We start from the raw sequence: 57,671 nt of genomic DNA, 5'->3' as shown, positions 1-57,671 counted from the left end.
GACGGACTTTCCCATTACCTTGCCGAGATAATACCCAACAGGTGTACCGAGCAAACAAGCGATATAGCCTACAGTAGCGAGCCATAAGGCTGTTGATGGATTGAGAATACTTAACGATACTTGAAGAAAAAACGCAGGAATAGGAAATATAACAGCGTCTAGAAATGAATGAATAAAAAGTCCCAGAGGCCCGAAATCCTTTAAAAAATCGACAACTGCTTGAAACATTACCAGGCTCCCTTTCCATCAACTAACTGCACAAAAAGCCTGCTTATCGAGATGTTCGAAAATGGAAGCTCCATTGTTGCTACTATATGCTGCAGCTTGTTGAAAAAGCGCTTTAGCGCTTGATATTTTAATTATAGCATAATTAATACGGTTAAGAAGATGATAGTTGTCATGTGTTTATTTTATTGTATATGGTACATAGGAACGAATACGTATAAACCTACCTGAAGGTTTCAACGAGTTTGCAAAAAACGCCGCCTATTTGCGGGGGATCCCGTAATAGGCGGCGTTTATAAAGACCAAACCAATCAGATAAAGTGCCGTTATTCGCGAGTCTGGCGGCGGGAAACGCCGCTTTGCTGGGCTGCTTGAATGACGCGGCGGCGTACCTCTTCAACAACACGGGTATTAAAGACACTTGGTACAATATACATCGGGCTGAGCTCTTCGTCACTTATAACGGACGCAATCGCTTCTGCCGCAGCAAGCTTCATCTCTTCATTGATGGTTGTCGCCCGGCTGTCGAGTGCACCTCGGAATATACCAGGAAAGCATAGGACGTTGTTGATCTGATTCGGATAATCGGAACGGCCAGTAGCGAATACCGCAACAATATCTTCGGCAAGCTCCGGCCTGATCTCGGGCTCTGGATTCGCCATTGCAAATACAATTGGCTCTTTCGCCATCGTCTCAATATGTGCACGGGTCAAGATTCCGCCGGCCGAAACGCCGATAAACACATCTGCACCTGCAAGGGCGTCGGCTAGCCCCCCGCTAATGCGCTGCGGGTTCGTGTTCTCCGCATACCATTGCCACATGGGATTATCATAAGCTTGCTCTGCATTAAGGATGCCGACGCGGTCTACGCCAACGATATGCTCTGCGCCGCCAGCGAGCAGCATTTTGGTGCAAGCAGTACCTGCAGCCCCAATGCCGCAAATGACGATTCGGCTATCGCGAAGGCTGCGACCAGTTAGTTTGAGCGCGTTAAGCAGCCCAGCATAAAGCACTACAGCTGTACCATGCTGATCATCATGAAATACAGGAATGTCGAGCTCTTTCCGCAATCTTTGCTCTATTTCGAAGCAGCGCGGTGCAGAAATGTCCTCAAGATTGATGCCCCCGAAAGCTGGGGCCAAATGTTTAATCGATGTGATAATGGATTCGGTATCCTGCGTATCGAGACAGATCGGGAACGCATCGACATCGGCAAATTGTTTGAAGAGCATCGCTTTTCCTTCCATGACCGGCATTGCAGCGTAAGGACCGATATTGCCTAATCCTAACACGGCGCTCCCATCGGAGATGACGGCAACCATGTTCCTTTTGACGGTTAGTGTGAACGCCTTGGAAGGCTCTTCGAATATCGCTTGGCAAACTCTGGCTACATCAGGCGTGTACACGCGTGATAGATCATCGCGATTCTGAATAGGTGTCTTGGGCTGAATCGTTATTTTCCCTCCCAGATGGAGCAGGAAGGTACGGTCTGAAACATGAATAAGTCGAATGCCGTTAATCGATTTCAATGCGGAAGTGAGTCGTTCAGCCGCTCCTTGTTCTGTAATTTTCACGGTTAAGTCGCGTAAGCTCTTATTTCTGTCCGTATGTATGACGTCGATTGCGATAATATCTCCACTCGCTTGTTCGATAGCAGTAGCCGCCCGTCCAAACTGCGCGATATTCGTATCAATCTCTACTCTTAGAATGATTGTTTTGCCATCGGTCATTTGTGAACCCATCAAAAACAGCTCCCTTCATCATTCATACTATTTGAATAAGTACACAACATTTATGCTTCGTAATCCTAATAATAAAAAGAAAACCGTCACTGCATGAGTCGCAGGACGGCATTCGGACAATTCATCGGGTCATATTGTTGATTTCTTTTCGTTAGCAGTCCGTCTCTGAATTGACCAGAAGCGTAAGGCTCGTGGATGAGCGAGAACCATCGGTCGACGGTATCGTTCGAGTCGAGCATTTCGCCAAAACCGTTGCTAATAAAGTGTTCGCAGTTTTCTTCCTCTTGGCCGGGGATCGGCTCGTAGAACAGCATCGGAATTCCTTTGCTCATTCCTTCAGTACAAGTCATGCCACCCGGCTTCGTAATAAGGAGATCGGATACATCCATAAGCTTATTAACCTCGCGGGTGAAGCTTAGAATACGGATGTTCGGATGTCGGAACAGTGGATCTGACAGCATCTTCTCTTTCATCTTCTCATTAGAGCCTACGCAGTAGATCAGTTGGGTGGTCTCGCGCCATTTCGTCATATATTCGAGGGCATTGTCCTCATACATGATTCCCCAGCCACCGCCCATGATGAGCACAGTCGGCATATCCTTCAGCTGGAATTGCTCTCGTATTTCTTCTTTATCGTATGTATGCCAGAAATTCGGATGAACAGGTATGCCTGTAACTTCAATACGATCCTCTGAAATGCCCTTATCCATGAGGCGTTCCTTTACCAGATTCGAGGAAACCAAGTATTGGTTGACCTCTTTGTTTACCCAAGAGCCATGTGCGTCGTAATCCGTAATGAGCGTATACAATGGCATGTCCAAACCTAGGCGCTTCAGCCTCGCTACCACCGCATTCGGACCTGGATGCGTGCATATGATCAAATCCGGCTTCAATTGCGAGATGACTTGCGACGTCTGGGTATAAAACATGCGATGGAGCGCAAGCTGTGTAAGGCGGTTAAACGATTTTTTATAGTTGCTGCGGTACATGAGACCGACCATCTTAGGCTGTTTACTTACTGTTTTGCGATACGCGGATATAATCCATGGACCAAGCACCGGATTAAGAAATTTTCCAAGCTCGATAACGCGGGTCTGAATCCCCGGACATAACTGCTTTAGTCCGACAGCGAGCGCATAGGCAGCTTGAGTATGACCGGAGCCAAAGCCTTCAGAGAGCAGAAGCACTCTTTTCTTACGCATTCATTCCACCTACTTTTCTATTTCCATATTACGATGCAAGTGCAACTAACACAAGTTTTATCCTTAAGGCTTGCGAATAAAGCTATGGATAATTTATCCTAGAAAGAAGAAGTACTCATGAATAGCTTATGTATCCCTGTCGTCAACTATATTTACATATATTTTACAAGTGATAATTAATAATAAGCGAGGCTGATAAGAAATGGAACCAACTAATCAGAATGACAACGGTTTGAAAATTGGAGAGCATGTGAGAGCAGAGGTTCGTTCTGGTCATTATGTAGGAGAGCTTGTTGAAATCAATGGTCCCCGTGCTCTGGTCAAAGTACTTGCTGTATTGAAACATCCCGAGCAGGGGGATTTGCATAATCCTTATAATCCTGATGTTCCTATGTTTCATGAAAGACGCGCGCTCAGCTTTACGGAGAAGACGACTGTTCTGCTTCGCGATGTGAAGCCTTACCTAGGTAGTGTTCCTGATTATCAAACATCCTTGAGAGCTGCTGCGGAAGCTGAGGTCGCCTCGCTTGATCGTTTGCACCGCTGGGCGGCAAAAGCGCTTGAGCAAATGCAGCAGCTTCAGAAGGATTACAAATAGGTTTACTTTTATTTATTAATGAAGACAGCTTTCAATGTATCGCGATAAACGACCTGGAACTGCAATCCCTCTGACAAAGCGGCAAGCGGCACATATAAGGTCGCTGCCTTGCCTGCTGCGTGCATGAAAGCGGGTGGCGCTTCAAGCAGCTTGGTAACGCCGTTAACTTTTATCTTAGACGAGCCGGATGTTATATCGACTACATTGCTGTCGAGCGATATTGAAGCGGTCTGCGTTCTGGCATTCCATTTGATTGTGCCTCCCATCGCCACAGTTGCACTGCGAAGTGGGACAAAGGTACGGTTATGGACGAAGAGCGCGCCGCTTGTGCCAGGCAGCTCTTTGCCCTTCACGAGAATATGAACGGGCTGATTAGGTTCTTTTGGCTTTGCCACGCGGTACTCACCCCATACTGCCTTTGCGAAGGCAGTCCCCATCGCTGCATAGCCGGCGTGGTTCGGATGGATATCCCCGTCAGCGATCGAAGTGTAACGCAGCTCGTTATCGACAAATGCTGCTGCTACGTTTGCGATCTTCACTTGATAGCCTTCCTTAGTCAGCCGTTGTACAATCTGATTGAGCCGCTCGCGCAGCTGCTTCACGCTGGATTCAAGGAACAAACGATCAGCTTCCGGGTATAATGGAAAAACAAGAGCGCCTAGCCTGACAGGTTTGGGAATCGGCAGATACTGATCAGCTATTATGATTTGTACTTTGGGTTGAAGACTCGTTATTGATCGCAGCGACGACTCAAGCTCTGCTTCGTAACGATTAAGGGCTGTTTCCAATACAGAGGCAGCTTCGGACTGATCTGCACCTTCCTCCAGCTTCTCCAGCACGGCGTACATGTCATTGCCGCCAATGGTTATCAAGATCAAATCCGATTGCATGATAGAGGAGCGTAACTGCTTAGTTGCTGAGAATAGCTGTTCAGCCCGGGGATCAGGTAGCCCAGTCTGAATATCTGTACTTTTCACTTCGGTACTGATGACCACTGCATCCATCCAACGTTTCAGTCCCGCTGTTCGGAGACCAAGCACGCCATAGTTCTCGTATTCGGTTCGATAACCTTGGAATAAGGCCTGCTCGTACACATGCTCAACGTAGCCGTAAGGAATGGAGAGCTCAGTGAAGCCTTTCTCGTATCCAGCTGTAACGGAGTCGCCGAGCGCGACGATGTGGTAAGCATCTGTATTAGCTTGCTTTGTCTGAGAGGCAGCTTGCACCTGTTTGGATTGATGTGTTAGAGACTGATTACTGAGAATGGTTGTGAAGATGACCGCGAGAATGAGGGACGCTGCTGTCTGAACAGACACTTTCCTTAACTTGCTATACAACAAGAACACATCCTTCTGATAAAATAGAAAGAAATAGAAGCAGCGATCTATGCTATGCTTGTATTTCGCAGTGAAATGGACTGAGTAGGAACTAATTCAGACAGTTGACGAATGCGTAAGTAGTAAAATAGTGCAAATAATTATGAAAATATTAAATTGATTCCGCAATTGCCTAATGTTAAAATAATATAATAATCGCAATGTGGCGGTATAGGCTCGGTCTATGGTCAATTAATCGGATGCGCCCTTTAGCAGGGCCGCAGACGTTTAGCTTATGAGTGGCAAGTAGCAGGCCGATGCGCCTCGCTGACTACCATTCTATGATAAAATAAGCCAAAAATGAAGCGTAATGCGTATTCATTCATGCTTGTTTTCAACATGTTCACGCTAGCCCAAAAATCTTCTCATAGAAAGGTTGCACACAATGAAAGAACATATTTTGGGATTGCCGCCGAAGCAGGGGCTCTATGATCCGCAATTTGAGAAAGATGCTTGCGGCATGGGCTTTGTGGCCAACATCAAGGGAATTAAATCGCACAAGGTCATCCGCCAAGCGCTGATGCTGCTCGAGAATATGGAGCATCGCGGCGGTCAAGGCAGCGAACCGAACACAGGAGATGGAGCAGGTATTTTGCTTCAAATTCCGCATGCTTTTTTTGCAGCTGAGTTGAAGAAACAAGAGATCGAGCTTCCTGCCCCAGGGCAATATGCCGTAGGTATGATATTCATGCCGCAGGATGAAGCTGCTCGCAGCGCTATTGAGCATGAAGTGGAATCGATTGTTCGGGAAGAGAACCAATCGCTTATTGGATGGCGTACAGTTCCGACAGACGATAAGAAGCTAGGTGAATCAGCACTGGCTGTTAAGCCTTATGTTCGTCAGCTGTTCATTGGCATGAACGCAGACTTGAAGGACAATATGGCGTTCGAACGCAAATTATATGTCATTCGCAAGCGCTCTGAGCTTGCCATACGTTATGCTGGCAAAGAAGGCGGCAATATGTTCTATTTCTCGAGCTTGTCCTCGAGAAAGATCGTCTACAAAGGGATGCTTACAACAGAGCAGGTTCGCTCGTTCTACACGGAATTGAACGATGAGTCGGTCGTTTCTGCGATGGCGCTTGTTCACTCCCGTTTCAGTACGAACACATTCCCTAGCTGGGAACGCGCGCATCCTTTCCATTATATGATCCACAACGGTGAGATCAATACACTACGCGGCAACGTGAACTGGATGCATGCACGTCAAACGCTGTTCGCAACTGAACTTTTCGGTGACGATATCGAGAAGATTAAGCCGGTTATTAACCCTGACGGCTCTGACACGGCGATGTTTGATAACACATTGGAATTTCTGTTCTTATCCGGCCGCTCTATGGCACATGCTGCGATGATGATGGTTCCAGAACCATGGTCTAACCATGAGAACATGAGCGATGAGCGCAAAGCATTCTACGAATACCACAGCACCTTGATGGAGCCGTGGGATGGACCAGCGGCGCTTGGCTTCACGGATGGTGTGAAAATCGGCGCAGTGCTTGACCGTAACGGTCTTCGTCCTGCTCGTTACTATGTAACGAAGGATGATCATATCATTCTCGGCTCAGAGGCAGGAACCGTTGAGCTTCCGCCAGAAGATATTTTATACAAAGACAGACTGCGTCCTGGACGTATGCTGCTAGTTGATACAGAGAAGGGCCGTATCATTTCTGATGAAGAAGTGAAAGCGGAGATTGAGACGGAGCATCCTTATCGTGAGTGGCTGAATGAGCATCTCGTTGATTTGGAAGATCTTCCAGATGCGCCGGAGCTTCCTGAACCGAATCACGAGACTGTCCAAATGAGGCAGCAAGCATTCGGCTATACGTTCGAAGATGTTCGCAAAGTGCTTGAGCCAATGGCCGGCAGCGGCGCTGAGCCGATCGCTTCGATGGGCTACGATGCACCTCTTGCAGTATTGTCTGAACGCCCACAGCGTTTATACAATTACTTCAAGCAGCTGTTTGCTCAAGTTACGAACCCGCCGATCGATGCAATCCGTGAGGAGATCATTACGGCAACAGGGACAACAATTGGACCAGAGCGCAACTTGCTCAACCCGGAGCCAGAGAGCTGTCGCCATATCAAACTGGATACGCCTATTCTATCCAATGAGCAATTCGCTAAGCTGCGCCATGTGCGTCGTCCGGGCTTCCGTTCTATTACGCTTCCGATCTTCTTCGCTGCGAATGAAGGCGAGGCGGGTCTCCGCGCTGCGTTAACGCAAATGTGCGAAGCGGCTGACCGCGTAATTGCTAAAGGACATAACTTGCTTATTCTATCTGATCGCGGTGTAGACAAGGATAATGCTGCTATTCCGGCTTTGCTTGCGGTATCGGCATTGCATCACCATCTGATCCGTCAAGGTACGCGTACGAAGGTTGCCATACTGCTTGAGTCGGGCGAGCCGCGCGAAGTGCATCATTTTGCTTTGCTGCTTGGTTACGGCGTAAGTGCGGTTAATCCTTACCTTGCATTCGAAACGCTTGACGATATGATTCGTCAAGGTATGCTTCGCGGCGTGTCGCATGACAAAGCTGTGAAAAACTTTATTAAAGCCGCCACAAAAGGCGTTATCAAAATATTGTCCAAAATGGGAATCTCGACGATTCAATCTTACCGCGGTGCTCAGATTTTCGAAGCACTCGGCTTGAAAGAGGATGTCATTAATCAGTACTTCACAGGGACACCATCACGGATTGGCGGTATCGGTCTCGATGTTATTGCCGATGAATCGTTGAAGCATCACAATCGTGCGTTCGCTGAGCAAGAGGGAAGCGAAAAGGAACTTGATTCCGGCGGCGATTATCAATGGCGCAAAGACGGCGAGGATCACTTGTTCACGCCACAGACGATCCATACGCTCCAAATGGCTTCGCGTGCCAATGATTACAAGCTATACAAAAAGTTCTCATCCCTTGTTCAGGGTGAAGACAAGAAGCATTTGACACTGCGTTCGCTCCTTCAATTTAAGGGAGGTCGTCAGGCCGTTTCGCTGGATGAGGTTGAATCGATCGAATCAATCGTGAAACGTTTCAAGACAGGCGCGATGTCATTTGGTTCCATTAGTAAAGAAGCGCATGAAAGTCTCGCGATCGCGATGAACCGTCTTGGCGGCAAATCGAACACAGGCGAAGGCGGGGAAGACCCGGCTCGTTTCATTCCAGACGCGAACGGCGATTCAAGGCGCAGTGCCATTAAGCAGGTTGCATCTGGACGTTTCGGCGTAACGAGCAATTACTTGGTAAATGCTGACGAAATTCAGATCAAAATGGCCCAAGGCGCTAAGCCTGGTGAGGGTGGTCAACTACCTGGTCTTAAAGTATATCCTTGGGTAGCTGAGGTACGCGGTTCAACACCTGGCGTAGGACTTATTTCGCCGCCGCCGCATCACGATATTTACTCGATTGAGGATTTGGCAGAGCTTGTACATGACTTGAAAAATGCGAACCCGCGCGCACGAATTAACGTTAAACTCGTTTCTGGTGTTGGTGTTGGTACGATTGCGACCGGTGTTGCGAAAGGCCGTGCAGATGTTATCATGGTCAGCGGTTATGATGGCGGTACAGGGGCATCCCCAATGGGTTCTATCCGTCATGCAGGTTTGCCGTGGGAGCTTGGACTTGCTGAAACGCACCAAACACTCATGCTGAACAAATTGCGTGATCGTGTCGTTCTGGAGACAGACGGAAAAATGATGAACGGCCGTGACGTAGCGATTGCTGTGTTGCTTGGCGCCGAAGAGTATGGCTTCTCGACAGCACCGCTTATCGTGCTTGGCTGTATTATGATGCGTGTGTGTCAATTGGATACTTGTCCAGTTGGTGTCGCAACGCAGAACCCTGAGCTACGTAAAAAATTCATGGGTGACCCGAGTCATGTTGTTAATTACCTGCGCTTCATCGCTGAAGAGCTGCGTGAGATTATGGCTGAGCTTGGCTTCCGTACGATTCAAGAGATGGTCGGACGCGTTGATATTCTTGAAACGAAGCAGCTCCTTGAGCATTACAAAGCGAAAGGCATCGATCTGTCGGGCTTGCTCTATGAAGCGGATCTGCCTAAGGATGCGGTACGCTACAATATTCAAGAGCAAAATCACGGTCTTGAGCTATCGCTTGATATGCAGCAGCTTGTTCCACTCGCTCAAGCAGCACTTGAGAGTGGTGAACGCGTACGCGGTACTTTCCCAATCTTGAATACGAACCGTGTTGTCGGTACGATTCTTGGCAGCGAGGTTACCCGGCGTTACGGTGCAGCAGGCTTGCCTGAAGATACGATTTCTTATCATTTTGTTGGTACAGCGGGACAAAGCTTCGGTGCATTCGTACCGAATGGCATCACGCTGTCGATTGAAGGGGATTCGAATGACTACGTCGGTAAAGGTCTTTCTGGCGGTAAAATTATCGTAGCTCCATCTCCTAAGGCAACGTTTGTAGCTGAAGAGAACGTTATTATCGGCAATACTGCCCTCTATGGCGCGACTAGCGGCCAAGCGTATATCCGCGGTGCAGCAGGTGAGCGCTTCGCAGTCCGCAATAGTGGAGCGAATGTAGTCGTTGAAGGTGTTGGCGACCACGGCTGTGAATATATGACAGGCGGACGCGTTGTTATTCTCGGTAACACAGGACGTAACTTTGCAGCCGGTATGTCTGGCGGAGTTGCTTACATCTATGATGAGAAAGGCGATTTCTACAACCATTGCAACTTGGAGATGGTATTGCTGGAGCGTCTTGAAGATTCACTTGATGTTGCAGAGCTGCGAGGACTGGTTGAAGCACATGTTCAATATACGGAAAGCGCCATTGGCTCCCGTGTGTTGAATGAATGGGAGACTTCATTGTCGAAATTCGTCAAAGTTATTCCTAAAGATTACAAACGTATGCTTGAACAGATCCGCAAGGTCGAAGATAGCGGTCTAGTGGGCGAAGAAGCTTTGCTTGCAGCTTTCGAAGCGAACAAAAAAGAGCTTGCACGAGCAGGCGGCAAATAAATCATTCTAGTATGTAATTAAACATTCTAGATAAGGGACTGTCCCAGAAGCAGCTTAAGCTGCTTCTGGCGACAGTCCCTTTTGTTTTTCGACAAAATGTCACTAAATTAGAAAAAACCCGCACCCATTAACCGACAAATTCCATCCGGCGGGTCGGGTATAATGATGTTAATATTTCTATCATTATCAATGATTTTATGAGGAGCCTTACTATATGATAGTCGCCTCCCTGTCTCTTTGTCCGCACCCAATTAATAAACAGCTTTGTTTCTTCGGCAGTAAGTAACCGACCATCTATAGTCAAATGATATTTTTCCAGCAGCTCATCATCAGATATCTCTAGCCCATCGACAAAACTTCGTACATTATGGATAAGCTTCTGATTGGGACCAACGTTCTGCCTACCAAATAATCTACCGTAACTTGATATGAATCAGCAAACTTCGATAATGTTTCAGAATCGGGCTCCCTTCGATTCTTCTCATAATGAGATATGGCTGCGCGTGATATACCAAGCGCGAGAGGTATGCAACTGCGTCCATTTCCGCTCATCTCGGAGTGCAGCAAGCCGATTACCGATATTCATGAAACTCCCCAGTGCCTAACAAGACTTGTCTCTCTATTCGAATACGTATATAGCAATAATCCATACTTTTGCGGAAATTCATGAGGATAAAGAATCAAATTTGTAATTAGGTATGATGGAGGAATGGAATATGGCGACGAATGCAAACGATACAACTCGCGCCCACATCAGGCTTCGCTTCATAGAAGGCGTAAAATCAGAATTAAGATTAATTAGCAAGGACGGTCAACAGTTGACCGCCTCGACTACTACAGTGCTTCTGCTCAATTTAAGTCAGAATGGTTTATGTTTTTTATCGGGCTTGCATTTGCCCGTCCAGCATAATTATTTCGTGGAATTTCGGATGACGATTTCGAATGTTCAGATTATGGTTAGAGGCAAAATTGTATGGAATGCCAAACAAGACAACCAGTATGCTCATGGTGTCCGATTCGAGTGCTCCAATACGCTTCGTTCTTTAATCATTGGCGTAATGAACCAGGAGATATTGGAGAGGCAGCCTCAGCAGCAAAAAATTCATTATTTATATAGCCGATTGTTGAATACGAAAAGGCTGCATTACAGCGGTTAGGCCTACTCTGAATCATTCGGAATAGACCTGTAAGAAGGAGGAAAAGGGATTGAAAATTATACTATTATCCGGGGGATCGGGTAAAAGGCTATGGCCCTTATCGAACAGCAGCCGAGCCAAGCAATATCTGTCAGTTCTGGAAGGGCCGGATGGAAAAATAGAATCCATGCTTCAGCGATTATGGCGACAGCTCGATGAAGCAGATTTGCAGGAGCATACACGTATTGCGACTTGCAGGGGACAGTTAGAGATTTTGCAAAGGCAGCTGGGATTGGAAGCTCCTGTCATTATTGAATCGGAGCAACGAGACACCTACCCTGCGATAGCACTTGCCTCTGCTTACTTGTATTCGATTGCCGGTGTATCATTAAGCGAAACCGTTATTGTCATGCCGGTTGATGCATATGTTGATAGTGAGTTCTTCACATTTATAAGAGGGATTCCTAAGCTTGTGAGAGAAAGCCGTTCAGAGCTTCTCATGGTTGGGACAAGACCTTGCTGTCCATCAGAGCAATACGGATATATCATTCCGGATGCGTGTCGTCATAGCAGAGAGGACTTGTACGAGCAAACGGTGAAGAAGTTTAAGGAAAAACCATATGAGCGTGAAGCGGAATCCTTAATGAAGGAAGGCGCGTTATGGAATACAGGTATTTACGCCTTTCAGCTTGATTTCATGATTACGCTGCTTATGAATCGCGGATTGCCGATCCATTATGATGAGTTGTATAAACAATACTATAGATTGCCGAAAACGAGCTTCGAGACTGAAGTTACGCAAAAAACAACAATGCGTTCGGTTATACGTTATGAAGGTTGTTGGAAGGATCTTGGAACCTGGAAAACATTATCACAAGAAATCGCTTTTGAGAGAATGGGTGCTGGCGTTATCTCCAGTGACAGCGAGCAATCTCAGCTGTTTAACGAGCTGGATATCCCAATCTCCATTATTGGTTTGAATAATATCTTTGTTGCGGCAAGTCCCGATGGCATCCTCGTTGCCAGTAAATCTGCTGATTCGATGCTCAATGCGAAGCTGCAGACGATGAATGAACGGCCTAAATATGAGGAAAGACGCTGGGGTCATTCCAAGGTTGTGGATTCAGCTGTACTTGCTTCTGGATTACATAGTGTCACCAAGCGTTTATTTATTGCAGCCGGCCACAATACGAGCTATCAAATGCATTTCAGACGCAAAGAAGCATGGACAGTATTATCAGGAGAAGGCATACTTATCCTTGATGAGATGTATAGGCATATTGCTCCAGGAGATACGGTCACGATTCCAGAGCGAGCCAGACATAGCGTGCGTGCCACTGTAAATATGGAGTTGATTGAGGTACAGACAGGCGAGCAAGTTACAGATGATGATATTATTAGGCTCGGCGTCACTTGGGATGAAATTACGAGTCAAATAAATATGGTATAAGATATCTATAGCACTCATAAAAGTGGATACAGTCATTACGAAAGAGAGAGGGAGCGATCTATCGGATGATATGTTCAAAGGACCGTTTTTATTGCGTTAGTTGCGGAGAGATGCTTACTAATCCTGAGGCGGATATTTTGTTCCGAACAGGTTTTTTCCGAGTGGTACATCCAATGGGGTATTGCTTAGTATGCAGCGTGGAGCAGGATAAGCTGGATGCTATAGTAGAAACAGCGGGTAAGACCAGTAACTATGACTATAAAATGTTCCTTCGCGCAGATGCGAAAGTTGCCGAACATGTTATACAACCTTATCGAACGAATGATCATTCCAGCCTCCATTCTGCAGCTCAGCTGTAGATGGAGGTGTTTCTTTTGTTAACTTCCAATTGTTTCCTTGATGGTTTATAATGAATAAGATTTGGATTTTTGAAGGAGGAGCACAACTATGGAGCAGACAATTGTGAAACTGCATAACGTAACGAAAAAAATCGGCAAAAGAACGATAATTGATCGGCTGACACTTGATTTGCCGCTTGGAGAAGTATTTGGCTTCCTTGGACCGAATGGTTCCGGCAAAACGACTACGATTCGCATGATGGTGGGTCTAATGTCGCTTACTGATGGAGAAATTACAATTGGCGGTCATAGCATTACGAAAGAGTACGAGAAAGCAATTCGTCATGTCGGAGCAATCGTAGAGAATCCTGAAATGTATAAGTACTTGAGTGGCTATGACAACCTTATCCATTACGCTCGAATGATACCAGGCATTACAGAGCATCGCGTACATGAAGTGGTTAAGCTAGTCGGACTTGAAGGGCGAATTCGGGATAAGGTAAAAACCTATTCACTAGGCATGCGTCAACGGTTAGGCGTTGCCCAGGCAATCTTACATAAACCGCAGCTTCTTATACTGGATGAGCCGACGAATGGCTTGGACCCTGCTGGCATACGTGAGCTTCGTGATTATCTGCGCATGCTGTCGAAGGATGAAGGTATTGCGGTATTCGTTTCCAGTCATTTGCTGTCCGAGATGGAGTTAATGTGCGATCGTGTCGCCATTATTCAGAATGGAAAGCTGATTGACGTAAGAACAATTAAGGGCAAAGATGCAGTCACAGACAGCAGCCGTGTAGTCATTGAAGTTGATCAGCAGAAAAGTGCTATGGAGGTACTGCGTGCTGCTGGTTTCGTAGGCGAACATGTTGGTACGGAAGCTGTAGCTGTTGAAGCAGACAAGGAAAGTACGGCTGCTATTAATGCGTCGCTTGTAGCCGCAGGTATTAAAGTATACGGGATTAGAGCGCAGGTCAAAACACTGGAAGATCAATTCCTGGAAGTGACTGGAGGCGAACGAATTGGGTAATTTTATGCCGCTGATTCAGAATGAGAACATGAAGATTTACCGACGTCCCCGGACTTGGGTAATGACAGGGATATTAGTCTTACTCGTACTAACAATATCGATTCTATGGCTTATATTCGGCGAAAGAAGCAGCACTTCGATGTGGGATGTAGCTTTTATGGAATCTTCCATTTTGTTTTTACTTGTAACGATCTTCACGGTAGTTATTGCTGCTGGAGGAGTTGCGGAGGAGTTTACGAGTGGCACGATTAAATTGCTGCTGATCCGTCCTTGGTCACGTTCGAAAATATTATTGTCAAAATATTTATCGATTATAATATTTGCTCTTATGCTTGCTGTCGTATTGTTCGCCAGCACATTGCTTATAAACTGGATTTGTTTTGGAATCAATGCAAACCCGGAAGTTAAAGCAACCTTTGTAGGATTAGAGGGCGTGAATCCATTCTCCTATATGTTGAAGTATTATGGACTGACACTGATTTCACTAGTAGTAACGGTAACATTAGCCTTTATGTTATCCACGATTTTCCGCAGTAGCGGTCTTGCAATTGGATTTGCTCTTTTCCTTCTACTCGGAGTGAATAGTTTCATCGGGCTCATTGCATTGCTTGGTTATAAGTGGGTTGATTACTTATTATTTGTCCACCTGAATTTGACTCAGTATTTGGATGGTAATCCGATGAGGGAAGGTATGACTCTTGGTTATTCCTTAGGTGTGCTGGGTGTCTATTATGTCTTGTTTATTGCATTAACTTGGTATGTCTTTAATAAACGTGATGTCGCTTCATAGGTAGAACGTGAACGGAACCTCAAAGCTGCTCCTGCTGTATAGGCTTCTTCTAGAAGCTTATATCAGGAGCAGCTTTTTTTATTGTTTAAGAAACTATACAAATCTAAGATTGTGGGAAAATCTATTGAAATCAAAGAAAAAGGGAGATTGGCATAGAGAAGCGTGAGACATGGAAAAAACGAGGAATAGTATAACAGATCTTTAAGGATCACTTTCATGGATTCCGGGAACTCCACACTAATTGATTCCAGATGCAGTGAAGAAAGCGACATGATGCGGAACGAAGAATATGGATATGCAAGAAATGATGTAGGGGTTGTACAGAAGGGAAATCAGAAGCCATGTTTGTGTGTTTCACGTATAGAAGTCGGTTTTGTCATGAATGTGGGAAGAAATACACTGACGACTGGGCAGAAAAGCAGCAGGTGCGAACCCTGAATATTCCTCATCGCTATACGGTCTTTACCGTACCGTAAGAATTGAGAAAATACTCTTTTACGTATCGTGGTAAGTTGAATGAAATAAACAGAAAAGTGGCGAAGGGAGCGTTAAATCGAAATAAGCACTGGAAGAGCGTGGCGTATATTTTTTATACTTACCTGAGAAAGTTATGACAGAAACTGCAGCTGGACTTATTGTTAAAGTGTTACCCAGAGAATGCGAAAGTAAAAACGTTAGTTAATATAAGTATGTTTCTAAGTCGACGTAGAAAAAATGAAGGATACTCGTGGAGCGGCCAAGTATATAGGTCGTTATTTGGCATGCAGTCTATGGACGAATTTATTGTTATGATGAGGAAACAGAACGAGCATATAAAAAGAAATAGGGGATTCCTTCCAATGAACGAAAGAAAGACAAGTGCATAATATTTATTTCTGTTTTCGAATCCAGGCGAAAAAAGGTGGTAGCTAATAATTTTGTTTGATGCTATAATTCCAATGTTTAATATGTTTGAAAAGGGGCTCATATGAAAAATTATCGGATTATAGGGATTATTTTATTCGTTTCCATTCTTGTCTTATATTATTATGGACTCTCTCTCAGAGTACCTATGAACTCCGACGGAGCAACTGGAGTTCTACAAGCAAAAGAAATGATTGATGGTAATCTATTTCTGCGTAATTGGTATTTATCAACTGGGGCTTACATCACTACCGATTTAGCGCTTTATGCCATGCTCATACCAGTTCTCGGCTTTTCCACGAAAGTTATATTCTTAGGGACTTCATTTTTTTATGCAGGGATGGTTATCTTATGTATGTGGCTTAGTGGTAAAAATGGGAGTGAATTCTCATACAAACGAGCCTTTATTACCTTCCTTATAATAGGAGCGCCGGTTTCATTTTCAGCTAATATCATATTTTCTGGGCCAATGCATGTAAGTTCTTTAATGTATTGTCTTATAGCTCTTTTGGTTTGGGAAAATGCTAAAAATATTTATGTGAAGTACGGTGTGTTTTTCGTGTTTCTCACTTTGGTATTAATATCTGATCCATTTGCACTTTGGTTTTTTGTTTTACCTTTTGTACTTGCATGTGTCTATCAAGCGTTTCGAGATAGACGAGAGTTAATTTCATTAGGAATGGTGATTTTATCCTATGTTGCATCAAAAATAATATTAAAAGTCATTGGGTTTGACATCCCAAGCATAGGGGCGACACGGTTTTTACAGATTGATGAATTCAAACTAAATTTATCTTTAACAGTAGAGGGAATTTTAGAACTATATGGTGCAAATTTTTTCGGTAAATCAATCTCCTTTACAACACTAATAATTTTAATTCACTTAATTATTTTGCTTCTTGTCGTCTTTGTTATGTATCTCGGTATTAAAAAAGTGATTAGAAACAAACCATCGACATTAGAACTATTTCTTATTTTAGCAATAGTTATTAATGTAGCGGAGTATATTGGAAGCAACATGGCAGTCAACTTAGCCACAACTAGGTACATCCTACCTGCTTTTGTATTTGTCTCGATATATCTCGGAAAGTATGCCATTGAACGTTTAGATAACAAAAAAATAAGAACTGCTGTATCAATTACTTATGTGATTTTTTTCGTCACATCATTACAAAGCGTAAGTTATAACAAACCTATCACTCCATTTACTGAAGTGGTGGATTTTTTACAAAGCAAAGGTTTGAAATATGGGTATGGATCGTACTGGAATTCCTCTATCATTACATTAGAAAGTAATGATGCCGTAAAAGTTAGACCCATAATTCATGATCAGGATACAACTCCATTTGAATGGCTTTCTAAAACTGATTGGTATAAAGAACCTGCTAACTTTTTAATATTTGATAGTACGAACTGGGGAAATATTAATAAAGAAAACGCTGAAATTAAGTTCGGAATTCCGGATAACACATACCAGTTTAAAGATTATACAATCTTACATTGGGATAAGGATATATCAAGAATACTAATAGATTAAGAGCCGAATGGCTCTTTTTTTATGTATGCCACTATCCTAATCCAAAAATAGTGACGAAAAACAGCCCGCAAGGCACAAACTATCTGTGCCTGCGGACCGTTCACTATGTGAATTGAACATCACTATTGAGCAGCAGCTAACTCTAGCTGAGAGAGGGCTTGTTCAATCGCTGGTGTAAACGCGAAGGAACGTCCCTGCTGCTGTTCTGGAGGCAATTCAGACAACTGATTAATTCTTCTCTCTATCTCGTTAGAGAGGTCGTTAACACGCTGAGAATACTTATTGGCATCGGCCTGATTATTATCCGTTATTGCTGTCTCATAGGCTTTGACATAGGAGGTTATTGCTGCCTCATACAGCTTAATATCCCAAGGGAACTTATTCAGACCTTCATCAATGACATTAAGTGATGCATCGAAGGAGCCTTTAACTTGTAATAAACGATATTGTGACATAAGCAGACCGCGGTTATAGGGATCCGATTCTCTTCCAAGATTGACCGTTTCGATAGCATCTTCCAATAAGGAATCGCTATTCGTTTGCGTATAGGCCTGCTCCAGCCAATCGGCTTTCGTAACTGCAAATGCCGAGTGAGCAGATGATGCAGCAATGGCTTCATTTAACATAGGCATCAATTGATCGAGTGGTGTCTGCTGATGAACGGCAAGTGTATAGGCTTTATTATATTTATTAATTGCACTGGTTTCACTAGCTGCCATGACGATTGCAAATAAGGATAAAAGTACCAACAGGGAAGGGAAGACAAGCTTCACCCATCCACGTTCTGTCAATGCCTTCAGCTTATCACGGTTAAATGTTAGCTTGCTTCCATAAGGAGCGAGCATAGCGCCTAAGCTGATAAAAACAATCGCGCTAATATAGATATAACTCATATCGAAGTCAATGGCACTGTGCATGAGCAGTCCTAATGAGAAGATGAAAAAGATCAAATGGCTGCCGCGAAGCTCAGGGTGCCGAATGAATTTTCTAATATACAGGGTATAGACGAATACAAGTAGTGCGATAAGTGCGATTAGTCCTAACCAGCCGCTCTCTACTAGAACTTGAACAAAAAAGCTATGAGACTGTCTACTCCAATAAGGATTATTCTGATATTGCTCGAACATCGATTGCCAAGCACCGCCCCCACCGCCGAGCAAAGGATAATCTTCGGCTACACGAAGCCCATCCTTATAGAAGGTTAAACGTTCAAGTACGCTGTGCTGCTGTAAATTGATGTTTTCAAAACGATTAGCAATCTTCTCTGGCAACAGGCCGCGAATAGTACTGCTGCTTAAAAGACTGCCAGCGATAATAGCTGCAAGAACAAGAGAAATGACCGGTACAGCGGCGAAGGACCATTTGCGAGTAGACAGCTTGCTCAGTTTCGTTTCAATCCAAGCGCTAGCTTTGGCATGATAGAACATAATGAAACCAACAGTGATAACGCTGCCGAGTAAGAGAAGTCCCCAATTCTGCAAAGGCAATGAGCTGAACAAGGAAATCGGACTTTCTGCTTTCGATTCTGTAGGCTGTACGAGTAAAGCAATGGCATCGGCGTTAGTCGTTAGTTTCCCTAATATAGCCATTGAGATAATTACGGAGAGTACCATGAAAATAAGGTAGGCGATTTGCTTCGTAAAACGCAGGAAGGGCAGCAATATTAATACCAAAACTGGAATGACGACAATAGCTCCGCGTGAGTAGGTGAACATAAACGAAATCCAGATCGGTACCAGCATCGCTGCATGCACGATTCGCGCAGAGGGACGAATACAATGCACGGCATAATAGAGGCTAACTAAAAATAAAGCAGCGAGAAAGCCCGCATATGTATTGGAATATTGAAAAACGGATGATAGACGGTAGCCGTCATGAGCGAGCCAGAGTGCGTCTCTATAATACATTTGTCCAAACAAATTGAATATGCCAAATAGAACAATTAAATAGGAAGAGAACACAAGTGCATATTCAATTACTTTACGTGATTGTACAGATTCGGCTAAATAAAGACTGGAAATAAATAACGCAGCCATAAGGAAAAAGACAAGTATCATGAATTTAGCGTAATAATCAGATACTGCTTGAAAGGAGGATAACCAATAAATTAGCGGTAGAACCATGACAGCAATCGACAAAATCCCTCGGTAGCTGTGGTGCTGTGCATTACGGTATGCGAAAGCTGCAGTTATAATGAGCAGTACATAACCAAAGATAACGGCGCTATAGATAGGCTTCTCGAAAGCAAGCTCATACCCATTAAACAGACCTTTCTCATACGGGAAAATAATTAAAAATAAGGCGATACCAATCGTTCCGATCCATCTAAGCAGCGTAACATCAGCTGCTGCGGTGGGTATACTGCTTTTTGCATTCGTTCGTGCACTCATTCGTAAGTACTCCTCATCCATAGTTATATGTATAGAAAACGGTTTGCTTCTGTTAGTAGTTTAACAAATGGGGGGGGAGAATGCTAGAATAGGAGGGGAATATTTGTATGTTGTTTACAAATTTGTAGGGATTGGGGTTTGTCGAATGAGGCGCCTTTTCGCATAAATTCTACAATTTGTTTGGTTTTGGCAGGAGAATAAGGTATGAATATGGAAGGAACTTTGGTAAGATAACGAGGATACTCAAAACTTTTTTTTCTGTGGAAATCATTTTATTTGCAACCTTTATATAATGAAAAATGTTTATATAGTGTGGAATCTGAATAAGAACTGTATTTTCGTATAGATAAATAAAAAGATTTTTGGTGGTGGTTTGTATTAAGAAAGCGGTTTTTAGAGTGCTGTATAAAGCAGCAATACCGTCCAAAAAAATTGCATCAATGTTTATTTCTCCACAAATGATGCAGCATATAAAAAGGAAATTGCTTAAGACAGCATTTCCAATTGAAAAAAAGAATGTAGGTCAAAAAAAAATAGAAGCAACAGGGATAAATTTAGTTGGCTACGCAAGGGCAGAAATGGGTATTGGAGAATCTTGCCGAATTGCAGCTAATTCACTGACGGCTGCTAATGTACCTTTTGGAATTATTAACTTCAAAGGAACAAATAACGCTAGAATGTCGGATACGAGTTGGGTGCATAAGGAAGTAGATCATCCTAAATATGATGTAAATGTTTTTCACATCAATGCAGAACAAATGACGGAAATCTATGCTCATTATGGGAATCAGATATTTAATAGTCGATACAATATCGGATATTGGCATTGGGAGTTACCGGATTTTCCTGATCAGTGGCTAGATAGCTTTAACTTGGTAGATGAAATTTGGGTACCTTCAACTTTTGTGGCAGAATCAATTGCCTTAAAAAGTTCGGTACCTGTCATTCGCATTCCTCACAGTATTCAAGTCAAAGTTGATCAGGATAGAAATAGAGTATATTTTAATCTTCCTGAAAGTGGATTTTTATTCTTAACCATGTATGATGTTAAAAGCTACCAAGAACGTAAAAATCCACAAGCTTCGATTCTAGCTTTTAAAGCAGCGTTTGAACATGATGATAAAGCTGTTGGCTTAATTATCAAAGTGAATGTGAGTAATACTCAGTCTGATGAAATGGAAATGCTGCAGGAACTGATAGGAAACTATAATAATATATATATTATTAAAGAAATCTTATCAAGAAACGATATAAATGCTTTGTTAAAGATATCTGATTGTTTTATTTCACTACATAGAAGCGAAGGTTTTGGTCTCGGATTAGCAGAAGCGATGTATTTAAAAAAACCTGTCATAGGGACAAATTGGTCATCAAATACGGATTTTATGAAATATGACAATTCATGCCCAGTGAATTATGAATTAGTTAAGTTGAAAAGTACTTATGGACCATACGAAGAGTATCAATATTGGGCCGAACCTGATGTGAATCATGCAAGAGATTATATGCTAAGACTTTTAAATGATGAGGAGTATCGGGATAGCATAGCAGAGCAAGGTGAACTAACAATTAAAAAAGAGTTCTCTCCGGATGTTGTAGGGCGATTGATTTTAAAACGTCTGGATTACATAAAACGATGGAACAGTGGAGGTTAATATGACGATTACTTGTGTAATAATGGCAGGAGGAAAAGGAGAAAGGTTTTGGCCAAAGAGTCGTACAAACCTCCCTAAACAATTTCTAAATATATCCGGAAACAAATCAATGATACAGCAATCTATAGCGAGATTAGAATTGCTAATAGATATCAATAAAATATTTATTGTTACAAATGAATTGTATGCAGAGCTGCTCAAAGCACAAATTCCACATTTACCACATGAAAATATTATTATTGAACCAGTAGGTAGAAATACAGCACCATGTATTGGACTTGCATCTTTGATTATTGAGGATCGGTTTCCAGATAGCACGATGATTGTTATGCCTTCAGATCATATTATTCAAAATGATAAAGGATTTATTGATATTTTAAAAACTGCTGTCGAAGTTGCTAATGATAATGGAAAGTTAGTAACATTAGGAATTGAGCCGACATATCCCGAAACGGGTTACGGATATATAGAAAGTACAGGAATAGAAAATAAAGTGGATAATGTAAGTGTTTATAAAGTGAATAAGTTTGTTGAAAAGCCTGATTTAGAAACGGCACAAGCTTACTTGGAATCTGGAAATTTTTATTGGAACAGCGGTATTTTTGTTTGGAAAACGGAAGTCATAAGAAAATATATCAAAGAGCTAATGCCTGAAATGCATGATATATTACAAACGATGAAGTTTGCTTTCGGGAAATCGAATCAAAATGATATAATTGCAATGGAATTCGTCAAAATGCCAGATCAATCGATAGACTATGGGATAATGGAAAAAGCAGAGGATATTTTTGTGATCCCATGTTTGTTTGGTTGGGACGATGTTGGCAGCTGGACTGCTCTGGAACGAATTGATGATTTGGATGGTAACGGAAATGTCATTAAGGGAAATATACTTAATATTGATACGAAACGTTGCATTATTGAAAGTAATGGTAAATTGATTGCAACGTTAGGGATTGAAGATTTAATTATTGTTGATACAGAAGATGTTACTTTGATTTGTACGAAAGACAAGGCACAAGAAGTTAAGCTACTGCTTAAAGAATTAAGAATGCAGAAGCTTGAACAATATCTATAAACACATATAAGGAGAATGAATCAAGATGACTAAAAATGCACTAATAACAGGTATTACTGGACAAGATGGATCTTATTTAGCAGAGTTATTATTGGAAAAAGGATATAAAGTATTTGGTTTGCGCAGAAGAACAAGTGTCCCGATTCTAGAAAATATTAATCATATAAAAAACGAGATAGAATTTATAGATGGAGATTTACTAGATCAAGGCTCGTTAATTAATGCAGTTCGTATTTCAAATCCTGATGAAGTATATAATCTTGCTGCACAATCGTTTGTAGGAACATCATGGGATCAACCAGTACTCACTGGTCAGGTTACAGGACTGGGTGTAACTAACATGCTTGAAGCTGTACGCCTAACCAAACCAGAAGCTAGATATTATCAGGCTTCAAGCAGTGAAATGTTTGGGAAGGTGGTTGAGACACCGCAAGTAGAAACAACTCCGTTTTATCCACGTAGCCCATATGGTGTTGCTAAAGTTTACGGTCATTGGATTACTGTTAACTATAGAGAAAGTTTTGACATGTATGCGTGCTCAGGTATTTTATTCAATCATGAATCTCCTCGTCGTGGCGTGGAATTTGTAACAAGGAAGGTTACGGATGCTGTTGCCAGAATTAAGATGGGAATTCAAACAGAACTTCGTATGGGTAATCTTGATTCTAAGAGAGATTGGGGCTTTGCAGGGGATTATGTTAAGGCGATGTGGCTTATGCTTCAGCAAGATAAGCCAGATGATTTTGTGATTTCCACGGGCGAAACACATACGGTTGAAGAGTTAGTTGAAATTGCTTTCAGCCATGCTGATCTCAACTGGAGAGACTACGTTGTTATAGATCCTAAGTTTGTACGTCCAGCAGAAGTGGACTTATTGCTAGGCGATTGCACGAAGGCCAAACAACAGCTTGGTTGGGAATTGGAAGTTTCATTTAATCAACTCGTGAAAATGATGGTAGATAGTGACCTTGCTAAAGTGCAACAAAGTATACGATAAAAGGCGGGAATAAAAATGAGAGCTTTGATCACAGGTGTTTCTGGTTTTGTCGGCAAACATTTGACGGACTATTTAATTAATATGGGGTACGAGGTTTGGGGTTCGTCACGTACTTCCTCTCAAATTCATAATGATACTAGAATTGATCTAGTAAGTATGAGTTTTAGCGATGAAGAAAGTATTGTCCAACTCATAAATCAAATAAAGCCGGACCATATATATCACCTCGCTGGTCAAAGCTCTGTTAAACATTCATGGGAAGACATCAAGAATACATTTGATGCTAATGTTTCTAAAACAATAGTCTTACTCGAAGCTATTAGGAAAAGTGATATAGCTAAATCAGTAAAAATACTGACTATCGGCTCGTCTGAGGAATATGGAAAGATAGCTGACGTGACTAAACCTATTAATGAAGATGATAGTTTAAAGCCAATAAGCCCGTATGGGCTTTCAAAAGCAACGGTCTATATGTTAGCTCAACAATATGTAAATGCACATCAGTTACATATTGTACATGCAAGGCCGTTTAATCATATTGGACCAGGGCAGGGCTTAGGATTTGTTACTTCTGATTTTGCATATCAAATTGCTCAAATTGAAAAAAAACAAATATCACCAACAATAAACGTTGGGAATTTAGATGCTCGTAGAGACTTCAGTGATGTAAGAGACATTGTAGTAGCATATGAAAAACTAATGATTGAAGGTAAAAAAGGTGAGGCCTATAATGTTTGTTCTGGAAAACCTATTGCTATTAAAGAAATCTTAATGAAATATATTAAATTGAGCTTGAATAAATCAATTGAAATTAAAGAAGATTCATCTCGAATGAGACCATCTGATCTTCCTCTGTATGTGGGTGATTCGTCAAAAATAATAAGAATGACGAATTGGGAAAGCCAAATAAACATCGATCAATCATTGATTGATATATTAAATTATTGGAGAATCGAAATTAATTCCTCTGAGGAGTCATAAATACATGTTTAAGAAGTTGAAAGAGATATACGCCTATAGACAAATGTTGGAAAGTTTAGTTTTAACGGATTTAAGAACCAGATATAAAGGTTCATTTTTAGGTTTTTTTTGGACATTACTTAATCCGTTATTAATGCTGCTAGTATATTCGATTGTTTTCAAATATGTTGTACGTATTGATATGGAGAATTACACCGCATATTTGTTCATTGGGTTAATATCGTGGTCTTTATTCAGTCAAGCGATTACATCGGGAGCTGGTGTAATTGTAAGGAATGCAGGTTTAGTGAAAAAAATTTATTTTCCTAAAGAAATATTGCCTTTGTCTATTATTTTAGGAGGAGTTATAAATTATCTGTTTAGTTTGTTGATATTATTCCCCATATTATTTATTCATAAAATTAATTTAGGTTTGCCATTATTAATGATTCCACTAGTTCTTCTGATTCACATGATGTTTACATTAGCAATGACATTATTGATTTCTAGCCTAAACGTTTTCTTTCGAGATTTGGAACATATCATGGGAGTAGTCATTATGGCTTGGTTCTATTTAACACCAATTGTGTTCACATCAAGTATGATTCCTGAAAAAATTGCATTCATATTTAACCTTAATCCTTTAAAAGTTATAATAGAAAGTTTTCACAAAATATTTTTTTATAATCAAATGCCGGATATTATGAGTTTAGGCATTGTATTTTTATTTTCTCTCTTGTTTTTACAAATTGCTTTTTTAGTTTTTAAAAAGCTAAGTCGTAATTTCGCTGAAGAGATATAAGGACGGTAACGAAAATGGATGTTATTAAAGTAACCGATGTAACAAAGTCGTTTAAGGTATTTAAAGAACGGAGCTCAACATTAAAAGATAGAATAATTTTTCGAAGGAAAAATAAATTCGAATCATTTTTAGCACTAGATAATGTTTCTTTGACGATACAAAAGGGTGAGACTGTAGGTTTAATTGGGAGAAATGGTTCAGGTAAAAGTACTTTACTGAAACTGTTGACAGGGATACTATATCCTGATGCTGGGGATATAAATATGACAGGTAAAGTATCTAGCTTACTTGAATTAGGTGCAGGCTTTCATCCGGATTTCACAGGTAGAGAAAATATCTTTATGAATGCTGCTATATTAGGTTTGTCTAAAAAACAAATTAAGAGCAAACTAAATGATATTATCAAGTTTTCTGAACTTCAAGAATATATTGAGAATCCCGTGCGAAGCTATTCTTCAGGTATGTATATGAGGCTAGCTTTTTCTGTTGCAATAATGGTTGAACCAGACATCTTATTGATCGATGAGGTATTGGCAGTAGGAGATGCTGCTTTTCAGCAAAAATGCATGGAACAACTTATGAAATTAAAAAGTAAAGGAACCACAATTGTATTTGTTTCTCATGATCTTGGTGCAATGGAGAAACTTTGTGATAGGGTTGTTTGGATTAATAAAAGTAAAATTGTTGCAGATGGGAAACCTAAAAGAATGATTGATAAGTATTTGACATTCTTAGGTGATGAAGAGAATAAAAGACTTATAAGAGAAGAGGAAGAAAGTACACACGTAGTAGTAAATGAAGATAAAGCGGTTGAAAACGTAAATAGCGAACAGCAAATTAATGTTGAATCTCAAGAAATATCTGAAAATATTGAATATGAAACGGTAGATAGATGGGGAAACCGTCAAATTGAAATTGTTGATGTAATGTTTACTGATGAAAATAATAATAAAAAGATAGGTTTTATGTCAGGCGATTATATGAAAGTAATAATGAAATATAAGATCAATCAAAAAGTTGATAGTCCAATATTTGGTCTCGGCATACACACAATTGATCACATTAATTGTTACGGAACAAATACCTTTATTGATCAGTATTCACTTGGCGAAATAAATGAACATCATAGGGGAGAAATATCTTTTAATATTGCATCGCTGGATCTTGTCTCAAATACATATTTAGTAACTGCTGCGGTTCATGATATTAATGGGAATCAATATGACTATCATGATAAACGGTTTTCATTTAAAGTTTCGAGTACTGTTAATGATGTTGGTATCGCAAAGTTAAAGCATTTCTGGAAAGATGAGAAGAATCAGGAGGGATTATGATGCCGGGTAAAATTACTCCTGGTTTTATTATGAACCAAATTAGAAATGGCGTGCGGGCTAAAGATGAGTCCTTTATTTCATCTAATAAACCAGATAATTTTGATATAGAGAACGAAATGGTTACTAATGAAAATGCTAAAGAGTTAATAAATAATATAACTGTTAATTTGAAAAGGTTAAATCACAGAATTACCCCTAATATGCCTGTTGCATTTCTTGAGCCATATTTAGTCTCTAGATTTAAAAAGCTCGGTAAGATTATTATTCCTTTTAGAAAAATCGGAACTAGATTATTTACTAAATGGTACGTTGATGTTTTTGCAAACCAGCAAAAGCATTTTAACCATGATGTATGGTTTGGAGTTAATACATCAATAGAAGTAATTCGCAATCAACAAAAATTAATTTACAATCTGCAAAAAGAATCTATTGAAAATAAAGTATCACTTAATAAGCTTAAAGAAGAGTTTGCGAAACTTAATGAAGAAGTTAATAAGTCAAAACCTCTCGATTTTGATTACTCTAAATTTGCAGAAAAATTCAGTGCTAATGCTGAAGTTGTTAAAAATATTTATTCTCAATATATTCAATATTTTGTTAATTGTGACACTGTTCTGGATATCGGATGTGGCAAAGGTTATTTTCTAGAGCTTCTACAAGAGAATGGGCTTAATGGAATTGGCATTGATTCTGATTCTGAATTGGTAAATAGTTGTTTATTAAAAGGATTACGTGCAGAGGCTACTGATGTCATTAAATACTTAAAGAACGCTCAGGACAATAGTATAAGTGGAATATTTATGGGTCATGTTATTGAGCATCTTCCTGTTAATATGAAAATTGAATTTTTAGAGTTGTGTCTAAGCAAATTGAAGAATGAAGGAGTACTCGTGCTAGAAACACCAAACACATCGTCAGTATATGTGATGCACAATTTATATTATTTAGATCCGACACATGAAAAACCGCTATTGCCGGAAGCTTTAAAGCATTTAGCTGTTGTTACTGGTTTTTCAGTTGTAAACTCGTACCTTAGTGGACCAATAGATAATAGCACGGATTCACCAATTCAATATTATAATTATTCACTAATTTTGAAAAAAGAATAGTGACTAAAGGGGTTAGATATGAAGATTGCAGTAATTACTCCATGGTTTTCAGATACTATATCAGGAGGTGCAGAAAGATTTGCAGGGGGAATAGCTAAAAGCCTCCAGGATGCTGGGAATGAAGTTGAAATTCTCACAACATGTGGTAAAGACTCATTTTGGCCTTGGGATAAAGATTATCATAAAGAAGGCATATATCATATAGAAGATTACTCAGTAAGACGTTTCTCATTGAATAGTAGAAATAAACATTTATATGATGAATTGATGGGTAAGTTAATAAAGACTAAGGAACTAGATTATATTGAAGAAATGCAATTGTTATTGGAGACAGTGAACAGCGATTCTTTGAATCAATTTATAGTTGAGAATGCTGCTAATTATATATATATATTTATTCCTTATTTATATGGTACAACATATTGGGGAAGTAAATTAGTTCCTGAACGTTCATTTATAATTCCATGTATGCATGATGAAGATATGGCATATTTCAAAGTTATAGGCGATATGTTTCAACGAGTAGCAGGAGTTATGTTTAATACGGTTGAAGAACAAAGTTTCACAACAAAGTTACATAAGATACCATTGAATAATACAATTGTGTCTGGCGGGGGGGTTGAGGTTAGGTTGACTCCGAACCCGGATGGCTTTAAAAGTAAATATGGTATATCTGATGATTATTTTATTTATGTTGGAAGACAAGTTAGTGGAAAAAATGTTCCTCAATTAATTGAGTTTTTTAATAGCTTCACAGAGAAGAATCAAGGAAATGTCAAGCTACTCTTTGTTGGTCAAGGAGAGGAGCAAATCATTAAAATGATAAAAACCTCACCGAATATGATTCACATGGGCGAATTGAATGATCAAGAAAAGTATGATGCTATTGCGGGTTCGCTCGCATTGATACAACCATCATTAATGGAGAGTTTTTCTATTGTCATTATGGAAAGTTGGTTATGCGATGTCCCTGTTATTGTTCATGAGCTATGCGATGTAACAAAAGGCCATTGTGATCGTAGTAATGGTGGATTTTATTATAAAGATAATGTTAGTTTTAACTTGGTAATGGATAAGTATATAAATTCTCCTGATTTATTGAATGATATGGGCAAAAAAGGTCATGAATATGTTGAGCAGTTTTATACTTGGGGGAAAACGGCGGAACGAATCTTAGCTTTTCTCAAGTTAAAGGGATTTGGGGAGGAGGAAATTCATAATGAGAATGCTAATTGATGTTCAAACTTTATACACAGATGAGAAAAATAGAGGTATAGGTGTATATACATATAATTGGCTTAAGTCATTGATTCAGCATGATGATTCAATAAGATTTTTTTTAATGAGGAAAAAGAATAATGTTTGGCAATTTACTTTTATATCAAAGCATATACATTTTGATAGCAGACTAGATCAAGATCAGTATTGGGAAGAAGCTAATATTGAACAATTTGTAATTAATAATAATATAGATATCGTTCATTTTACTAGCCCGCTTATGTTTGATATTGAAGTTCCTATTCTTAAAATTAATAACGTAAAAACAAGTTATTTAATGTATGATTTAATTCCGATTGTTATGAAGAAACAATACTATGATCGATGGCCAAGTCAAATTCAGAAAGAATATGATCGCAAACTCAAAGTACTGCAAACTGCGGACGTAATTCTAACAATCTCTGAAGCATCTAAAAGAGATATTGTGATGATTTTGAAGGTGGATCCTAACAAAATAAAAGTTATATATGCATCAACGGATGAAGAACTTTATACTGAAGCTCGTACGGGAAATGAGTTAAAGATTCTAGATGAGGAGTTATCTTTAAAAAAGCCGTTTATATATTCATTAACGGGTTATGATCCGAGAAAAAATAATAAAGGTCTTATTCAAGCTTTTTCAGAGGTTATTAAATCTGATGATAATGTGAAATTAGTTATCAGTGGTATTAAAAACCAAAATGAAAAAGAAGAATTATATAATTTTGCTTCTGAGCATGGAATTATTGAAGATCGTATTACCTTTTTGGGGTTTGTTAGTAGGGAATGTTTGTTATCACTATATAAGGAGTGTAATGTATTCATCTTTCCCTCGTTATATGAAGGTTTTGGGCTTCCTGTATTAGAAGCGATGCGAGTTGGAGCCCCTGTCATATCAACTAAAAGTTCCTCGATTGTCGAAGTAGCAGAAGAAGCTGCCATTTTAGTTGATCCTGATGATCACAAGGAATTAGCAAAGTCTATTACTTTAATGCTCAGTGATGTTGAAATTTCTTCTAGATATAGTCAACTTGGAATTGTTCAATCCAAAAAATTTGTCTGGAATAAAATCACTAGCATGAGTCTTAATTTATTTAAAGAGGTGACGGCTTTTGCATTATCAAGCACATCTAGTAATAAGCCTAGATTAGCTTTTTTTAGTCCATTAAATCCTCAAGCATCTGGAATATCTGATTATAGTGAAGAATTAGTAGCATATCTTGATAAATTTTTTGAAATAATAATCTTTATAAATGAAATAGCGCCATCTAATGATTATATCAAGAATAAATTTGAGATTAGGGATGTTAATTCTGTAGATAATGGACTAGATTCCATTCAAAATAGATTTTATCACATTGGTAATAATGAGATACATGATTGGATATATAACGCACTTAAATTATATCCTGGTGTCGTATTATTGCATGACTTAAATCTCTATGGACTATTTATGTATACAACGTATTTACGAGGTTTAAAAGAACAGTTTACTCATGAATTAAATTATAGTTATGGAGAAAAAGGTCTAGAGGCTGCCAGACAATTAAATGATAAAGGTACATATCCAGATAGTCAGCAATTCCCATTGTTCAACAAGGTTGTTGATCTGAGCACAAGAGTGATCGTTCACAGTGAGTGGATCAGAAAAGCTCTTAAATTAAATGCAAGTTTTATTGGGCAATTAGAAGTAATACCTCAAGGATGTATACTTGAAGATGACATTGCAGAAATGGACAAGGAAGTTATTAGAAGGAAGTTGAATATAAATAATTCTAAATTTATATTAGGTGTTTTTGGACATGTAATTCCAAACAAAAGAGTTGATTTAATAATAAAAAGCTTCTCAAGGCTAATGAAAACAAACCCTGATACCGAGTTATATATAGTTGGTCATGCAGAAGCTGAAATAAAACAGCAGCTGGCTAAGTTATCAAAAAAATTAAATGCAGACAAGTCTATAAAGTTCATTGAGTCTCCTGATATTACTATTTTTAAAGAATATATTAAAGCATGTGATATATGTATTAATTTGAGATGGCCAACAATGGGTGAGACCTCTGCAACCTTGACAAGGGCTTTAGGATACGGTATACCTTGCATTGTCTCGAATGTAGGTTCATATACAGAATATCCGGATGATATTGTTTGGAAAGTAGATGTAGATAATTACGAAGAGGATTTGCTTTTGGGCTATCTGTTGGAACTTAGGAATAATAAGTCGCTCACTCATGAAATGTCCCAATTATCAAGGCGATACATGCGTGAAAAACATAGCTTTGAAAATGTCGCTGAACAAATTCATAAAACAATGGAACTATAATTAATTAAATAATGAGCCCTAATATTACGTAATATATCTAGTAGGGAATGAATTTGCTGTTAATGGTGAATTTATTTCACATTTAACACATTTCTTGAAAGTTAAAACTACTTATTTGTAAAGGACATAACAAGTATCCTTTGAATACGATTGATCAGTTACGCATTCGCATATTATGTTAAGTTCGTTTAATATCGAATCGAAAAGTACTCTTGAGAAGAGTTCAACTAGGAGGATAATAGTGAAAGGTATTATACTAGCGGGTGGTAGTGGGACAAGATTGTATCCATTAACTAAATCAATTTCAAAGCAGTTGCTCCCTGTTTATGATAAACCAATGATATATTATCCGTTATCGGTACTAATGTTAGCAGGTATTAAAGAAATATTAATAATATCTACACCTGAAGATACACATCGATTTGAACAACTGCTAGGTAACGGAGAAGATCTTGGAATTTCGATCAGCTACACTATTCAACCATCTCCGGATGGACTTGCTCAGGCTTTTATAATTGGAGAAGATTTCATAGGCAATGATAATGTGGCTTTAATTCTTGGCGATAATATCTTTTACGGACAAGGCTTTTCTGAAATGTTATTGAATGTAGCTCAAAGAAAGACAGGAGCTACTGTTTTTGGATATCAAGTCAAGGACCCACAACGTTATGGTGTTGTGGAATTTGACAAGAATAATAGAGCAATCTCCATCGAGGAAAAACCACAGAAACCTAAATCTAATTATGCTATTACTGGGTTGTATTTCTACGATAATAGTATTATAAGTATAGCTAAAAAAATAAAACCTTCACACAGGGGAGAATTAGAAATTACGGACGTAAATTCCGAATACCTTAAGCAAGGAAAACTAAATGTAGAATTATTAGGAAGAGGCTTTGCATGGTTAGATACTGGGACTCACGAATCACTAATGCAAGCCTCGCATTTTATAGAGACCATAGAAAAACGTCAGGGATTTAAAGTTGCTTGTATAGAAGAAATTGCCTTCATAAAAAATTATATTAATAGGGAACAATTGATTAAGCTTGGACAATTACTTTCAAAAAATGATTATGGTAAATACCTGCTAGAATTAGCTGGAATGGGGGAGTAAGTGTGATTAATAATGATTCAATTATCAATCTGGAAAGTAAAATAATTGAAGTAAAAGTCTTGGGTGATGATAGAGGTTTACTTACAGTGATTGAAGAAAATCTTACTATACCTTTTGAAATTAAAAGAGTCTTCTATATATATGGTACCCAAAATGAAGTTAGACGTGGCTTTCATGGGCACTTTAAAACGCGGCAAGCTTTAATTTCAGTCGCGGGCTCTTGTAAGGTTCATCTGGATAATCTCATAAGAACACAAGAGGTCATTTTGGATTCTCCACAGAAAATTTTAATACTTGAGCCAAATGATTGGCACGAAATGTATGATTTCTCAGAGGACTGTGTACTTTTAGTATTGGCATCTCATCATTATGATTCTGAGGATTATATTCGTGATTATAAAGTATTTACGGAGGTTTACTCAGAGTGTCTGAAATGATAAAACCAAATTTTAAAATAGCAAAGAGTGATTGGATTTTTCTATTGCTAGTTTCATTAATTTCATTAATACAGTTTATTATTTTTGTTGTACAAAATAGTAGTGCTAGTTATTATGATGAGCTTGGGTACTACGAAATTTCCAATAATATTTTGATAAATGGTTTATTTAATATTTCTGATGATTTAAGGACATTTTTATATCCACTGCTTATCTCAATTTTATATATTTTTACTGATGGTAATCATACGAATGTTAAAGTGATTTTTAGTGTATTTCAATTCATTGTTTATATATTTACAATATTAATGATTGCAAAGGTTGCTTATAAGTTCCAAAGTGAAAAAAAAATTTATTTTTCAGTAATAGCTTTTGGATTTTTAAACCCCTATCTCATACAATCAACAACTTTATTCTTAACAGATCTATTAGCTTCTTGCTTTTTAACAATATCATTAATTTATTTGCTTACTTCTGACTTAAATAAACTCTATAATGGATCGGTTGTTGCTAGCTTTCTCTACTTTTCAGTACTCATTAGACCTTCAAGTGCGATTTTTATGGTAATATTCTTTATAATAGCTATGTATAGATTAATAAAAATTAAAGATTTTAAACCAATTAAGTTTACCATTGTAGGTTTATTATTATTAATTATTTTTATTCCTCAGCTTTATATGAATATAACTAAGTTTAATCATTTCACTCCTTTAATCCATTCAAACTTATTTGAGCAACAATCAATATGGGCTACTCAGCATTTAAAATATGCTACTGTCATAATTGATGGAGAGCAACCAGGGCTTAGGTATTTAACTCCATGGTTAATAGATAGTAACATAAGTATGATGAAACTTATGATGAACAATTTTATTGTTTTTATTCTTGTTTTTTCATCGCATCTATTTGGAGTTCTAGATTGGGGCTATGTTGATTCGTTTATTAGAAATTTATCAGTTTCAACGAAAATTCTACCATCAGCATGGTTATATGTTCAGTGGTTTATTATCGGTTTAGGAATGTTATGGATGTGGTCACGAAAGAATCTGACGTTTGTATCCGCTTCTTTAATATTATCAGCACTGGGATATACATTTTTTATCGCTACAACTGCCGTAGAGTCAAGATTCGGATATCCTATATACTTTATTCTTTTGTTTTTTTCAGGATATGGAGTTAAATATTTAGTAGAATCATTCAAAAATAAAAGAGTTTTTTTTGTGATTATTGGAATATTATTAGTATATATTGGTATTTCGTTTTCTATCAGTTATTTTATTGATATGCAAACTAATAGAATCAATTGGTTTTAATGATTGGCTATTATATAAGTTAAGTATTATAAAGGAGAAAACTATGATTCCATTTCTTGACTTAAAGCAAATTAATTTGAGGCACGAAGAAGAAATTACTCAAAATTTAGTAGATTTTTTGCACTCGGGCTGGTACATTCTTGGAAAGCAAGTTGAAGATTTTGAAAAACAATTTGCTGAATATTGTGGAACTAAGTATTGCATTGGGGTAGCAAACGGACTGGACGCTCTTTCTCTTATAATAAGAGCGTATGGTATCGGAGAAGGAGATGAAGTAATTGTACCTTCAAATACGTACATTGCAACAATATTAGCAATCTCGGCAAATGGTGCGATTCCTGTACTAGTAGAGCCTAATCTTTCAAGTTTTAATATTGATCCTGAAGTGATTGAGGGGAAAATTACACCTCGAACAAAAGCAATTATGGTTGTTCATTTATATGGTCAGTCTTGTAATATGGATCCAATTAATGAATTAGCTAATAAATATAGTCTAAAAGTATTTGAAGATTGCGCTCAGGCGCATGGAGCGATGTATAAAGATAAGAAAGTTGGTAATTTAGGGGATGCTGCTGCTTTTAGCTTCTACCCAGGAAAAAACCTAGGTGCTCTAGGCGATGCTGGTGCAATAACTCTTAATAATGAAGAAACTTATTTAAAGTTAAAGGCACTTCGTAACTATGGTTCACATCAGAAATACGAGAATCTATATAAAGGCGTTAACAGCAGACTGGATGAAATACATGCAGCGGTTTTAAAAGTAAAACTAAAGTATTTAGATGAAGATAATAATTTAAGAAGAAAATTTGCTGAAGAATATTCTCGAAATATATGTAATCCCTTAATAACGCTTCCAAGTGTTGAAGGTGAAAGTGGATTATCCCATGTATGGCATCTATATGTAATTAGAGTTAATAATAGAGACAAGCTTCAAGCTTATTTATTGAACAGAGGAATACAGACCCTGATACATTATCCGATTCCAATTCATAAACAAGAAGCGTATAAGGAATTGAATGACGATAAGTATCCGATTTCAGAGAAAATTCACAATGAAGTATTAAGCTTACCAATTAGTCCAGTTATGAGCATAGAAGATGTACAAAAAGTAACGGAGGCATTAAATGAGTATAAAGAAGCTTTTTAGTATTGTTATTCCAATATACTATAATGAGTTAAATATACCCTATACAGTCCCAAGGTTGAAAAAACTTCAAGAATTGTTTTCAGATTATGAATTAGAGTTTATTTTTGTCGATGATGGATCAAAAGATAATTCACTGGAATTACTGCTTCAAGAAAGAGAAAATGATAAAAGAATTAAAGTTATAAAGCTTAGTAAAAACTTTGGTTCAATGTCTGCGGTTCAGGCAGGGCTTCAATATGCAACAGGCGATTGTGTTGGAATTATATCGGCAGATCTGCAAGATCCACCTGAACTTTTTGCTGAAATGATTGCAAGATGGGAAACTGGAAAAAAAGTTGTTATGGCAGTACGTGCTGGAAGAGAAGAATCATTCTCACAAAAATTATTTTCCAAAACGTATTATTTTCTTATGAACCGAATGGCTCTAAAAAATTATCCTAATGGTGGATTTGACTTTGTATTGATTGATCGCCAAGTGGTTCAAGAAATAAATCAAATAAAAGAAAAAAATACGAATATTATGAGCTTAATATTTTGGCTAGGGTATTCACAGGATACAATTTCATATATAAGACAAGAAAGAAAGCATGGAAAATCAAAGTGGACTTTAAATAAGAAAATCAAACTATTTGTTGATTCTTTTGTGAGTTTCTCGTATGCACCTATTAGGCTGATGTCTGCCATTGGTGTTTTCACTGCTATGATTAGTTTCTTATACGGAATGTTTGTTATTTTGAATGCAGTTTTCGGTTATATTCCACTTGAAGGCTGGGCTACAATTATTGCATTAATTACTTTTCTTCTGGGATTAATCATGGTGATGTTGGGTATTATTGGAGAATACCTATGGAGGATTCTAGATGAAAGTAGAAAAAGACCAGCTTATATTATTGATGAAATTCATAATTAGCGAGTGAGGTTATTAGATGATACGTGATACAGCAAAATTATATTCAAGCAATATAGGAGAAAATATAGAAATTAGAGATTATGCAATTATTTATGAGCATGTTGAATTGGGTAATAACGTTATTATTGGTGAGCACTCAGTAATAGGTCGTTGTGCCACGCCTACATCGGTTATGAAGAAGGAACTCTCAAATGAAAAAAAATCTTATATTGGGGAAAATGTTTCAATTTGCAGTAACGTTATTATTTATGAAGATGTATCAATTGGACGAGAATCACTGATTGGGGATAACTCTTCTATTATGCCTAATGTTTACATAGGTGAAGAAGTGCTAATTAGTCGTAGTGTGACAATTAATACTGAAGTTGAGATTGGTGACTTTACTCGAATAATGGATAATACTCATATCACAGGAAGAGTTAAAATCGGCAAGCATGTTTTTATTAGTGTAGGTGTGAGTATGGCTAATGATAACCTTTTTGGGAAAAATGGTTACAATGAAAAAGTTTATGGTGCGGTAATTGAAGATTACGTTTCCATTGGTGTTGGATCAATAATAATGCCTGGAATAACTATTGGTCGAGGAAGTATTGTTGCCGCTGGTTCATTAGTGAAAAAGGATGTACCTGAAAATGTTATTGTATCAGGGAGTCCTGCTAAAATAATCTCAAAAGTTCCAAGTTCTATGAGTAGATGTTAGTCGAACGAAAGGAGATAATTTTTTTGAAAAGCTATATAAAAGCAATTGAATATTATTTACCAGATCAAAAAGAATACAATGATCCTGAAGATAAAATGACAAAAAAAATTGGTATTACTGTTAAAAATATAGCTGCAGAAAATGAGTATGCATCTGACCTTGCTATCAATGCGGCCAATAAGATATTTAAGAGTGGTGCATGTCAAGCTTCGGAAATTGACTTTTTAATTTATTGTACACAATCCCCCGATTATTATTTACCAACGACGGCGTGTATACTTCAGGATAAATTAGGGTTATCTACATCATGTGGTGCACTTGATATAAATTTAGGATGTTCAGGTTATGTATATGGTCTATCATTAGCTAAAGGATTAATTGAAGCAGGAATGGCTAAAAATATTATGTTCATTACTTCTGATACATATAGTAAATACATAAATCCTAAAGATCGAAATGTCAAATTGCTATTTGGAGATGCAGCAGCGGCTACATTAATTTCTGGTGATGATGAAATCAATGAAAGCATGATAGGGCCATTCATATTTGGTACAGATGGAAAAGGTGCTGAGCATTTAATAGTACCTGCTGGGGGGCTTAGAGAACCAATTACCCCCGAATCATATGAAGAAACATTAGACAATGTCGGTAATTCTCGATCGCGAGCTAATCTTTATATGAACGGCAATGAAATTTTTAACTTTGCAGTCATTCAGGTTCCTAAAGCGGTACAGGAACTATGTGATAGGAATCACATGGTTTTAGATGATTTTAATTATTTTGTATTTCATCAGGCTAATCAATATATGCTAGAGACTCTTAGAAGAAAAATGGATATCCCCAGAGAGAAATTCTCAATTCAATTCGCTGACTGTGGAAATACTGTGTCGTCAACTATTCCTATTGCCTTGATAAGAGACTTTAAAGAGGGTAAAGTGAAAAATGGTGATAAAGTACTGTTAGTTGGATTTGGGGTTGGGCTTTCATGGGGTGTTTGTTCAATTACTATGAAAATAAATTAAAATTTTGGAGGAATGATTATGAATCTGCATAATTTCATTAAAGAGTTTGAGGATATCGTTATGGTTGATCACGGAACAGTGAATTTAGAGACCAATTTAGATGATCTAGACGATTGGGATTCTTTATCCATGGCGTCATTATTGGCGACATTCGAAGAAAAATTTGATCTAAAGTTAGACAATGATTCCTTAAGAGAACTAAAAACTTTTGCGGAGATCGTTGAGCTAGTTAAAGGTCGGTTACAAGAGTAGGTAAATGAGGCGAATGTTAAAAAAAGAAGTGTTGAGATTTGTCGCGATGGGCTTAGCTAATACACTAATAACATATGGATCATATTTAGCTTTTTTGTTGTTATTTTCTTATAATGTTTCATATTTATTATCTTACGTTTTAGGGATAGTGGTATCATTTATTTTAAATTCTAAGATAGTATTTAATACGAAAATGACTACTATGAAATTCATTCAATATCCTTTAGTGTATGCTGCACAGTTTTTATTGGGTTTCGGATTAATTAATGTAATAGTTACATTAATGGGTATAAGTGAAAAAATTGCTCCATTAATTGTTACAATAGTTTCTTTACCAATTACATTTGTTATAAGTAAGTTCATCTTAACAGACAGATTAGGAAGTTTATTGGCCAAATGGAAGATTGAAAAATGATATTAAATGACTTTAAGAAACTATAAAATATAACTATGAAATCATGTATAGCTGATAAAAATAATGCATATATATCTGAAATGAATTGAACTGCCTAGTAAGTGCGAATATATATTCAATCGGCTTGAACAATTGTTATTTCAGAAAAACCAAGTTGTTTAGGGTGAATAATAGTAATCATTATAAAGTTTTTTTAAAACATAGTTTGTTCTAAGCCGATTTTCAATGATACTCGATATGATGAAATATGGTTTTTAAGTGAGGGATGAACTTGAACATCATAAAAACAAAATTACCTGGTGTTCTTATTTTAGAACCCAAGAAGCATCAAGACAAAAGAGGGTATTTTTTAGAAAGTTATAACTTGAAGACATTTAGGAATCATGGGTTAAACATTTCATTTGTTCAGGATAATCTTTCATATTCGGAGGAAGTAGGAACTTTGCGTGGTTTGCATTATCAGTTAACTCCTCATGCGCAAACAAAATTAATTAGTGTTAATGCAGGTGCAATCTTTGATGTGGTTGTTGATATTAGATATAATTCACCCACATATGGACAATGGATAGGAGAAATTATAAGTTTAGAAAATAGTCGACAATTGCTTGTACCTAAAGGATATGCACATGGGTATTGTACAATTCAAAACCAAACACAGATTATCTATAAAGTTGATGAATTCTACTCCCCCGTTCACGACCGCGGCATCGCCTGGAACGATCCAGCGCTTGCTATCGACTGGCCAACATCCAATCCGATCCTTTCGGATAAGGATACCAAGCATCCGATGCTGGCTGATGCGGAAATCAACTTTGTATATGAAGGGTGAGTTAGACTCGTGAAATTACTCGTTACCGGCGGAGCCGGCTTTATCGGAAGCAACTTCGTATTATATATGATTCAGAATTATCCAAGCTACGAAATTATTAATGTAGATGCATTGACTTATGCAGGGAACCTTGAAAACCTACGCTCGATTGAGCAGCGCTCCAATCATAAATTCGTAAAAGCCGACATTGCTAAGCGGAGTGAATTGGAGCGGTTATTCGAGCAAGGCATAGATGCGGTTATTAATTTCGCAGCAGAGTCTCATGTGGACCGGAGCATTCTGCATCCTGAAATCTTCGTACAGACGAACATTCTTGGCACGCAGACACTGCTTGATCTGACAAAACAGTATAACGTGGCGAAGTTCGTTCAAGTGTCTACAGATGAGGTATACGGAACACTCGGCGAGACAGGCCTATTCACAGAAGATACTCCGATTGCACCGAATAGTCCTTATTCAGCTAGTAAAGCTGGAGCGGATTTGCTTGTACGCGCGTATCACGAAACTTTTGGACTTAACGTTAATATCACTCGCTGCTCGAACAACTATGGACCCTATCAGTTCCCAGAGAAGCTGATTCCTTTGATGATCCAGAATGCGCTTCAGGATAAACCACTGCCTGTTTACGGTGATGGTCTAAATGTACGTGACTGGCTTTATGTAGAGGATCATTGCAGTGCCATTGATCTAGTGCTGCACAAAGGACGTGCGGGTGAAGTTTACAATGTTGGTGGTCGGAATGAGCGCAATAACTTACAGGTAGTACGTACGATTCTTGAGGAGCTTGGGAAGTCAGAGTCGCTGATCTCCTACGTTAAGGATCGTCTGGGTCATGACCGAAGATATGCAATCGATGCTGATAAAATCCGAAATGAGCTTGGATGGCAGCCAAAGTTCAATTATGAGGATGGGATCAAAGAAACGATACGCTGGTATCTTAGCAATACCGAATGGATGGCGCAGGTGACATCTGGAACTTACCAGCAATATTACGATACACAATACAAGGATCGCCTGGAGGCGAACGAGTCGAATGTCTAAAATCAAGATTGTTATCACAGGAGCCAATGGACAGCTCGGACGTGAATTGGCTGAATGGAATACAGACACGGCTGAGATCATTGGTTTCGGCCGTGATGAGCTGGATGTTACAAGCCTGCCGGCATGTCGGAACGTATTTGCTATTCACAAGCCTAATGTTGTTATTCATTGTGCTGCGTATACGGCAGTTGATAAAGCTGAGTCCGAGCCGGATGAGGCTTTTCGCGTCAATGCAGCCGCAACTCGCAACGTAGCCATTGCTGCCCGCGAGGTTGGTGCGAAGCTTTGTTATATAAGCACAGATTATGTGTTTGATGGAACTGGCACCACGCCATACAATGAATTTGATAGGACGAATCCGCAGACTGTTTATGGCAAGTCTAAGCTAGCAGGTGAGCAAGCTGTACAGACGCTTCATGATCGATTCTATATCGTCCGCACTTCTTGGGTTTTTGGGAAATACGGCAATAACTTCGTGAAGACGATGCTCAAAATGGCTGGAGAACGCGATCAATTGAAGGTGGTATCCGATCAAATAGGCTCACCAACCTATACTTACGATCTTGCAGCCTTTTTACTAGAGCTTGTTCATACCGATTACTATGGCATCTATCATGCATCGAATAGCGGAATTTGTTCTTGGTATGAGTTTGCCAAAGCGATATTCGAGCTTAGCGGTACTGGCATCCAAGTTGATCCTTGTGCAACGGCTGATTTCCCTAGACCGGCGCTTAGACCGGCCTACTCAGTCATGGACCATATCGGTATCCGAAGTAATGAATTTCAAATGCTGCGCCCATGGCGAGAAGCGTTAAACCACTATCTCAAAGACGGTGAGTGATAAAAGGTATGCCGACAGCTAGCGTTTGTATCGTAACCTACAATAGTGCAGATGACATAGGCAATTGTATAGAAGCTGTGCTTCTGCAAACTTTCCCCGTAGAGAGAATTGTCGTTATCGACAATGCTTCAACTGACGGAACGGCTGAGCGAGTGAAGCCATATACGAATAACGTTCATTTTATAGCAAATAAAATCAATAACGGGTTTGCCGGAGGCCAGAATCAGGCTATACGGCAAACCCGTTCGGATTATGTGCTCGTACTCAATCCAGATGTGACGCTTGACCCTGACTATTTGACTGAAATCATTCGTATAATGGAACAAAATCAATCAATTGGAAGTGCAACCGGACAGCTTGTTTTTGCGTCTAATAGAAAAGTGATGGATAGCGCAGGCCTTGGAATGAAGCGGACAAGAAATGCCTATGATCTAGCTGCTGGAGAGCTTGCCGTTAATTGGAGTGAAACGAGGCAAGTGTTTGGCGTCTCTGGTGCGGCAGCTGTTTACCGAAGAACGATGATAGATGATATAAGTTACGATGGTCAATTTTTTGACGAGCATTTCTTTGCCTACAAAGAGGATGTAGATGTGGCGTGGCGTGCGCGGAGGCTAGGTTGGACAGCTTGTTATATCCCAGCAGCGTATGCCGTACATCATCGAGGGTGGAAGAAAGGCGGGCGCAGCAGCGTGCCTTTGTTCGTACGTCAGCATTCCTATCAGAACCGTTTTTTTGCACTATTGAAAAATGAGCCAATAGGCTGGCATTCCTTGGTGATCGGTCCGTTAATAGCAGCTGCGGAGATGAGTAAGCTAGGCTATATTGTTCTAAGAGAACCTGGTTTACTCCGTTGTTGGCCAGAAATTTTCCGCAGTATGCCAGAAATGCTGGCTAAGCGCAAATGGCTCTTCCAAAAGGCTAAGCAGAGGAAGCTCCAATAGGCATATAGAGTTAATCACTCTCATTATGTGGGAATATATGGGGTTCTACTCTTATTCTATATTTGGTACAATGCAGATAGAGTCGAAATTTAAGAGAATGCGGGGGATGACGGCGAATGCTAAGGCAAAATCAACGGTTTTTGACGCAATTGTATATGTTGGCGGACTTGTTTTGCACATTGGTCGTATTTATGGCCGCGTATTGGCTTAAATTTTATAGCAGTCTGCTGCCTAGCTACAATTCTGTTTCGTTCTCGACCTACTTGCTGTGGGGAACGATTTATTCCTTTTCCGCTGTTCTGGTAGGATTTTATTTTCAGTTCTATTCGCCTAAACGACGGAAAAACTATTCCTATGAAGTACTACGTATTCTGCAGATTCAAACGATCAGCTTTCTAGGACTGTTAAGCTTATTTTTCTTCACTCGTGAAGTACATATTTCCCGGGAATTTCTCGCGATCTTTTTCGTCATGAATTTTGTAGCCATTACAGCATATCGCTATTGGGTGAAATCTCTGCTCGCGTCACTTCGCCGCAAAGGCTTTAACAAACGATTTGTACTCATTGTCGGTGCGGGAACTGTTGGGCGCAGCTTCTATGCCAACCTGCAGCAGCACCCTCATCTCGGCTATGAGGTGGTTGGTTTTCTAGACGATTACCAGAAGGAGCATGCACCGGAGCATCAGGATATGAAGCCAATTATTGGTCTGCTTAGCGATCTCAGAATGAAGCTGGAGAAGGAGCCTATTGATGAGGTTATTATAGCGTTGCCGCTTGAAGCCCATGCGAAGTATGGGGAAATCATTGAGGTATGTGAGCGGACTGGCGTCAAAACGTTGATCATCCCAGATTTTTTCGACTTGCTGCCTGCAAAACCGTTCTTCGATAATTTCGCTGGTATTCCGCTAATCAATGTGAGAGACATTCCGCTTGATGAGCTAAGCAACAGGATTTTGAAACGCTGGTTTGATATGGCTTTTTCATTGACAGCGGTCATCTTAACCTCACCCATCATGCTGTTCATCGTTATAGGTCTCAAGCTTACGTCTCCTGGCCCGATTCTGTTCAAGCAGGAGCGAATGGGTCTTGATCGGAAGAGCTTCTATATGTTCAAATTTCGTTCGATGCATGTGTCCGATGATTCGGTTTCGAACACGCAGTGGACGGTCGAGAATGATCCACGCCGGACGAAATTTGGAAGCTTCCTCAGGCGTACGAGTCTGGACGAACTCCCACAGTTTTTCAATGTGCTGCTCGGGCATATGAGTGTAGTTGGACCGCGTCCAGAGCGTCCTTATTTCGTACATCAGTTCAAGGAAGAAATACCTAAGTATATGATCAAGCATCAGATTAGGCCTGGAATAACAGGCTGGGCACAAACGAACGGGCTTAGGGGCGATACTTCGATTAAAGACCGCATCATGTTCGATATTTTCTATATTGAGAACTGGACGTTTTTCTTTGATATCAAAATTATTCTCAAAACGGTACTGAAGGGCTTGATGAACAAAAATGCTTACTAACAGCTACTCAGCTTGCCGTGTATCGGTGATCATTCCTACATTAAACGCAGGACCAGATCTTCACGAACTGCTCAAGAGGCTTAAGCAGCAATCTGTGCCTCCGTATGAGATAATTGTTATTGATTCCTGCTCGAATGACGGGACAGCAGAGATAGCCCAAGCGGCAGGGGCGCAAGTCATCAGCGTACAGCGTAGTGAGTTTGATCATGGCGGTACTCGCAACGTTGCTGCGAGACAAGCAACGGGTGATATATTAATGTTCATGACACAGGATGCGCTTCCTCGCGACGATAAGCTTATTGAGGAGCTTATTAAGCCGCTCCTGTTGAATGAGAAGGCCGTTTACGCATATGCTAGACAGCTTGCTAAGCCGGGAGCGAACATCTTGGAGCGTCTAGCCAGAGAACATAACTATCCGGCAGAATCGCAATTCAAATCCTATGCGGATATTGAGCGAATAGGAATTAAGACGTTTTTTTGCTCCAATGTGTGTTCGGCTATAAGACGAGAAGTATTTGAAGCGATGGGTCGTTTTCAGGAGCCGGTTATATTTAATGAGGATTTATTTATGGCAGCCAAGTGTGTGCTGAGCGGTTATCAGATTGCTTATTGTGCCGAGGCTGTTGTGTATCATTCCCATGATTATTCCATTACTGAGCAGTTTAAGCGATATTTCGATAATGGGATCTCCATGCGCTGTAACACTTGGATTACGCCATACAGCGCGGTTGGAAAGGCCGGCTCTAATCTTGTGAAGCTGCAGCTCAAGCAGCTTCATGAAAGCCGTCAATGGCAGCTTATTCCTAAGCTTGCTGTAGAGTCAGCAGCCAAGCTGATCGGCTACAAGCTGGGTATGAATTATCGGTTCCTTCCTTCCTTTCTCACTAGAAAGCTGAGCATGCATCGTCTCATTCTGACTCATATTGAGAAGCAAACATCTGGAGTTACCATGAATCAATAAGTTGGACTATTTCCAAACACATAAGCTCAGCCGAATTTATTAATCGGCGGGCTTTTTTTATTTGCTTGGTATACGCTCTATGGCCCCCGCTCAAACTAGAGACACTTGTCAGATCGTGCGAGGAAGAAGAAAATGAGGGGTTGCAGCTGATGTGGACGTTTTGGCTCATAGCAGTGCTTGTTGTTTACATGATTCAAGTTGCTGTTGTATTGTTAATGGAGCATCGTCGTCCGGCGCAGTTAACTGCCTGGCTGCTCATTGTTTTGGTATGCCCGGGTATCGGTTTTATCGCTTACCTCATACTTGGCAAGGATTATGTGAGGCGCAGAGCGATTGAGCACTACAAAGAGCATATGCTGCAATACGCTAATCAACTGTCAAACAAGGTAGTATCATCCGAGCAATTAGGTAACGAGCAGATGAAGAAACAGGACAAGCTATTCCAAATGCTTACTGGCCTTGTTCGATTTCCGATAACAAGCAACAATAAAGCGGTCATATTGACAAATGGGCGAGAGACGTACGAAGCAATTCTGGATCAAATAGAGCGTGCAAAGCATCACATACATATGGATTATTATACGATTAGGCACGATGAAATCGGCATGCGATTCCTTAAAGTGCTTACGAGTAAGGCAAGGTCAGGCATTGAGGTTCGTGTATTGTATGACGGCATAGGCAGCTTGCAGCTAGACAAAGCTTTTGTAGAGGAGCTGCGTCGGTCAGGCGTGCAGACAAGCTGTTTTTTGCCGCCGAGGCTTGCAGTGTTTGATAGGAAACTCAATTATCGCAATCATCGAAAAATCGTTGTTGTGGACGGTAAGGTTGGTTTTCTCGGCGGAATCAACATCGGGGATGAATATTTGGGCAAGGATCCGAAGCTCGGCTTTTGGCGTGACACGCATCTTCAGTTACAAGGCGACTCGGTTTCCTATATACAAGAGGTTTTTATGAATGACTGGGCATTTGCGTCCAAGCAGAAGCTCTCGGGCAGTCAATATTTAGCCAAGCAGTTTGACCTTGGGGATGAGCGTGTACTGATTGTACCAAGCAAACCTGGACAGCATAACCATCAAATCGTTGAGGTTATGTTTGCAGCAATAACGGCAGCATGCTCGAGAATATACATCACGACGCCGTATTTCATTCCTGATCCGAGCTTGCTGATGGCACTTCGAACGGCAGCACTTGGAGGTATTGATGTTAGGTTGATTATCCCTGGAATAGCCGATTCGAAGCTCGTTCTATGGGCAACTTTATCTTATATGCAGGAAATGCTGGACGCGGGGGTTAAGGTGTATCGTTATGAGAAAGGCTTTACTCACGCTAAAGTGATGATCGTAGACCATATGCTTGCAACAGTCGGAACAGCTAATGTGGATATGCGAAGCTTGCTTAGCAACTTTGAGTTGAATGCTGTGCTCTTTGACGAAGGAACGATAGCAAGGCTGGAGGCTGATTTTATCGAGGATTTAAAGCAGAGTAGAGAGCTGAACAGGGAGTCCTTCGTCCAAAGGCCAACTCGCCAGAAGCTGGCTGAAGCGATTCTGCACATATTATCACCTTTGCTGTGATTGATGAATGACGACACTTGATTTCGGGCATATTTTCGTTGATGGCTGTTCGATTAGACATCAATGAAATTGCTGCAAAGCGGGGAGGGTAGACCTATGAGCGAAGCAGGAAACGATGCAAAACAAGGGGCGGCGGAACCTAAGCATGAGGGCCGAGAGGATTATTTCATGGACATTGACCGAATGGTTAACGAAGGTTTGGGTGGAGGCAACGTTACACTCCAGAACGGCCTGATTGATGAGTCAACGACTGATACGATGCAGCCAGAAACCAAATAACGAAGTGCAGGTGATGCAGCAATTTAGTCGAAAAAAAGGAGGATGCTTCTGATGGATATATCACGTGCGAAGCAAATTTATGAGTCGGATCAGACCTTTGCTGTCAAGCTCGATGCGGATTCAGTCTGGATCGAAAATATTGATGAAGCAAATGGAATGGCAACGGTAACGGTCGGCAACAACCCGATTAATACAAAAACGGTGTCATGCGACCGATTGAAGGAAATCGATAAATAAATGCAACAAAGCAATAGTGTTAGCAGAACCGTATGAGTCATGCCTAAAGCATGTGCTTCATGCGGTTTTTTTGTATGGTAAAAAATGAAATTTTATCCTAGAATGAAGCAGTGTGTTATTTCTTTCAATAGGGAGAATGACGTACCAGAAGAAAGCTAGTAGAGAGGGAGAATAGCTTTGATTAGACAAGGTCAGCGAGTAACAAGTTCCAAATGGGTAAAAGGAATAATCGGTATTACGATTTCATTAGGCTTATTGAACGGAACGATGTTTTCACAGTCGTCCTTTGCCGCGGGAGAGAGCGCATATGCCCAGCAAGTGGAGACAGCTCAGGATGAGAAGCTCATTTCGGAGGAGGAAGCCCTCGAGCGTACAGCGAAGCTATTTCCAGGATTGCTGAAAGCAGGGGAAAACGAAGTTGCGATCATTCTCGATGAATCCGAAGATTATAGGTCTACATGGGCCATCAGTTGGAAGGAAAAGGCTGATTCTAGCCCCTATGTAATTTCAGTCCAGGTGGATGCTCTGAACGGTCAGATTATCGATTATTATCATTCGCTGCATGCATCAGCCAAACCGATTTATCCTCTCCAAACGACGCTTGATCAAGCAAATAAGAAGGCAAAACGTTTTGTAGCCAAAGTGATACCGGAAATAAAAGAAACAGATCTGATTCTGGATACAGAATATACCGAGTATAGCAGAGCCTCTTTATTTCATCCGGCTTATTATGCTTTGGAGTATCACTTGCTAATCAATGGATATTCTTCCTTCGATGAGAGTGTAAGTGTCATTATTAACGGGAATGGTGATGTGGTCAGCTTTAGTGCCAGCCTAACTAATCGTGCATACCCGAAGCCAGATTTGAAAGTAACGAAGCAGCAGGCGGAGGACAAGTTTAAAGAGGACATGCAGCTTCAATTGTTCTACATACCGATGGACGAAGAATCTGGTTATTTTAGTACGCTAAGTGATGAATATCGTATGGTCTATGGGGATGCACGCGAAATGACCCCGTTTATTGATGCCAGAACTGGCGAGAAGCTTTTAGGTTGGAATGACGATAATACTGAGGAGAGTGTTCAATACAATGAGTTAAATTCACTAGTCTCTCCGTTTAAGCAGCCTACGAGCGGGACACTATCTGAAGATCAGGCATTGGCGGCGCTTATGTCAAAGATAAGTCTTCCTCCTAATGCAACGAAAGGCAGTGCAATTTACCTAGAAGATTGGTATGGTATTAGCCAATCGGTGTGGGAGTTCAATTGGAAAGCGCAGAAAGAAGCAGGAATTCAATTAATGACTGCAACCGTCGAAGCTGAGACGGGTCAACTGCTTGTCTTCAATTCGATGATTATGGAAGATGAGGACGCGCCAGAGCCTACTGTGAAGAAGCCAAGCATTTCGCAGCAGGCAGCAAAGCAGAAGTCCGTTGATCTTGTGACGGGCGTGTTTCAAGATGCGGCAAAATATTTGCGTGTAGAAAACGAAATCAACGAGTACGAGACATATGGACAAACCGTTTATAACACTTATTTCAACCAAGTATACAATGGGGCTCCAATTTCTAATAGCTACGTCAGAGTATCGATAGACGGGGATGGTTACTTATGGGATTATAGGCGATCGTTCGCAGACCCTGAGCAATTGGAGAAGAAGGTAAGCTCACTCAAGCAAACGATAACAGAGGAAAAGGCGCATAGTTTGATGCAAAACGCACTTAGCGCGGAATTGATCTATATTCATCAGACAACTACTGATGCTGCCGGTGAAAGCGGTACAGCGGTCAAGCTTGTTTATGAAGCTCTTATTAATCAATCGAGAGACTATTATATTATAAATGCAGTAACGGGCGAGCTCGAGCTCGTTTATGATGAATCGGAGCAGGCTGCTCCAGAGAGCATTAACAAGCCAACGGATATTGCTAAGCACTGGGCGAGAAATCAGCTCGGAATGATGGTCGAATATGGAATTTTGGATACGGATGAAGAAGGAAGGCTTTATCCTGATTCATCCATTACCATTGGCAACTGGATAGATATGGTTAGTAGAGTTGAGACTGACTCATACAATTCTTATTATGGAGCAGGAATGATAGGTACACAAAGGGAACTGGAACAAGCTGAACAATATGGGTATGAAGACGAATATTCTTCTTATTCCTTCGAGGAAGAATGGCTGGAGATATACAAAGATGAGGAACCTGAATTTTTCGAGCAAACGTTAACGAGGGATCAGCTTGCATTCATGCTCATGCAAATGCTTGATTATGATAAGCTATCAGTCTTTATGAGCAAAGACAAGGACGTTACCTCTTTAAAGGATTATTCATCCATTCAAAATAAAGGAGCCGCTGCGCTCGCCATCAAACTCGGCTTGCTTACGACCACAAGCGGCAAGTTTCATCCGAATGCGCCAGTGACTAAAGCTCAGGCCAGCGTTCTTATGGTTCGTTTGGCTAACTTGCAAGGCAAGTTGGATACCCCTCTTTTCTCCTAACATGGACTCAAAGAAACCTGGCTGCCGAATTGGGCAGCCAGGTTTCTTTTCGAGCGGGGTGGTTCAGCCGCCATATGCGTCACGAAACGCTGCACAGAGCTCAGCACGGTCTACTTCCCACAGCGCGGCGATCTCTGCGCTGACATTGTCATCCCACCAGTCCGATTGCACTTTGCGGTTGCTCTCGTTCTCGACGATCCATTTGAGATTCAGAATGACTTTTTTGAAGTAGATGGCCTCGGCTTGGTCCATTTTATCTTTGGCTATCCAAAGCTTCATTCGCTTCACGGTTCGGTACAGCTCGTTGCTGCATGCTCTGCGAATTTTGCGTGCAGTCGGATATCCGGCATTATGTTTGGGCGTATTTGCTCTCATAGGTAACCGACTCCTCTCTATATCCCATATGTATGCGGATAAGATGGAGTGGGTCACTGCCTTACTGCGGACAGCTGCTGTTAATCGTTAACGGTAATGTATCCGACCATTGGGCCGCTATGACGCATATCCGTATGGGTGAGGCACAAAATTGGATAGGTGCCGGCTTTCTCAGCGGTAAAGCGGACGATAGTCGTCTTTCCTTTCGAAACCTCGCCGCGAATGCCAAGGCCTTCTACGACGAACGGATGGGAATTGCCGTTAACCCCTGTAATGTGAAGTTCCACAGGCTCACCTTTATTGACGACAATCGAGCCCGGGTCCCAGCGATAGACTTCCAGCTCTTTGCCGTCCGCAGTTGTCGTGCTGTATTCGCCAGTTACAAGCTGGAAGATACGCGGCTCAGCGGGCTGTGCATTAACCTCTCGAGACCGATCCCAGCTTAAGTAGACGCCCGTCAGAATGATCAAAACAGCCACGACGATAAACATCTGAATTTGACGCTTGCTTACAATAACAACCTTGGCCATGAAACGCTCACCTCATCTATTCGTATCATTATAGGCTAGTCTATGCTGAGGCTTGTCAGCACATGACAAAAGTGGAAGGCTGTCTATATCGTATGTTAGAATAGCCTCAGCGCTATAGATGCAAGTGAAAGCCATATTTGATGAAGGAAGGCGGATTGAGAACAAGAATGGATTTTATTCATGAGTTGTTGGACGGCGTGCTGCAATGGGTGGAGAGTTTAGGTTATTTTGGTATTTTAATTGGCTTATTAATTGAGGTTATTCCAAGTGAAATCGTATTGGGCTTTGGCGGCTATCTCGTATGGAAAGGCGATATTTCGTTTTGGGGTGCCGTATTCTTCGGAACGTTGGGCGCTGTAGGTCAGAATTGGATCCTTTATTGGATTGGTCGTTACGGAGGCAGACCGATCGTGGAGAAATATGGTAAATATTTGAAAATAAAGAAAAAGCACGTTGATATTTCAGAGCAATGGTTTAATAAGTATGGTGCGGGCATCGTTTTCACTGCACGTTTCGTTCCGGTTATGAGACAGGTTATTTCGATTCCTGCAGGTATGGCGCGTATGCACTTTGGATTGTTTACGCTGCTTACAGCGCTTGCATCGTTGCCATGGTCCATATTGTTCGTTTATTTGGGCAAATCGCTTGGCGAGAATTGGGACAAAATTGATGAGAAGGCTGCTCCGTATGTTCAGCCCGCTATTCTTATTGCGATTGCCTTGCTGATCGTGTATGTCTTATTCAAATTTGTACGTTCACGCCGTAAATCGGTATAATGAACAGGGCAAGCATCCTTACTATTTTGCGCAACCTTAAATAATAGATGGAAGAGGGATTCAAATGAGCAGAAGCGTGGCAGAAAAACTGGGCAAGGGTATTAGCCCGCAGCAATTTATTGATGGCATGACCAAAAACAAGGAACAATTTCTAGATTGGTCTGACAAGTTCGTTTGGTCCGATGAAAGCGACAAGGAATATTTTGAATCGTTGAACAATCGCGATGATCTTCGTGTATTGATTTTGATGGCAGATTGGTGCGGTGATGTTGTTCGTAATATTCCCGTTGTGTTTAAAGCGCTTGAAAATAGCGGTGTACCTACAGAAGTGCTGATTATGGAAGAGCATCTGGATACGATGGATCAATTTCTAACGATGGGTGGACGTTCTGTTCCTGTCGTTATTATTGCCGATACAGGCGGAGCGGTGCTTGGTCAATGGGGCCCTCGGCCTAGCTATGTACAGGAACCGATGGTTGCGTTCAAGAAAGAAAATCCAGATCGTGAAGCTGCGGATTATCAAGAAAAGCTCAGCCTTACAAGACAGGAGATAGGCCGCAGGTACGGAGAAGGCACCGCTTATCAATCTTTAATCGTGAAAGAGCTTCGTACTTTGCTGGAGTCGTTCTAGGACCGCTATGACGACAACGATGAAAATTGAGACATTCACACTCGGACCGATCCAAACCAATGCCTATGTGATTTCCATTTCTGAACCGGCAGCAAGAGAAGGCGAGAAGCCGAAGGAACGTGCAATCGTCATCGATCCAGGCATGAATCCCAAAAAGCTGCTGGAGCGCTTGGAGGGCGTAGAGGTAGAAGCTATTCTACTGACACACGCCCACTTCGACCATATGGGCGGCGTCGATGAGCTGCGCAAGGCAGCAGGCTGCCCTGTCTACATACATGATTTGGAGGCAGATTGGCTTGTTGATCCGCGTAAAAACGGCTCTATGCGTTGGCAGGACGTAACGCCTCCGCTATCGACTGACCCTGCGGAATATGCGCTTGCGGAAGGACAAACCTTGAAGCTGCTAGGCTTATCCTTCCGAGTCATGCATACACCGGGACATTCGCCAGGCAGCGTAAGCTTCCTATGCGGCAACCATCTATTCTCAGGTGATGTACTGTTCAAGCTGTCGGTTGGCCGTACGGATCTGCCAGGGGGGCGGGAGCGGGATTTGTATGATTCCATTCGTTTGAAGCTGTATAAGCTTAGTCCCGAAGTTATCGTTTACCCTGGTCACGGTGGTCGTACGACGATCGGCTACGAGATGGCCAATAACCCGTATACGGGAGCATGATGCATAAGGAAGGGGCATGACGTTTGACGGATACGAAAAATCAGCCATACTTAGAGGACGCCGAAGAAAACGCTGGTAAATCGAAGCTGACAACGGAGCAAAAAGCAGTGGAAAGCCAGCGCATTATTGCCGGTATTGCCGCACAGCTAACCATTCCTGTCAGCAAGGTGAAATCTGCGGTCAGTTTGCTCGATGAAGGGAATACGATTCCGTTTATCGCCCGTTATCGTAAAGAAATGACTGGGGAGCTCGACGAGAATGATCTTCGTTCAATCGAAGAGAAGCTGCAGTATATGCGTAATCTAGAAGAACGCAAGCGCGAGGTCATTCGGTTAATCGACGAGCAAGGCAAGCTGACGGACACGCTGCGTGCAGACATCAATAAATCAGTGAAGCTGCAGGAAATTGAGGATCTTTATCGTCCCTATCGTCAAAAACGCAAGACAAGAGCGAGTGTTGCGAAGGAGCGGGGGCTGGAGCCACTAGCCGTATGGCTTTGGTCACAGCCGCGCATCGGCGATCCGCTTGCAGAAGCGGCACGGTACGTGAATGCCGAGAAAGGTGTGCCCACCGCTCAAGATGCGTTGAACGGCGCGATGGACATTCTTGCCGAGAATATTGCTGATGATGCTTCAATAAGGGCTTGGGTTAGGAAATACACCTTCGATCAGGCTCTTCTCAAAACCGATGCCAAAAACCCTTCCGAGGAAACGGTTTATGAGATGTACTACAGCTATCAGGAGCCGGTTCGTAAGCTTCCTCCGCACCGGGTGCTCGCCATTAATCGCGCAGAGCGAGAGGATGTGCTCCGGGTAGCCTTTGAGCTGTCGGCAGATCGTATTCATGAGCATATTCAGCGCAAACTGCTCCGTAATGGCACCGCACAGTCTATACGTGACGTTCTAACGGGCGTTATCGAGGATTCTTATAAACGACTCATCTCCCCGTCAATTGAGCGGGAGGTGCGCGGTGAGCTGACGGAGAAGGCAGAGGAGCATGCGATTTCGATTTTTTCTGAAAACCTGCGTAATCTTCTACTGCAGCCTCCAGTAAGAGGCAATGTGGTGCTAGGCGTCGATCCGGCTTTCAGAACGGGCTGTAAGCTAGCCGTTATCGATGATATCGGGAAGCTGCTCGAGGTGGCTGTTTCTTACCCGACGCCTCCGAACAATAAGGTGGCTGAAGCTGAGAAGTTGATCAACAGTTTAATTGATAAGTATAAGGTTGAATTAATCGTAATCGGCAACGGAACAGCATCGAGGGAAACCGAGCAGTTTATTGCGACCTTAATTGGGAAGCGTAAAGCAGCCGTTACAGGCGGTCCGGAGCTGAAATATATTATTGTCAATGAAGCGGGTGCAAGCGTCTACTCAGCCTCTAAGCTCGCTCAGGAGGAGTTTCCGTCCCTTGATGTAGCAGAGCGAAGCGCAGTATCGATTGCGCGTAGACTGCAGGATCCGCTCGCAGAGCTGGTTAAAATTGAGCCCAAGGCGATCGGCGTTGGCCAATATCAGCATGATGTGAGCCAGAAGCGGCTCGACGAGACCTTAGGCGGTGTTGTAGAGTCCGCGGTTAACCACGTAGGTGTCGATGTGAATACGGCATCAGCATCACTGCTCTCTTACGTGGCTGGGATTAATGCGACAATTGCCAAAAATATCGTGAAGTACCGCGATGAGAATGGAAGATTCATCAAACGCAACCAGCTTCAGAAAGTGCCTAGACTTGGTGCTAAATCGTATGAGCAATGTATCGGTTTCTTAAGAATTGCCGAGCCAGTCAATCCGCTTGACAGCACGCCTATCCATCCGGAGTCTTATGAGGTTGTAGACAGGCTGTTTGGCGAGCTTGGACTGAAGCTGAAGGAGCTTGGTTCTGAAGAGTTCAAAGCGCAGCTATCGAATGCTGATGTTGAGCTGCTAGCTCCTGCACTTGGTGTAGGCGTACCTACACTGCGAGACATTATGGACAGTCTCTTAAGACCGGGACGTGACCCGAGGGAGGAGCTGCCGCCTCCGATCTTCCATACCGATGTACTGAACATCGAGGATTTGACTCCAGGTATGGAGCTTCACGGTACGGTTCGCAACGTGATCGACTTCGGCGCGTTTGTTGATATCGGTATTAAAAATGATGGGCTCGTTCATATTTCACAATTGAGCGATAAGTTCGTCCGGCGGCCTATGGATGTTGTGTCTGTAGGCGATACGGTTACGGTATGGGTACTTAGTGTTGATCTCAAAAAAGGCCGCGTAAGCTTGACGATGCGGAGGCCTAGTTAACGAAGGATAAAGGGTTTGCCTAAGTGCAGGCAGGCCCTTTATGCTTTAAGGAAGGCATGGACATCCCAAACTACCCCACAAAAGGAGTGTGATGACTATGAAATCAGATCGACTAACAAGCTCAGCACAGCCAAAGTGGTTTGGGCTGGCGCTGCAGGCGCTTGTTATTCTATCGCAGAAGCCAGAGGTTTACCCCAGCGCAGCTATTGCCGACTGTTTGAAGTCAGAAGCAACGCAGCTACGCAAAGTTCTCGCCAAGCTGGCAACTGCGAAGCTCATTGAAACCCGGGAAGGCCGCGACGGTGGATACCGTCTGAATCGAGCACCGGAGCTCATTTCACTTGCTGATGTTTACAGTGCTCTTAAAGTTGGAGAACCACTATGCAGCGGTATGTTGGACACCATCGGATGCCGTGCTTCGAGTTTGCAAATGGAGTCTGCATTTGTAGATATTGCAACGGAAATCGAGGAGAAAATACGTGAAAGCTTAGAGCAGCATACGATTGCACAGCTAGCAGAGAGAACGCTGCTTCACGCTTCGCAAATAGATGATAAATTCACAAATTCAGCTGATTGACAAATATATATGCGGCATCTTATACTGTGTTTATAAATGTTACAGTTCATTTCGGGATTTACTGTGCCACAATAAGCACAGTTTTATTTTTGAGATTAACTGAGTGCAATTATGCACAGATAAAATCAATACTAATTCATCCTTGGAGGGAAAACCAATGTCTAACACTGAAACAGCTTCACAAGTCAATTTTTTCACCGTGCTTGACGAGCGTCGCTCCGTACGCAAATACGATAGCAGCGTAGTTATTTCTGATGCAGAAATTCGTGAAATACTGCAAATTGCTACATCTGCTCCATCAAGCTCGAACATGCAGCCTTGGCGTTTCATTGTAATCACGGATGCTGAGCTTAAACAAAAGTTGCTGCCTATCGCATTCAACCAACAGCAGGTTGTAGAAGCATCAGCGATAGTTGTCGTGCTGGCTGATACCGAAATGTACACGTTGTCTGAACAAATTTACGGTGCGGCGGTTAAAGCAGGCTATATTACAGAAGAAGTGGCGGGCAACTTTATTACAAACTCAACCAACATGTATTCCAGCTTGCCTGCAGAGCGCTTGAAGGATATCGTTGTTTTCGATACAGGACTTGTAGCTATGCAAATTATGCTTGCTGCGCGTGCTAAGGGATACGATACTGTTCCTATGGGCGGCTACAATAAGGATCAATTGAAAGAGCTGTTCAACATCTCAGACCGTTACGTGCCTACATTAGTGCTGCCAATCGGAAAAGCATCTGCTGCCGGTCATCCGACAACACGCTTGCCGCTTGAAAACATTGTTTCTTTCAATGCATTTCAAGTTTAATGCTAGCAGCTTCATAATCGGAATATAAAGCAAAACCGGCTCAGCGCTTGCGCGGAGGCCGGTTTTGCTTTGCCAATATAATCATTATTCGCTCAGATGTATAACATTACTTCTATTTACTGCAATACGCCTATACCACTGCTTAGCGATAAGCCGCACGCGGTTATGTGATCCGAGAAGAGGCAATTATTGAAACTCGGTGCCATTGCTTATTTCCTTGGGACTTTGTTTATTGCGGTAGAAATACCAGCAGTCATTAAGCAGCTTAATTTGTCTACGATCTTTCTTCTGAAAAGCGCGCATCAGTTGATTGCACAGCCACTGTGGCATACGTTTCGTCCTCCTCCCGGGGTCTAACCAGTTGTAATACTACAATATGGAGGAGGGCGAGTGTCCGTGCAGGTCCAAACTAATTGCTCTGTTCTTCTTCGTATTCCTCATACCATTGTTCAAGCTGTGCCTGCAAAGCACGAATTTCTGTTAGAAGCGAAATAAGTGGATAAGACTTCTCCTGCACGCCGGCAAAATCACGTTCGAGGCTGTTGATGTAAGCTAGCCCAGAAATGATCTGGATGGATGAATCATGCAGCTCCACATCGTTGCATTCTGCTATTGCGTAAGGCAAGCTTGGAACATGGTCAGCTGTTAGTTTATCGATTTCCTTATGAAGCCTGAGATTAAGCGCGCTTAGCTGGTAAGCATGCGAGTCAGGCATTTCAACAAAAACAATCGTATCGCCTTGTTTCAATAAGACATAGCGCATCGTTGCCATAATGGTTATTGCTCTCCCCTCGTTATACAGCCGTACAATTTGTACAGAATTCATTCGTATTCATAATTCCTACTTGACAGTGTAGCCTATCGAGGCTTTAAAATTCAAGTAGTTGGGGGAGAATAATCAATGAACAATGAGGCTTTGCAGCAATGGGTGGAGCAAATATCGATTACCTTTTTCGGACGTCCGTTTCTGCACGAGGCTACTTTCAATGGACGACTGAAAGCAACGGGCGGGCGTTATTTCACACGCTCGCATAATATTGAGATTAGTCCGCATCAACTTACCGCGTTCGGGGTTCAGGAAACTGAAAAAATTATAAAACATGAGCTGTGTCATTACCACTTGCATATTATGAAGCGGGGCTACCAGCATAGAGATGTGGATTTCAAAACCTTGCTTGCTCGCGTCGGAGGATCGCGTTACTGTCAGACACTGCCTGAACGCGCGGAGCGTAAGCAGCAGCCATTTAAATACAAGCTTATGTGCATCAAATGTGGGATGGAATACTTGCGAAAGAGGAAGATCGATCCATCCAAATATGCCTGCGGTAAATGCCGTGGAAAATTAAAGCTGAAAGTGATTGACAATCAAAATGCTACATGATATATTATTACTTGTCACTTTTACTTTTCCCTGATAGCTCAGTTGGTAGAGCACTCGACTGTTAATCGAGTTGTCACAGGTTCGAGTCCTGTTCGGGGAGCCAGATTTGGAGAGATACCCAAGTGGCTCAAGGGGACCCTCTGCTAAGGGGTTAGACTGCGTAAGTGGTGCGAGGGTTCGAATCCCTCTCTCTCCGCCACCATTTTTTCACATCAGTTTGCAACGGTAAGACCGTTCATCCGGTCTTTTTTATTTGCCAGAGTGAATACTGTTTGTGAGAAAGTAATGAAGAAGTGAATGAAACGGCCCGTTGGTCAAGTGGTTAAGACACCTCCCTTTCACGGAGGTAACAGGGGTTCGAGTCCCCTACGGGTCACCAAT

At 41.0% G+C, this 57,671-nt stretch carries 53 protein-coding genes, 3 tRNA genes and 1 pseudogene (1 of these 57 running past the window's edge); 47 read left to right on the top strand and 10 right to left on the bottom strand.

The window, feature by feature from the left end:
- The 3 genes from FGT79_RS23370 to FGT79_RS23360 form a co-directional block, all read right to left on the bottom strand.
- On the bottom strand, nucleotides 1–228 hold the 5' end (the start) of the coding sequence (locus FGT79_RS23370; RefSeq protein WP_138755260.1) for a YqaA family protein. Its footprint begins 417 nt before the window's first position; the window shows 228 of its 645 coding nt (coding positions 1–228); it begins with the start codon at nucleotides 226–228; its stop codon lies beyond the left edge, outside the window.
- Nucleotides 229–551: 323 nt separating this feature from the next.
- A complete protein-coding gene (locus FGT79_RS23365; protein ID WP_138755259.1) occupies nucleotides 552–1,967 on the bottom strand; it encodes an NAD-dependent malic enzyme in 1,416 nt (471 codons plus the stop codon).
- A gap of 86 nt (nucleotides 1,968–2,053) precedes the next feature.
- On the bottom strand, nucleotides 2,054–3,169 hold the full coding sequence (locus tag FGT79_RS23360; RefSeq protein ID WP_138755258.1) for an MGDG synthase family glycosyltransferase: 1,116 nt from the start codon (nucleotides 3,167–3,169) through the stop codon (nucleotides 2,054–2,056).
- A gap of 202 nt (nucleotides 3,170–3,371) precedes the next feature.
- Here FGT79_RS23360 and kapB point away from each other — a divergent pair, with 202 nt between their 5' ends.
- Nucleotides 3,372–3,767: a kinase-associated lipoprotein KapB gene (gene kapB / locus FGT79_RS23355; protein ID WP_138755257.1), complete on the top strand. Its 396-nt coding sequence runs from the start codon at nucleotides 3,372–3,374 to the stop codon at nucleotides 3,765–3,767.
- A gap of 8 nt (nucleotides 3,768–3,775) precedes the next feature.
- Here the strand turns inward: kapB and FGT79_RS23350 are convergent, their stop codons facing one another.
- Nucleotides 3,776–5,104, bottom strand: a complete 1,329-nt coding sequence (locus FGT79_RS23350; protein ID WP_138755256.1) for a GDSL-type esterase/lipase family protein — start codon at nucleotides 5,102–5,104, stop codon at nucleotides 3,776–3,778.
- A 424-nt stretch (nucleotides 5,105–5,528) separates the two neighbouring features.
- Here FGT79_RS23350 and gltB point away from each other — a divergent pair, with 424 nt between their 5' ends.
- The gene (gene gltB, locus FGT79_RS23345; RefSeq protein ID WP_138755255.1) at nucleotides 5,529–10,133 is read left to right on the top strand and encodes a glutamate synthase large subunit; all 4,605 of its coding nucleotides are present in this window, start codon (nucleotides 5,529–5,531) and stop codon (nucleotides 10,131–10,133) included.
- A 339-nt stretch (nucleotides 10,134–10,472) separates the two neighbouring features.
- On the opposite strand, the gene FGT79_RS32425 is transcribed toward gltB, so the two are convergent.
- Nucleotides 10,473–10,685 (bottom strand): helix-turn-helix domain-containing protein, encoded by a 213-nt coding sequence (locus FGT79_RS32425; RefSeq protein ID WP_342778517.1) that lies wholly within the window; start codon nucleotides 10,683–10,685, stop codon nucleotides 10,473–10,475.
- Between the two features lie 164 nt (nucleotides 10,686–10,849).
- Between FGT79_RS32425 and FGT79_RS23335 the strand changes: the two genes are divergently transcribed.
- From FGT79_RS23335 to FGT79_RS23305, 7 genes and pseudogenes are all read left to right on the top strand, one after another.
- A complete protein-coding gene (locus FGT79_RS23335) occupies nucleotides 10,850–11,290 on the top strand; it encodes a PilZ domain-containing protein (protein ID WP_171056403.1) in 441 nt (146 codons plus the stop codon).
- Between the two features lie 49 nt (nucleotides 11,291–11,339).
- Complete coding sequence (locus FGT79_RS23330; RefSeq protein WP_138755253.1) at nucleotides 11,340–12,719, top strand: sugar phosphate nucleotidyltransferase; 1,380 nt, start codon at nucleotides 11,340–11,342, stop codon at nucleotides 12,717–12,719.
- A 110-nt stretch (nucleotides 12,720–12,829) separates the two neighbouring features.
- A complete protein-coding gene (locus FGT79_RS23325) occupies nucleotides 12,830–13,078 on the top strand; it encodes a hypothetical protein (RefSeq protein WP_171056402.1) in 249 nt (82 codons plus the stop codon).
- Between the two features lie 88 nt (nucleotides 13,079–13,166).
- Nucleotides 13,167–14,087 (top strand): ABC transporter ATP-binding protein, encoded by a 921-nt coding sequence (locus tag FGT79_RS23320; RefSeq protein ID WP_138755251.1) that lies wholly within the window; start codon nucleotides 13,167–13,169, stop codon nucleotides 14,085–14,087.
- On the top strand, nucleotides 14,080–14,877 hold the full coding sequence (locus FGT79_RS23315; protein WP_138755250.1) for an ABC transporter permease: 798 nt from the start codon (nucleotides 14,080–14,082) through the stop codon (nucleotides 14,875–14,877). Before FGT79_RS23320 ends, FGT79_RS23315 begins: the two co-directional genes overlap by 8 nt.
- Before the next feature lie 329 nt (nucleotides 14,878–15,206).
- Nucleotides 15,207–15,353: pseudogene (locus FGT79_RS32640) on the top strand (transposase zinc-binding domain-containing protein); the annotation flags it as partial.
- A gap of 491 nt (nucleotides 15,354–15,844) precedes the next feature.
- Nucleotides 15,845–17,317, top strand: a complete 1,473-nt coding sequence (locus FGT79_RS23305; protein WP_138755248.1) for a hypothetical protein — start codon at nucleotides 15,845–15,847, stop codon at nucleotides 17,315–17,317.
- Between the two features lie 122 nt (nucleotides 17,318–17,439).
- Here the strand turns inward: FGT79_RS23305 and FGT79_RS23300 are convergent, their stop codons facing one another.
- A complete protein-coding gene (locus FGT79_RS23300; RefSeq protein ID WP_171056400.1) occupies nucleotides 17,440–19,707 on the bottom strand; it encodes an O-antigen ligase family protein in 2,268 nt (755 codons plus the stop codon).
- Nucleotides 19,708–20,105: 398 nt separating this feature from the next.
- Here FGT79_RS23300 and FGT79_RS23295 point away from each other — a divergent pair, with 398 nt between their 5' ends.
- The 28 genes from FGT79_RS23295 to FGT79_RS23160 all read left to right on the top strand — a co-directional run bounded on the left by FGT79_RS23295 (nucleotide 20,106) and on the right by FGT79_RS23160 (nucleotide 49,257).
- Complete coding sequence (locus FGT79_RS23295; protein ID WP_246096576.1) at nucleotides 20,106–21,362, top strand: glycosyltransferase; 1,257 nt, start codon at nucleotides 20,106–20,108, stop codon at nucleotides 21,360–21,362.
- A 1-nt stretch (nucleotide 21,363) separates the two neighbouring features.
- On the top strand, nucleotides 21,364–22,440 hold the full coding sequence (locus FGT79_RS23290; protein ID WP_138755246.1) for a mannose-1-phosphate guanylyltransferase: 1,077 nt from the start codon (nucleotides 21,364–21,366) through the stop codon (nucleotides 22,438–22,440).
- Nucleotides 22,441–22,465: 25 nt separating this feature from the next.
- A complete protein-coding gene (gene gmd, locus FGT79_RS23285) occupies nucleotides 22,466–23,437 on the top strand; it encodes a GDP-mannose 4,6-dehydratase (RefSeq protein ID WP_138755245.1) in 972 nt (323 codons plus the stop codon).
- Nucleotides 23,438–23,452: 15 nt separating this feature from the next.
- Entirely contained in the window at nucleotides 23,453–24,418 is a 966-nt protein-coding gene (locus tag FGT79_RS23280) for a GDP-mannose 4,6-dehydratase (protein WP_138755244.1), read from the top strand.
- A gap of 4 nt (nucleotides 24,419–24,422) precedes the next feature.
- Nucleotides 24,423–25,199: an ABC transporter permease gene (locus tag FGT79_RS23275; RefSeq protein WP_138755243.1), complete on the top strand. Its 777-nt coding sequence runs from the start codon at nucleotides 24,423–24,425 to the stop codon at nucleotides 25,197–25,199.
- A 14-nt stretch (nucleotides 25,200–25,213) separates the two neighbouring features.
- Nucleotides 25,214–26,533, top strand: coding sequence for an ABC transporter ATP-binding protein (locus tag FGT79_RS23270; RefSeq protein WP_138755242.1), 1,320 nt, complete (start codon nucleotides 25,214–25,216; stop codon nucleotides 26,531–26,533).
- Nucleotides 26,530–27,642, top strand: a complete 1,113-nt coding sequence (locus FGT79_RS23265) for a class I SAM-dependent methyltransferase (protein WP_138755241.1) — start codon at nucleotides 26,530–26,532, stop codon at nucleotides 27,640–27,642. The genes FGT79_RS23270 and FGT79_RS23265 overlap by 4 nt, the downstream gene beginning before the upstream one ends.
- An 18-nt stretch (nucleotides 27,643–27,660) precedes the next feature.
- Nucleotides 27,661–28,878 carry a glycosyltransferase family 4 protein gene (locus FGT79_RS23260; RefSeq protein WP_138755240.1) on the top strand — a complete coding sequence of 406 codons (1,218 nt, stop codon included), beginning with the start codon at nucleotides 27,661–27,663 and terminating at the stop codon, nucleotides 28,876–28,878.
- The gene (locus tag FGT79_RS23255; protein WP_138755239.1) at nucleotides 28,862–31,222 is read left to right on the top strand and encodes a glycosyltransferase; all 2,361 of its coding nucleotides are present in this window, start codon (nucleotides 28,862–28,864) and stop codon (nucleotides 31,220–31,222) included. The genes FGT79_RS23260 and FGT79_RS23255 overlap by 17 nt, the downstream gene beginning before the upstream one ends.
- Before the next feature lie 241 nt (nucleotides 31,223–31,463).
- Nucleotides 31,464–32,336 (top strand): glucose-1-phosphate thymidylyltransferase RfbA, encoded by an 873-nt coding sequence (gene rfbA / locus FGT79_RS23250; RefSeq protein ID WP_138755238.1) that lies wholly within the window; start codon nucleotides 31,464–31,466, stop codon nucleotides 32,334–32,336.
- Nucleotides 32,337–32,338: 2 nt separating this feature from the next.
- Complete coding sequence (locus tag FGT79_RS23245; RefSeq protein WP_246096575.1) at nucleotides 32,339–32,773, top strand: sugar 3,4-ketoisomerase; 435 nt, start codon at nucleotides 32,339–32,341, stop codon at nucleotides 32,771–32,773.
- Nucleotides 32,761–34,086 (top strand): hypothetical protein, encoded by a 1,326-nt coding sequence (locus FGT79_RS23240; protein ID WP_138755237.1) that lies wholly within the window; start codon nucleotides 32,761–32,763, stop codon nucleotides 34,084–34,086. Before FGT79_RS23245 ends, FGT79_RS23240 begins: the two co-directional genes overlap by 13 nt.
- Before the next feature lie 43 nt (nucleotides 34,087–34,129).
- Nucleotides 34,130–35,233 (top strand): DegT/DnrJ/EryC1/StrS family aminotransferase, encoded by a 1,104-nt coding sequence (locus FGT79_RS23235; RefSeq protein ID WP_138755236.1) that lies wholly within the window; start codon nucleotides 34,130–34,132, stop codon nucleotides 35,231–35,233.
- A complete protein-coding gene (locus FGT79_RS23230; RefSeq protein WP_138755235.1) occupies nucleotides 35,211–36,143 on the top strand; it encodes a glycosyltransferase family 2 protein in 933 nt (310 codons plus the stop codon). The genes FGT79_RS23235 and FGT79_RS23230 overlap by 23 nt, the downstream gene beginning before the upstream one ends.
- 16 nt (nucleotides 36,144–36,159) lie before the next feature.
- Nucleotides 36,160–36,843: an acyltransferase gene (locus FGT79_RS23225; protein WP_138755234.1), complete on the top strand. Its 684-nt coding sequence runs from the start codon at nucleotides 36,160–36,162 to the stop codon at nucleotides 36,841–36,843.
- A gap of 23 nt (nucleotides 36,844–36,866) precedes the next feature.
- Complete coding sequence (locus FGT79_RS23220; RefSeq protein WP_246096574.1) at nucleotides 36,867–37,865, top strand: 3-oxoacyl-ACP synthase III family protein; 999 nt, start codon at nucleotides 36,867–36,869, stop codon at nucleotides 37,863–37,865.
- Nucleotides 37,866–37,883: 18 nt separating this feature from the next.
- Nucleotides 37,884–38,117 (top strand): phosphopantetheine-binding protein, encoded by a 234-nt coding sequence (locus FGT79_RS23215; RefSeq protein ID WP_171056398.1) that lies wholly within the window; start codon nucleotides 37,884–37,886, stop codon nucleotides 38,115–38,117.
- Between the two features lie 13 nt (nucleotides 38,118–38,130).
- Nucleotides 38,131–38,532 carry a GtrA family protein gene (locus FGT79_RS23210; RefSeq protein WP_171056397.1) on the top strand — a complete coding sequence of 134 codons (402 nt, stop codon included), beginning with the start codon at nucleotides 38,131–38,133 and terminating at the stop codon, nucleotides 38,530–38,532.
- A gap of 271 nt (nucleotides 38,533–38,803) precedes the next feature.
- Complete coding sequence (gene rfbC, locus FGT79_RS23205) at nucleotides 38,804–39,361, top strand: dTDP-4-dehydrorhamnose 3,5-epimerase (protein WP_138755231.1); 558 nt, start codon at nucleotides 38,804–38,806, stop codon at nucleotides 39,359–39,361.
- A gap of 9 nt (nucleotides 39,362–39,370) precedes the next feature.
- On the top strand, nucleotides 39,371–40,402 hold the full coding sequence (rfbB, locus tag FGT79_RS23200; protein ID WP_138755230.1) for a dTDP-glucose 4,6-dehydratase: 1,032 nt from the start codon (nucleotides 39,371–39,373) through the stop codon (nucleotides 40,400–40,402).
- A complete protein-coding gene (gene rfbD, locus FGT79_RS23195) occupies nucleotides 40,395–41,243 on the top strand; it encodes a dTDP-4-dehydrorhamnose reductase (RefSeq protein WP_425465041.1) in 849 nt (282 codons plus the stop codon). The genes rfbB and rfbD overlap by 8 nt, the downstream gene beginning before the upstream one ends.
- An 8-nt stretch (nucleotides 41,244–41,251) precedes the next feature.
- A complete protein-coding gene (locus tag FGT79_RS23190) occupies nucleotides 41,252–42,184 on the top strand; it encodes a glycosyltransferase family 2 protein (protein WP_138755229.1) in 933 nt (310 codons plus the stop codon).
- A gap of 116 nt (nucleotides 42,185–42,300) precedes the next feature.
- Entirely contained in the window at nucleotides 42,301–43,707 is a 1,407-nt protein-coding gene (locus FGT79_RS23185) for an undecaprenyl-phosphate glucose phosphotransferase (protein ID WP_138755228.1), read from the top strand.
- Nucleotides 43,697–44,668 carry a glycosyltransferase family 2 protein gene (locus tag FGT79_RS23180; RefSeq protein ID WP_138755227.1) on the top strand — a complete coding sequence of 324 codons (972 nt, stop codon included), beginning with the start codon at nucleotides 43,697–43,699 and terminating at the stop codon, nucleotides 44,666–44,668. The genes FGT79_RS23185 and FGT79_RS23180 overlap by 11 nt, the downstream gene beginning before the upstream one ends.
- Before the next feature lie 149 nt (nucleotides 44,669–44,817).
- Entirely contained in the window at nucleotides 44,818–46,242 is a 1,425-nt protein-coding gene (cls, locus tag FGT79_RS23175; RefSeq protein ID WP_138755226.1) for a cardiolipin synthase, read from the top strand.
- A gap of 96 nt (nucleotides 46,243–46,338) precedes the next feature.
- A complete protein-coding gene (locus tag FGT79_RS23170; protein WP_138755225.1) occupies nucleotides 46,339–46,521 on the top strand; it encodes a hypothetical protein in 183 nt (60 codons plus the stop codon).
- Between the two features lie 51 nt (nucleotides 46,522–46,572).
- Nucleotides 46,573–46,758, top strand: coding sequence for an H-type small acid-soluble spore protein (locus FGT79_RS23165; protein ID WP_138755224.1), 186 nt, complete (start codon nucleotides 46,573–46,575; stop codon nucleotides 46,756–46,758).
- Nucleotides 46,759–46,935: 177 nt separating this feature from the next.
- Nucleotides 46,936–49,257, top strand: coding sequence for a YcdB/YcdC domain-containing protein (locus FGT79_RS23160; protein ID WP_138755223.1), 2,322 nt, complete (start codon nucleotides 46,936–46,938; stop codon nucleotides 49,255–49,257).
- Nucleotides 49,258–49,320: 63 nt separating this feature from the next.
- Here the strand turns inward: FGT79_RS23160 and FGT79_RS23155 are convergent, their stop codons facing one another.
- Complete coding sequence (locus FGT79_RS23155; protein ID WP_138755222.1) at nucleotides 49,321–49,632, bottom strand: dehydrogenase; 312 nt, start codon at nucleotides 49,630–49,632, stop codon at nucleotides 49,321–49,323.
- Between the two features lie 80 nt (nucleotides 49,633–49,712).
- Entirely contained in the window at nucleotides 49,713–50,162 is a 450-nt protein-coding gene (locus FGT79_RS23150) for a cupredoxin domain-containing protein (RefSeq protein ID WP_138755221.1), read from the bottom strand.
- A gap of 167 nt (nucleotides 50,163–50,329) precedes the next feature.
- Between FGT79_RS23150 and uptA the strand changes: the two genes are divergently transcribed.
- The 6 genes from uptA (at nucleotide 50,330) to FGT79_RS23120 (ending at nucleotide 55,909) form a co-directional block, all read left to right on the top strand.
- Complete coding sequence (uptA, locus tag FGT79_RS23145) at nucleotides 50,330–50,938, top strand: undecaprenyl phosphate transporter UptA (RefSeq protein ID WP_138755355.1); 609 nt, start codon at nucleotides 50,330–50,332, stop codon at nucleotides 50,936–50,938.
- A 64-nt stretch (nucleotides 50,939–51,002) separates the two neighbouring features.
- The gene (locus FGT79_RS23140) at nucleotides 51,003–51,569 is read left to right on the top strand and encodes a thioredoxin family protein (protein ID WP_138755220.1); all 567 of its coding nucleotides are present in this window, start codon (nucleotides 51,003–51,005) and stop codon (nucleotides 51,567–51,569) included.
- 19 nt (nucleotides 51,570–51,588) lie between these two features.
- Entirely contained in the window at nucleotides 51,589–52,242 is a 654-nt protein-coding gene (locus FGT79_RS23135; RefSeq protein ID WP_138755219.1) for an MBL fold metallo-hydrolase, read from the top strand.
- A gap of 23 nt (nucleotides 52,243–52,265) precedes the next feature.
- Entirely contained in the window at nucleotides 52,266–54,524 is a 2,259-nt protein-coding gene (locus FGT79_RS23130; RefSeq protein WP_171056396.1) for a Tex family protein, read from the top strand.
- A gap of 97 nt (nucleotides 54,525–54,621) precedes the next feature.
- Entirely contained in the window at nucleotides 54,622–55,101 is a 480-nt protein-coding gene (locus FGT79_RS23125) for an RrF2 family transcriptional regulator (protein WP_138755218.1), read from the top strand.
- A 157-nt stretch (nucleotides 55,102–55,258) separates the two neighbouring features.
- The gene (locus FGT79_RS23120; protein ID WP_138755217.1) at nucleotides 55,259–55,909 is read left to right on the top strand and encodes a nitroreductase family protein; all 651 of its coding nucleotides are present in this window, start codon (nucleotides 55,259–55,261) and stop codon (nucleotides 55,907–55,909) included.
- A 186-nt stretch (nucleotides 55,910–56,095) separates the two neighbouring features.
- Here FGT79_RS23120 and cmpA read toward each other — a convergent pair whose 3' ends face one another.
- A complete protein-coding gene (gene cmpA / locus FGT79_RS23115; RefSeq protein ID WP_138755216.1) occupies nucleotides 56,096–56,239 on the bottom strand; it encodes a cortex morphogenetic protein CmpA in 144 nt (47 codons plus the stop codon).
- A 79-nt stretch (nucleotides 56,240–56,318) separates the two neighbouring features.
- A complete protein-coding gene (locus FGT79_RS23110; protein ID WP_138755353.1) occupies nucleotides 56,319–56,681 on the bottom strand; it encodes a hydrolase/acyltransferase in 363 nt (120 codons plus the stop codon).
- Between the two features lie 129 nt (nucleotides 56,682–56,810).
- Here FGT79_RS23110 and FGT79_RS23105 point away from each other — a divergent pair, with 129 nt between their 5' ends.
- The 4 genes from FGT79_RS23105 to FGT79_RS23090 all read left to right on the top strand — a co-directional run bounded on the left by FGT79_RS23105 (nucleotide 56,811) and on the right by FGT79_RS23090 (nucleotide 57,669).
- Nucleotides 56,811–57,290, top strand: a complete 480-nt coding sequence (locus tag FGT79_RS23105) for a SprT family protein (protein WP_138755215.1) — start codon at nucleotides 56,811–56,813, stop codon at nucleotides 57,288–57,290.
- Between the two features lie 27 nt (nucleotides 57,291–57,317).
- Nucleotides 57,318–57,393, top strand: a tRNA-Asn gene (locus tag FGT79_RS23100).
- Between the two features lie 5 nt (nucleotides 57,394–57,398).
- A tRNA-Ser gene (locus FGT79_RS23095) sits at nucleotides 57,399–57,489 on the top strand.
- Between the two features lie 105 nt (nucleotides 57,490–57,594).
- Nucleotides 57,595–57,669 (top strand) — tRNA-Glu (locus FGT79_RS23090).
- Nucleotides 57,670–57,671 lie beyond the last annotated feature (2 nt).

The organism is Paenibacillus sinopodophylli, assembly GCF_005930355.1.
Taxonomy (GTDB): domain Bacteria; phylum Bacillota; class Bacilli; order Paenibacillales; family Paenibacillaceae; genus Pristimantibacillus; species Pristimantibacillus sinopodophylli.
The sequence above is the reverse complement of the archived record's forward strand: the minus strand, read 5'-3'. Positions and strand labels throughout refer to the sequence as shown.

Coding starts and splice junctions, on each gene's coding strand:
- gltB (WP_138755255.1), top strand. CDS start 5,529: ATGAAAGAACATATTTTGGGATTGCCGCCGAAGCAGGGGCTCTATGAT.
- FGT79_RS23290 (WP_138755246.1), top strand. CDS start 21,364: ATGACGATTACTTGTGTAATAATGGCAGGAGGAAAAGGAGAAAGGTTT.
- FGT79_RS23105 (WP_138755215.1), top strand. CDS start 56,811: ATGAACAATGAGGCTTTGCAGCAATGGGTGGAGCAAATATCGATTACC.
- FGT79_RS23305 (WP_138755248.1), top strand. CDS start 15,845: ATGAAAAATTATCGGATTATAGGGATTATTTTATTCGTTTCCATTCTT.
- uptA (WP_138755355.1), top strand. CDS start 50,330: ATGGATTTTATTCATGAGTTGTTGGACGGCGTGCTGCAATGGGTGGAG.
- FGT79_RS23270 (WP_138755242.1), top strand. CDS start 25,214: ATGGATGTTATTAAAGTAACCGATGTAACAAAGTCGTTTAAGGTATTT.
- FGT79_RS23165 (WP_138755224.1), top strand. CDS start 46,573: ATGGATATATCACGTGCGAAGCAAATTTATGAGTCGGATCAGACCTTT.
- FGT79_RS23255 (WP_138755239.1), top strand. CDS start 28,862: ATGAGAATGCTAATTGATGTTCAAACTTTATACACAGATGAGAAAAAT.
- gmd (WP_138755245.1), top strand. CDS start 22,466: ATGACTAAAAATGCACTAATAACAGGTATTACTGGACAAGATGGATCT.
- FGT79_RS23185 (WP_138755228.1), top strand. CDS start 42,301: ATGCTAAGGCAAAATCAACGGTTTTTGACGCAATTGTATATGTTGGCG.
- FGT79_RS23215 (WP_171056398.1), top strand. CDS start 37,884: ATGAATCTGCATAATTTCATTAAAGAGTTTGAGGATATCGTTATGGTT.
- FGT79_RS23190 (WP_138755229.1), top strand. CDS start 41,252: ATGCCGACAGCTAGCGTTTGTATCGTAACCTACAATAGTGCAGATGAC.
- FGT79_RS23265 (WP_138755241.1), top strand. CDS start 26,530: ATGATGCCGGGTAAAATTACTCCTGGTTTTATTATGAACCAAATTAGA.
- FGT79_RS23170 (WP_138755225.1), top strand. CDS start 46,339: ATGAGCGAAGCAGGAAACGATGCAAAACAAGGGGCGGCGGAACCTAAG.
- FGT79_RS23325 (WP_171056402.1), top strand. CDS start 12,830: ATGCTTACTAATCCTGAGGCGGATATTTTGTTCCGAACAGGTTTTTTC.
- FGT79_RS23140 (WP_138755220.1), top strand. CDS start 51,003: ATGAGCAGAAGCGTGGCAGAAAAACTGGGCAAGGGTATTAGCCCGCAG.
- FGT79_RS23230 (WP_138755235.1), top strand. CDS start 35,211: ATGAGTATAAAGAAGCTTTTTAGTATTGTTATTCCAATATACTATAAT.
- FGT79_RS23225 (WP_138755234.1), top strand. CDS start 36,160: ATGATACGTGATACAGCAAAATTATATTCAAGCAATATAGGAGAAAAT.
- FGT79_RS23210 (WP_171056397.1), top strand. CDS start 38,131: ATGTTAAAAAAAGAAGTGTTGAGATTTGTCGCGATGGGCTTAGCTAAT.
- FGT79_RS23365 (WP_138755259.1), bottom strand. CDS start 1,967: ATGGGTTCACAAATGACCGATGGCAAAACAATCATTCTAAGAGTAGAG.
- kapB (WP_138755257.1), top strand. CDS start 3,372: ATGGAACCAACTAATCAGAATGACAACGGTTTGAAAATTGGAGAGCAT.
- cls (WP_138755226.1), top strand. CDS start 44,818: ATGTGGACGTTTTGGCTCATAGCAGTGCTTGTTGTTTACATGATTCAA.
- FGT79_RS23260 (WP_138755240.1), top strand. CDS start 27,661: ATGAAGATTGCAGTAATTACTCCATGGTTTTCAGATACTATATCAGGA.
- FGT79_RS23155 (WP_138755222.1), bottom strand. CDS start 49,632: ATGAGAGCAAATACGCCCAAACATAATGCCGGATATCCGACTGCACGC.
- FGT79_RS23120 (WP_138755217.1), top strand. CDS start 55,259: ATGTCTAACACTGAAACAGCTTCACAAGTCAATTTTTTCACCGTGCTT.
- FGT79_RS23300 (WP_171056400.1), bottom strand. CDS start 19,707: ATGAGTGCACGAACGAATGCAAAAAGCAGTATACCCACCGCAGCAGCT.
- FGT79_RS23110 (WP_138755353.1), bottom strand. CDS start 56,681: ATGGCAACGATGCGCTATGTCTTATTGAAACAAGGCGATACGATTGTT.
- cmpA (WP_138755216.1), bottom strand. CDS start 56,239: ATGCCACAGTGGCTGTGCAATCAACTGATGCGCGCTTTTCAGAAGAAA.
- rfbD (WP_425465041.1), top strand. CDS start 40,395: ATGTCTAAAATCAAGATTGTTATCACAGGAGCCAATGGACAGCTCGGA.
- FGT79_RS23280 (WP_138755244.1), top strand. CDS start 23,453: ATGAGAGCTTTGATCACAGGTGTTTCTGGTTTTGTCGGCAAACATTTG.
- FGT79_RS23125 (WP_138755218.1), top strand. CDS start 54,622: ATGAAATCAGATCGACTAACAAGCTCAGCACAGCCAAAGTGGTTTGGG.
- FGT79_RS23150 (WP_138755221.1), bottom strand. CDS start 50,162: ATGGCCAAGGTTGTTATTGTAAGCAAGCGTCAAATTCAGATGTTTATC.
- FGT79_RS23335 (WP_171056403.1), top strand. CDS start 10,850: ATGGCGACGAATGCAAACGATACAACTCGCGCCCACATCAGGCTTCGC.
- FGT79_RS23360 (WP_138755258.1), bottom strand. CDS start 3,169: ATGCGTAAGAAAAGAGTGCTTCTGCTCTCTGAAGGCTTTGGCTCCGGT.
- FGT79_RS23235 (WP_138755236.1), top strand. CDS start 34,130: ATGATTCCATTTCTTGACTTAAAGCAAATTAATTTGAGGCACGAAGAA.
- FGT79_RS32425 (WP_342778517.1), bottom strand. CDS start 10,685: ATGAGCGGAAATGGACGCAGTTGCATACCTCTCGCGCTTGGTATATCA.
- FGT79_RS23180 (WP_138755227.1), top strand. CDS start 43,697: ATGCTTACTAACAGCTACTCAGCTTGCCGTGTATCGGTGATCATTCCT.
- FGT79_RS23320 (WP_138755251.1), top strand. CDS start 13,167: ATGGAGCAGACAATTGTGAAACTGCATAACGTAACGAAAAAAATCGGC.
- FGT79_RS23135 (WP_138755219.1), top strand. CDS start 51,589: ATGAAAATTGAGACATTCACACTCGGACCGATCCAAACCAATGCCTAT.
- FGT79_RS23275 (WP_138755243.1), top strand. CDS start 24,423: ATGTTTAAGAAGTTGAAAGAGATATACGCCTATAGACAAATGTTGGAA.